At 49.7% G+C, this 57,671-nt stretch carries 49 protein-coding genes and 1 tRNA gene (1 of these 50 running past the window's edge); 19 read left to right on the forward strand and 31 right to left on the reverse strand.

Annotated features, from left to right (window positions below):
* Positions 1-109: 109 nt before the first annotated feature.
* The 4 genes from ACN0YR_RS21630 to ACN0YR_RS21645 all read right to left on the reverse strand — a co-directional run bounded on the left by ACN0YR_RS21630 (position 110) and on the right by ACN0YR_RS21645 (position 2,939).
* Positions 110-397: a DUF1580 domain-containing protein gene (locus tag ACN0YR_RS21630; RefSeq protein ID WP_417851295.1), complete on the reverse strand. Its 288-nt coding sequence runs from the start codon at positions 395-397 to the stop codon at positions 110-112.
* A gap of 95 nt (positions 398-492) precedes the next feature.
* Positions 493-1,500, reverse strand: coding sequence for a hypothetical protein (locus ACN0YR_RS21635; RefSeq protein ID WP_417851296.1), 1,008 nt, complete (start codon positions 1,498-1,500; stop codon positions 493-495).
* Entirely contained in the window at positions 1,497-2,750 is a 1,254-nt protein-coding gene (locus tag ACN0YR_RS21640) for a tyrosine-type recombinase/integrase (RefSeq protein ID WP_417851297.1), read from the reverse strand. Before ACN0YR_RS21640 ends, ACN0YR_RS21635 begins: the two co-directional genes overlap by 4 nt.
* Positions 2,751-2,865: 115 nt before the next feature.
* Positions 2,866-2,939, reverse strand: a tRNA-Arg gene (locus tag ACN0YR_RS21645).
* Between the two features lie 635 nt (positions 2,940-3,574).
* On the opposite strand from ACN0YR_RS21645, the gene ACN0YR_RS21650 reads away from it, so the two are divergent.
* On the forward strand, positions 3,575-4,270 hold the full coding sequence (locus ACN0YR_RS21650) for a YiiX/YebB-like N1pC/P60 family cysteine hydrolase (protein WP_417851298.1): 696 nt from the start codon (positions 3,575-3,577) through the stop codon (positions 4,268-4,270).
* A 269-nt stretch (positions 4,271-4,539) separates the two neighbouring features.
* Here ACN0YR_RS21650 and ACN0YR_RS21655 read toward each other — a convergent pair whose 3' ends face one another.
* Both ACN0YR_RS21655 and ACN0YR_RS21660 read right to left on the reverse strand, forming a co-directional pair.
* Positions 4,540-5,652 (reverse strand): efflux RND transporter periplasmic adaptor subunit, encoded by a 1,113-nt coding sequence (locus ACN0YR_RS21655; RefSeq protein WP_417851299.1) that lies wholly within the window; start codon positions 5,650-5,652, stop codon positions 4,540-4,542.
* Positions 5,653-6,171: 519 nt separating this feature from the next.
* Positions 6,172-6,618, reverse strand: coding sequence for a hypothetical protein (locus ACN0YR_RS21660; protein WP_417851300.1), 447 nt, complete (start codon positions 6,616-6,618; stop codon positions 6,172-6,174).
* A 285-nt stretch (positions 6,619-6,903) separates the two neighbouring features.
* Between ACN0YR_RS21660 and ACN0YR_RS21665 the strand changes: the two genes are divergently transcribed.
* Both ACN0YR_RS21665 and ACN0YR_RS21670 read left to right on the forward strand, forming a co-directional pair.
* On the forward strand, positions 6,904-7,353 hold the full coding sequence (locus ACN0YR_RS21665) for a hypothetical protein (RefSeq protein WP_417851301.1): 450 nt from the start codon (positions 6,904-6,906) through the stop codon (positions 7,351-7,353).
* Between the two features lie 1,127 nt (positions 7,354-8,480).
* Entirely contained in the window at positions 8,481-8,690 is a 210-nt protein-coding gene (locus tag ACN0YR_RS21670) for a hypothetical protein (protein WP_417851302.1), read from the forward strand.
* A 104-nt stretch (positions 8,691-8,794) separates the two neighbouring features.
* Here the strand turns inward: ACN0YR_RS21670 and nqrF are convergent, their stop codons facing one another.
* The 6 genes from nqrF to ACN0YR_RS21700 all read right to left on the reverse strand — a co-directional run bounded on the left by nqrF (position 8,795) and on the right by ACN0YR_RS21700 (position 15,065).
* Positions 8,795-10,012 (reverse strand): NADH:ubiquinone reductase (Na(+)-transporting) subunit F, encoded by a 1,218-nt coding sequence (gene nqrF / locus ACN0YR_RS21675; RefSeq protein WP_417851303.1) that lies wholly within the window; start codon positions 10,010-10,012, stop codon positions 8,795-8,797.
* A 68-nt stretch (positions 10,013-10,080) separates the two neighbouring features.
* Positions 10,081-10,704: an NADH:ubiquinone reductase (Na(+)-transporting) subunit E gene (gene nqrE, locus ACN0YR_RS21680; protein ID WP_145206059.1), complete on the reverse strand. Its 624-nt coding sequence runs from the start codon at positions 10,702-10,704 to the stop codon at positions 10,081-10,083.
* A 130-nt stretch (positions 10,705-10,834) separates the two neighbouring features.
* Entirely contained in the window at positions 10,835-11,473 is a 639-nt protein-coding gene (locus ACN0YR_RS21685; protein ID WP_417851304.1) for an NADH:ubiquinone reductase (Na(+)-transporting) subunit D, read from the reverse strand.
* A 74-nt stretch (positions 11,474-11,547) separates the two neighbouring features.
* The gene (locus tag ACN0YR_RS21690; protein ID WP_417851305.1) at positions 11,548-12,414 is read right to left on the reverse strand and encodes a Na(+)-translocating NADH-quinone reductase subunit C; all 867 of its coding nucleotides are present in this window, start codon (positions 12,412-12,414) and stop codon (positions 11,548-11,550) included.
* A complete protein-coding gene (locus tag ACN0YR_RS21695) occupies positions 12,404-13,654 on the reverse strand; it encodes an NADH:ubiquinone reductase (Na(+)-transporting) subunit B (RefSeq protein ID WP_417851306.1) in 1,251 nt (416 codons plus the stop codon). Before ACN0YR_RS21695 ends, ACN0YR_RS21690 begins: the two co-directional genes overlap by 11 nt.
* A 46-nt stretch (positions 13,655-13,700) precedes the next feature.
* Complete coding sequence (locus ACN0YR_RS21700; protein ID WP_417851307.1) at positions 13,701-15,065, reverse strand: Na(+)-translocating NADH-quinone reductase subunit A; 1,365 nt, start codon at positions 15,063-15,065, stop codon at positions 13,701-13,703.
* Between the two features lie 344 nt (positions 15,066-15,409).
* Between ACN0YR_RS21700 and ACN0YR_RS21705 the strand changes: the two genes are divergently transcribed.
* Positions 15,410-15,982: a DUF3592 domain-containing protein gene (locus tag ACN0YR_RS21705; protein WP_417851308.1), complete on the forward strand. Its 573-nt coding sequence runs from the start codon at positions 15,410-15,412 to the stop codon at positions 15,980-15,982.
* A 5-nt stretch (positions 15,983-15,987) separates the two neighbouring features.
* Here ACN0YR_RS21705 and ACN0YR_RS21710 read toward each other — a convergent pair whose 3' ends face one another.
* On the reverse strand, positions 15,988-16,188 hold the full coding sequence (locus ACN0YR_RS21710; RefSeq protein ID WP_417851309.1) for a hypothetical protein: 201 nt from the start codon (positions 16,186-16,188) through the stop codon (positions 15,988-15,990).
* Between the two features lie 52 nt (positions 16,189-16,240).
* Here ACN0YR_RS21710 and ACN0YR_RS21715 point away from each other — a divergent pair, with 52 nt between their 5' ends.
* The 3 genes from ACN0YR_RS21715 (at position 16,241) to ACN0YR_RS21725 (ending at position 20,356) form a co-directional block, all read left to right on the forward strand.
* The gene (locus ACN0YR_RS21715) at positions 16,241-18,178 is read left to right on the forward strand and encodes a TIM44-like domain-containing protein (protein WP_417851310.1); all 1,938 of its coding nucleotides are present in this window, start codon (positions 16,241-16,243) and stop codon (positions 18,176-18,178) included.
* Between the two features lie 357 nt (positions 18,179-18,535).
* Entirely contained in the window at positions 18,536-19,456 is a 921-nt protein-coding gene (locus tag ACN0YR_RS21720; protein ID WP_417851311.1) for a sensor histidine kinase, read from the forward strand.
* A 51-nt stretch (positions 19,457-19,507) separates the two neighbouring features.
* Positions 19,508-20,356, forward strand: a complete 849-nt coding sequence (locus ACN0YR_RS21725) for a hypothetical protein (protein WP_417851312.1) — start codon at positions 19,508-19,510, stop codon at positions 20,354-20,356.
* 150 nt (positions 20,357-20,506) lie between these two features.
* Here the strand turns inward: ACN0YR_RS21725 and mutY are convergent, their stop codons facing one another.
* From mutY to ACN0YR_RS21745, 4 genes are all read right to left on the reverse strand, one after another.
* Complete coding sequence (mutY, locus tag ACN0YR_RS21730) at positions 20,507-21,646, reverse strand: A/G-specific adenine glycosylase (protein WP_417851313.1); 1,140 nt, start codon at positions 21,644-21,646, stop codon at positions 20,507-20,509.
* 133 nt (positions 21,647-21,779) lie between these two features.
* Positions 21,780-22,748 (reverse strand): sugar phosphate isomerase/epimerase family protein, encoded by a 969-nt coding sequence (locus ACN0YR_RS21735; protein ID WP_417851314.1) that lies wholly within the window; start codon positions 22,746-22,748, stop codon positions 21,780-21,782.
* Between the two features lie 126 nt (positions 22,749-22,874).
* On the reverse strand, positions 22,875-23,483 hold the full coding sequence (gene rpsD / locus ACN0YR_RS21740; RefSeq protein WP_417851315.1) for a 30S ribosomal protein S4: 609 nt from the start codon (positions 23,481-23,483) through the stop codon (positions 22,875-22,877).
* 330 nt (positions 23,484-23,813) lie between these two features.
* Positions 23,814-24,806 (reverse strand): C-terminal binding protein, encoded by a 993-nt coding sequence (locus tag ACN0YR_RS21745; protein WP_417851316.1) that lies wholly within the window; start codon positions 24,804-24,806, stop codon positions 23,814-23,816.
* 310 nt (positions 24,807-25,116) lie between these two features.
* Between ACN0YR_RS21745 and dusB the strand changes: the two genes are divergently transcribed.
* The 4 genes from dusB (at position 25,117) to ACN0YR_RS21765 (ending at position 29,676) form a co-directional block, all read left to right on the forward strand.
* Positions 25,117-26,205: a tRNA dihydrouridine synthase DusB gene (gene dusB / locus ACN0YR_RS21750; RefSeq protein WP_417851317.1), complete on the forward strand. Its 1,089-nt coding sequence runs from the start codon at positions 25,117-25,119 to the stop codon at positions 26,203-26,205.
* A gap of 388 nt (positions 26,206-26,593) precedes the next feature.
* Complete coding sequence (locus tag ACN0YR_RS21755; protein WP_145199093.1) at positions 26,594-26,869, forward strand: hypothetical protein; 276 nt, start codon at positions 26,594-26,596, stop codon at positions 26,867-26,869.
* Positions 26,862-28,523: a fatty acid CoA ligase family protein gene (locus ACN0YR_RS21760; RefSeq protein ID WP_417851318.1), complete on the forward strand. Its 1,662-nt coding sequence runs from the start codon at positions 26,862-26,864 to the stop codon at positions 28,521-28,523. The genes ACN0YR_RS21755 and ACN0YR_RS21760 overlap by 8 nt, the downstream gene beginning before the upstream one ends.
* A gap of 13 nt (positions 28,524-28,536) precedes the next feature.
* Positions 28,537-29,676: a mandelate racemase/muconate lactonizing enzyme family protein gene (locus tag ACN0YR_RS21765; protein ID WP_417851319.1), complete on the forward strand. Its 1,140-nt coding sequence runs from the start codon at positions 28,537-28,539 to the stop codon at positions 29,674-29,676.
* A 22-nt stretch (positions 29,677-29,698) separates the two neighbouring features.
* On the opposite strand, the gene ACN0YR_RS21770 is transcribed toward ACN0YR_RS21765, so the two are convergent.
* Positions 29,699-32,002, reverse strand: a complete 2,304-nt coding sequence (locus tag ACN0YR_RS21770; RefSeq protein WP_417851320.1) for an efflux RND transporter permease subunit — start codon at positions 32,000-32,002, stop codon at positions 29,699-29,701.
* Between the two features lie 564 nt (positions 32,003-32,566).
* Here ACN0YR_RS21770 and ACN0YR_RS21775 point away from each other — a divergent pair.
* From ACN0YR_RS21775 to def, 4 genes are all read left to right on the forward strand, one after another.
* On the forward strand, positions 32,567-35,701 hold the full coding sequence (locus tag ACN0YR_RS21775) for a tetratricopeptide repeat protein (protein ID WP_417851321.1): 3,135 nt from the start codon (positions 32,567-32,569) through the stop codon (positions 35,699-35,701).
* A 237-nt stretch (positions 35,702-35,938) separates the two neighbouring features.
* Positions 35,939-36,856 carry a MotA/TolQ/ExbB proton channel family protein gene (locus ACN0YR_RS21780; RefSeq protein WP_417851322.1) on the forward strand — a complete coding sequence of 306 codons (918 nt, stop codon included), beginning with the start codon at positions 35,939-35,941 and terminating at the stop codon, positions 36,854-36,856.
* A 150-nt stretch (positions 36,857-37,006) separates the two neighbouring features.
* Entirely contained in the window at positions 37,007-37,378 is a 372-nt protein-coding gene (locus ACN0YR_RS21785; RefSeq protein WP_417851323.1) for a hypothetical protein, read from the forward strand.
* Between the two features lie 170 nt (positions 37,379-37,548).
* Entirely contained in the window at positions 37,549-38,196 is a 648-nt protein-coding gene (gene def / locus ACN0YR_RS21790; RefSeq protein ID WP_417851324.1) for a peptide deformylase, read from the forward strand.
* 170 nt (positions 38,197-38,366) lie between these two features.
* Here the strand turns inward: def and ACN0YR_RS21795 are convergent, their stop codons facing one another.
* The 3 genes from ACN0YR_RS21795 to ACN0YR_RS21805 form a co-directional block, all read right to left on the reverse strand.
* Entirely contained in the window at positions 38,367-39,590 is a 1,224-nt protein-coding gene (locus ACN0YR_RS21795; RefSeq protein ID WP_417851325.1) for an argininosuccinate synthase, read from the reverse strand.
* Between the two features lie 213 nt (positions 39,591-39,803).
* On the reverse strand, positions 39,804-40,562 hold the full coding sequence (locus tag ACN0YR_RS21800; RefSeq protein ID WP_417851326.1) for a HesA/MoeB/ThiF family protein: 759 nt from the start codon (positions 40,560-40,562) through the stop codon (positions 39,804-39,806).
* Between the two features lie 82 nt (positions 40,563-40,644).
* Positions 40,645-40,929: a MoaD/ThiS family protein gene (locus ACN0YR_RS21805; RefSeq protein WP_417851327.1), complete on the reverse strand. Its 285-nt coding sequence runs from the start codon at positions 40,927-40,929 to the stop codon at positions 40,645-40,647.
* Positions 40,930-41,790: 861 nt separating this feature from the next.
* Between ACN0YR_RS21805 and ACN0YR_RS21810 the strand changes: the two genes are divergently transcribed.
* Positions 41,791-42,021, forward strand: a complete 231-nt coding sequence (locus ACN0YR_RS21810) for a hypothetical protein (protein WP_417851328.1) — start codon at positions 41,791-41,793, stop codon at positions 42,019-42,021.
* Between the two features lie 327 nt (positions 42,022-42,348).
* Here the strand turns inward: ACN0YR_RS21810 and ACN0YR_RS21815 are convergent, their stop codons facing one another.
* The 4 genes from ACN0YR_RS21815 to ACN0YR_RS21830 form a co-directional block, all read right to left on the reverse strand.
* On the reverse strand, positions 42,349-45,402 hold the full coding sequence (locus ACN0YR_RS21815) for an efflux RND transporter permease subunit (RefSeq protein ID WP_417851348.1): 3,054 nt from the start codon (positions 45,400-45,402) through the stop codon (positions 42,349-42,351).
* Between the two features lie 47 nt (positions 45,403-45,449).
* The gene (locus ACN0YR_RS21820) at positions 45,450-46,679 is read right to left on the reverse strand and encodes an efflux RND transporter periplasmic adaptor subunit (protein ID WP_417851329.1); all 1,230 of its coding nucleotides are present in this window, start codon (positions 46,677-46,679) and stop codon (positions 45,450-45,452) included.
* Positions 46,672-48,168: an efflux transporter outer membrane subunit gene (locus ACN0YR_RS21825; RefSeq protein ID WP_417851330.1), complete on the reverse strand. Its 1,497-nt coding sequence runs from the start codon at positions 48,166-48,168 to the stop codon at positions 46,672-46,674. Before ACN0YR_RS21825 ends, ACN0YR_RS21820 begins: the two co-directional genes overlap by 8 nt.
* A 598-nt stretch (positions 48,169-48,766) precedes the next feature.
* The gene (locus ACN0YR_RS21830) at positions 48,767-49,333 is read right to left on the reverse strand and encodes a hypothetical protein (RefSeq protein WP_417851331.1); all 567 of its coding nucleotides are present in this window, start codon (positions 49,331-49,333) and stop codon (positions 48,767-48,769) included.
* 186 nt (positions 49,334-49,519) lie between these two features.
* Between ACN0YR_RS21830 and ACN0YR_RS21835 the strand changes: the two genes are divergently transcribed.
* Together ACN0YR_RS21835 and ACN0YR_RS21840 are read left to right on the forward strand one after the other, a co-directional pair.
* A complete protein-coding gene (locus ACN0YR_RS21835; protein ID WP_417851332.1) occupies positions 49,520-50,125 on the forward strand; it encodes a sulfatase-like hydrolase/transferase in 606 nt (201 codons plus the stop codon).
* Between the two features lie 310 nt (positions 50,126-50,435).
* On the forward strand, positions 50,436-51,230 hold the full coding sequence (locus ACN0YR_RS21840) for a sialate O-acetylesterase (RefSeq protein WP_417851333.1): 795 nt from the start codon (positions 50,436-50,438) through the stop codon (positions 51,228-51,230).
* A 296-nt stretch (positions 51,231-51,526) separates the two neighbouring features.
* On the opposite strand, the gene ACN0YR_RS21845 is transcribed toward ACN0YR_RS21840, so the two are convergent.
* The 5 genes from ACN0YR_RS21845 to ACN0YR_RS21865 all read right to left on the reverse strand — a co-directional run bounded on the left by ACN0YR_RS21845 (position 51,527) and on the right by ACN0YR_RS21865 (position 56,813).
* Entirely contained in the window at positions 51,527-52,957 is a 1,431-nt protein-coding gene (locus ACN0YR_RS21845; RefSeq protein WP_417851334.1) for a hypothetical protein, read from the reverse strand.
* A 51-nt stretch (positions 52,958-53,008) separates the two neighbouring features.
* Entirely contained in the window at positions 53,009-53,392 is a 384-nt protein-coding gene (locus ACN0YR_RS21850) for a hypothetical protein (RefSeq protein WP_417851335.1), read from the reverse strand.
* On the reverse strand, positions 53,389-54,918 hold the full coding sequence (locus tag ACN0YR_RS21855; RefSeq protein WP_417851336.1) for a PQQ-binding-like beta-propeller repeat protein: 1,530 nt from the start codon (positions 54,916-54,918) through the stop codon (positions 53,389-53,391). Before ACN0YR_RS21855 ends, ACN0YR_RS21850 begins: the two co-directional genes overlap by 4 nt.
* A gap of 65 nt (positions 54,919-54,983) precedes the next feature.
* A complete protein-coding gene (locus ACN0YR_RS21860) occupies positions 54,984-55,964 on the reverse strand; it encodes a DUF1559 domain-containing protein (protein ID WP_417851337.1) in 981 nt (326 codons plus the stop codon).
* A gap of 438 nt (positions 55,965-56,402) precedes the next feature.
* Positions 56,403-56,813 (reverse strand): hypothetical protein, encoded by a 411-nt coding sequence (locus tag ACN0YR_RS21865; RefSeq protein WP_417851338.1) that lies wholly within the window; start codon positions 56,811-56,813, stop codon positions 56,403-56,405.
* A gap of 255 nt (positions 56,814-57,068) precedes the next feature.
* Here ACN0YR_RS21865 and ACN0YR_RS21870 point away from each other — a divergent pair, with 255 nt between their 5' ends.
* On the forward strand, positions 57,069-57,500 hold the full coding sequence (locus tag ACN0YR_RS21870) for a Fur family transcriptional regulator (protein WP_417851339.1): 432 nt from the start codon (positions 57,069-57,071) through the stop codon (positions 57,498-57,500).
* 110 nt (positions 57,501-57,610) lie between these two features.
* Here the strand turns inward: ACN0YR_RS21870 and ACN0YR_RS21875 are convergent, their stop codons facing one another.
* Positions 57,611-57,671, reverse strand: the final stretch of a protein-coding gene (locus ACN0YR_RS21875; protein ID WP_417851340.1) for a sulfatase. 2,072 nt of this gene lie beyond the right edge of the window; the window shows 61 of its 2,133 coding nt (coding positions 2,073-2,133); its start codon lies beyond the right edge, outside the window — the gene reads right to left on this strand; its stop codon occupies positions 57,611-57,613.

Below are 57,671 nucleotides of genomic sequence, written 5' to 3' on the forward strand. Positions count from 1 at the left end.
AGCGAGCCCCACACAACCAATAGACTAAATCACCAATCACCTCAAATCTACTGAAAAACTAAAAGAAAGATGCTCTAAATCGACACTGAAGATCAATTCAAAAGATGCTCTAGAACCCCAAACGGTCCAGTTCAGCTCCAACTTCTTTGAGGGAAGCTGACGCATCGTCCATCGTTGTGGATGTACGATGATCGACCTTCTGCGTGATCGCCTCGGAGAAGCGACCAACCGCTTCCAGTGACGTAACGCGGCGACCGCCCACCAGACAGGATTCAAGCCGGATGCCTTTCAGCCCGTATTTGACCCAGCGATGAAGGGTCGAAAGATGAGGCGAGCCGGGGATGTGCTCGGCAGCTTCGCGAAAAGTGAGAATGGTTTCGGTCTTCAAGTTGATCATTGAGTCGCTCCGATTGGAATTGGTTGTCGTTGCGAGTCAATTATCCTGATGAACGTGGAATGCGACACCGGAGTTAGGGTAGAAAATGTCAGGAGTTAGCCGGAGTTAGCTGATTCTGTCTCCGCTAACGCCTCGGGACCAAGTTTCTGACAAAACATCGACGAGCCATACCCACTAAAACAGATCAAATTGGGATTCATTCTCTGATTGATCGCTCGGATCGTGTCATCATATTGTGAACTGTTTAGGGATGGGCAATAGATTTTCTGTGGCCACCCTAATCGTTCGAATTCCTCAAAGACTGCAAATTGATTCGAAGCAATTCGCTTGTAGCGCTTCGCAACACTGTTTCCGACCCAGAGCGTCTTCTGATCAGCATCCCAGTGCGGAAGCTGAGTGTCCGCAATGTGCACCGATTGGCGCATCGTGATGAGGCCAAGTTCGATCTGCTCCCACCCAACAGAATGCTGCAGGAAATCCCCTGTCGTGAATACTGAAACATCAGGATTACCATCCAAAGTAGGGAAAACAGCCTCCATATCGCGAGAAAGTGAAGTCAGCAATTCGTGATTGAGATTTTCCCTGGCCAAAACCCAGTTTGTTTTGGGGTTTAGGGGGAATTTGCTTTGAGGCCAGATGCTCCCCCCACGTTCTCGAGGACCGTCGTCCACTGGTTCGACAGCATCTCGCGTATCGTCTGCTTGGACTTCTTCGGATCCATCGGCTATTTCAATACCAAGCAGGAACCACTGCAAATGCAGAGCTTTAAGACGCCGCTTCCATAGCTCTACCCTGTCCATCAGACATTTCAAGAAAGATCGAACGCAATGCACTGTTTGCACTGTCGCCTCTTCGGTCGTGATTTCACGACAGCGTCTGCAGTTCTGACGAAGATCGGCCACTTCTTCCTCCCAGGGATTCTCATCACCTTCAATGTCCGGCAGTAGAAGAACAGCGGTGAGAAGGCGGTCGAGTGTGCTTGGATAAAAAGTGTTTGCGACCATGGTTTCGTCGGGATCATATGAAAAGACAATCCGAGCTTGCGTCAGCCGTAATCCCAGTTCATACCAAGCAAGTTCAGTCATTGTGGATTCAGTGCTCATCCTGCCTCCTTAGCGATTTCGATCGCCAGTTGAAGATTCTGTTCTGCATAAATTTCTGTGGCTTCTAGGCGGGCATGCCCCAGCGACACTCGGCTCGCTTCTATACCGTACTTCCGACGAAGGTCAGTTCCGCGCGAGTGACGCAACTGATGCGGATGCCATCGAACAAGTTCGACGCCCGCCTTCTCGGCTTTGACAAATCCGTACTGCAACGCTTTCCAGAAGGAGTGTGTTGTGTAATGCGCGCCCTTCGGGCGCTTCGGTTTCCGTTTTCTCCGTGCCTGTTTGGCTTTCTCTCTCGCCTTCAGCTCAGACGGATAGATCGGCGTCTGGCGTTCTTTCTTCTGGTGAGTCTGTCGATGCTCCATACGCCACTGTTGAGCCTCCTGCGGTGAGAAGCAGTAATCCTCATCTGCTCGTGCGAGGAATGGTGCAAGAATCTCCTGGCAGCGGGGACCGAGGGCGATGGCCCGAACATGATCCCGCCACATATTCTTATGTCGTTGCGGCCTGTAGATCCAAACTTCGCCAAGACTCTTGTCGAGATCACAGGGACGCAGAAGGACGACTTCACCTGGACGCATCCCGGTGAGTCGTTGCAGTTCGATCATCCCCACGATCTGTGGCGGCAAGTAAGGGAGGACAGCGTCGACATGGGCATCAGGCACAGGCTTGACCCGCTCAGATTCTCGGGCACGAGAGCGCCCCTTCATCAGACCTTTGACCGTCGAAAGTCCATGCGAAATTGACGGGGGAATCAATTCCTCCGACACTGCCCACTTGAAAGCTCGTTTGATCCGCCCGATGCGTTTATTAATCTCTGTGCGGCAGAGATCCTGCACATCGATCATGTGATCGCGAACGGCCTTGAGGGCTTTAGGGCCAAAATCAGCAGCAGGTGTATGACCGTAGAGCTTGCGGACCGGACGCAGAGCGTCCCGCATTCCTTCCAACTCTTTGGTTGTCTCGCCGTCACGCACATAATACGTCTCTGCATACTTCCAGTACGCGAGCAAAATGTGATTGACGGCGGCAGATGCTGAAGAATCACCAATCGGTTCGAGAGCAGGAGAGCTTAGAGAGCCTCCCCCCAGCCACTCGGCGATCAAGCGGTGATATTTTTCCCAGCTTTCTGGAGAATTATACTCGCCAAGATAATAATCACGTCCGTCGAGACGGACGACCCCGAGATTCTTCGGCTTGTAGTGGCGGTACTTGGGAATTCGCTTTTTTGGTAAAGATGAGGACATACAGACTCCATAACTACGAAAATAGTACTAGTACTACTTTCACAGGACTAAGGAGCCGCGTCGTCTTTTCGCAAGCGGCATTGTAAATTACTACTGCAAAACAGTTTACAGCAAGTACACCCGGAGGGATTCGAACCCCCAACCCCCGGTTCCGAAGACCGGTGCTCTATCCAATTGAGCTACGGATGCAAGTGTTTTGATACACCGAAATTGGGATGGTGTATTATTTGGGGCACTATTGCAGATCATTTCTGCTTTGGCAAGTGTGGCATCATAAGTGACACAAAAAATGGTTCGTTGGTTCGATAGTTCACTTTTCCTGCGAAGCCAATTGATTTCCACCACCGATTGATGAGGCAAAAAATCGCGAAAACGGAACGTAGCAAGTCGCTGACAAAAGCACAACAAAAAGCACCGCCCGAGAAGTGGAAGAATGAGCAACACCAAGCCCAAAAGGTGGTTTTGGATTGCTTGAATAGAATTTTGGGAATGTGCAGCGATTTTCGCTGTGATCCCATCTGAAGTTCCTCAAGGATCGTGGGTGCCTGATTGAGAGTGACCATCCAATGAGAGGCGAAGCTGGCAAAGTTGATAGCAATATCTCGCTCTGAAATTGCTTCTGTGACACAAGTTTGACATTTTCCTGTTTCATGAAATTTATCAGCTAAATTCATCGTTTTCTGGTAACATTTTTAACCGTTTCACGAAGTAACTTCTGGTAAAACTGTCCTGATGTTGGACAATATTTTCATCTGAAACATTGTTGTGTTCGTTCATCGAAGCAACAACTTGATCTCGATCAGCTTCAGAGTAGAAAGATGTTTATGAACTCCACACTGATTGCTCTCATCATTGCAACAGCACCTGCCGATTCGCCGACTGAGGTAATCGTCAGTTCTCCGGAAGCTGCTGTCTGCGAAATTTCAGCAGCGTCACAAACGGGGACGCTGCTTTTTAGTCAGGGAGACTGCTTGGCTGTTCGTGCCTATACCAATAGCCCGTACACACATGTCGCAACGATTGTCTATTCCAGTGATGGGACACCGGTGGTGTACGACAGTATGAACGGTTCTGGTGTCCGCAAGATGCCACTTTCCCAATACCTGACGGATCAGTCCCCGGATGAAGTTCAGCTTTTTCACCCCAACCGACCATTCAGTGAAAAAGAAATTCAGTGTTACCGCGATCACCTTGAATCACAGCTGGGGCGACCATACTCGGTGAAACATCACATCACAGGGCAGAGAGTCAGCGGGCTTCATTGTGCGGAATATGTCACGGATGCACTCGTCGAGATCGACTGGCTGAAGGTCAAGAATCCTCCCCGGGTTTCCCCAGCGAGCCTTGTCGAAGGAATTACAACTCATCAGGTTTACCGCACCGGTCCCGTTGTTGAAATTCCAGTCGTGCTCGAACCGGTTTCAGAACCGCAGGGCCGATGTGCCCGGATGTGGTACGACACCAAAGAATGCACCTCACGCTTTTGTCGGCAAATGTCCCGTTGGGTCCTTTGTCGTTAAAACAAATCCAAGATTAGACTTCGCGTTCTGCGTCGTGGCGAGCAGTCTATGAAGTCATGAAAGTGCGCAAGACCGGCACGGCAAACATCGGAAATATTCTGGTTCAGTTCAGCGAGGAGAGATGTTTCGATCCTTGAGAAGACTCCAATAATCTGTTGCAGCCACCATTGTTCGAAAAATTGACTTCTCCGCGAAGTGCAGATCCGAACGGCTGAGTTTGCCTGGATCGCCAAAAGGAATTCTTTGGGGACGAACGTTTCTGCGTTGGGTTAAAAACCTGTTCTTGGTGCCGGGGCTGGAGAAGGAGTTCGGCTTGGGGTCTTAGGAGCTTCCGTTTCGAGATGCATTGGGCGAACCCACGAACCATCTTCGAGAGTTTGGGATGATGAGACAATGAGTTCATCGTTGGGGCTGAATCGTCCGCTAACAAAAATATGAGTCTGCCCGACTTGTCCGAGGACCTGAACGGGAATAGTCCGTACAAAACCATCGCGAATGACCTGCACCATTCGTTCAGAATCTGGGGTCTCTGTGTCGGTTTTCAATGCCAGAATCTGAATTTCTGCGACAGGAAATTTTGGAACCATATTCGAAACAACTGCTTGTCCGGGAGTGAAACGTCCATCTTTTGAATCGATCACAAGTCGTGCTGTTGCCACAGAGATAAAGAGTTCTCGTAACGGATTGAATTCTGGCAGGGGAGGCAAGATCGCTTCAACAGTCGCTTCCGCGGTTTGATCTTCGATAGTGAGGGGGACCGTTTTTCCGACTTCAATGTTGCCCCTCTCGGCAGGGATTTGGACATACAGCTGAGTTGGGTCGACAACTCTTGCTAAGAGGTCACCTGCCCGAACAAACTGTCCGGGGGCGACGGACAATTCTGTGACGGTCCCTGTTAGATTGGTCCGTAAGATTGTTTGTTCAGAACGAAAGGCTGCGAGTTCAAGTTCTATCTTGGCGACATTGAGTTTGGCTTCAAGCAGCTGCTTTGCTTTCGGTTCAGTTGCCTGAGCGAGAGCAATTTTTGCCACCTCATGAACAGCTTGGGCTCGTTTCAATTCCATTGCAAACACTTGGGAGTCAAGACGAATGACTTCCATTTGCTCTTGAATTGAGTCTCCAACTTTGACGAACACATCTCGTACAACACCATCCATCGGAGTCACAATCGACAAAGTGCGAAGAGGTGAAACTTCCAACGGAACACGGAATCTGTCCGGAGCGATCAGCGTCAACGCGGCCCGCTCTATGGAAACTCCCTGAGGAGCATCATCTGTATTTTGACAGAAAGCTTCTTGGGGGAAACTTCCGAACATCCCCAGAAACAGCAAGCTGAGTATGGCGCAATGGAAGATTGGCTGAGGAGCGGAGAACTTGATCATTGGGACATTTACCTGACTGGAAGTCTGTTCGAAATCTTCTCCATGGATTATCGAGATGGAAGAGATGATGTCAACAAGCCAGTCATCAAAGGCAGGGTTTTAGCAACTCAGATGGGACTATCGATGCCACTTCAGCCCACGTGATCATAGCCTCTCAGGGACCGAGGAGATCGCCTCTTGCATTGTTGACGAGTGAGTACTTAACTCGACTATTGCCATTTGAGTGAGCTTGATTGGTATCCGATTTCTTGAGTTGAAGGGGCTCAAGTAGATGGCTTTGAGTTAGATCGTGAAAGAGGATAGGGAAACGACAATCTTGATATTCTTGTCGCGTCACACGGAAAGCGATTTATGAAATCGTGTATAGAGTTTTCACGATCAGGGTAAGCATTGAGAATGTACTAAGAGGATCTGTTAAATAAGACCTGTATGTCCATAAAACATGGAATGATTCATCTGGGTTGTCTTATGTGGACAGAAAGGTCTTATTTAAGAGAAGCGATCTATGAAGAACTTCAATTACCGATTCTTGAGATCATGCGATTTACCAAAATTCAGATAGACAATTCCGCAGGCACTCAGGATCGCAAAGATCATAAATACCGCGAAGAACTTACCGGATGCTTCAAACTTTCCATGAAGTGGGTAGAGGCTCGTCGCCCCGAAGGTTGCGAAAAAGAAGATGACTGCAAAGCAGCGAGTGACTCCGAAATTGGGGCCAGTGAAAGATGAAGTCACTCCAGCAATCCCACCCAGAATCGCTCCTGTTCCAGCTTGAAACAGTGCAAACAGTCCCAGTTGATGTAATGCAACCCTGATAGGTTGTTGTACTGATATCACATTCAGTGCCATAAGTAGCAAGACAATGATAAGAGTTCCGAATAGTAAAATCGCTGTGCCAATAATGCTGCCGCGAATGAAATGCCGGAAAATCTTGCGAATGCACAGATGAATGGAGGTTGACATTGTCAAAAGTCTTGCAGCGTTGTTTCGGAACAGTTTCTGTCCACTTGACGTTCAATATACTCATCGTCTAAATTCGATATTAACATTTTTCTATGTTTTTTTCATGTCATGTTCTTCTTAAGTTGACAGGCTACCTAATCGTTAACTATCACACCTCTGATATCCCAGCGAATGTTTTGGTTCACAGGGTGTCAGGATTTGGTATCAAGATCTTGTTCAGATTTTGTTAGAGCGAGTTAGCCTCGTTCTGTATCAGCTCACAATGGCTCTAAAAGAAGAAAGACTATGGCAACAAAAAAGTGGACTGAAAAAAGTTTGAAACAAGCAAGTGAAAAACCAACTTCAATTGCACCGCAAAACTACGCGAGCGACAAAATTCCTAGCGGATACAAGTTGTGTACACTCTGCGAGCACTATGTTCGAGGACCACAAACGAAAGTTTGTCCGAACTGTCAGGGAGACATTGCTCCGAAGTCGCGACAGCCTGGCGGGCGGAAACGCGCAAATGCCGCTACTGCGATTGGAAGTGCTGAATTTACAAAAGTGATGAACCTCATCGAGAATCTCGGTGGGCTCAAACCGACGCTGAGCACAATCGATCAGCTCGAAAAATTTGGCAGCATCGAAGAAGCACGCCGCTTGATTAAAGCTTGGTCCAGCCTGGTCGAAGCGACCGGAAGTGAAGCGAAAGCTTCCGCTGCAATTGAATCTTTGCAGAAATCTGGTGCGATCTAGAGCATCTTTCGAATTGGTTTGCAGGTTCTGCCTCGTGGCGAACAGTATTTTTTACGAGAGAAATGCGTCCTTCACGGGCACACGGTAGAGCAAACTGCTCTAGAGTGAGTTCAAAATCGGTCTTTGTGCACTGCCTCGTGGACAGGTGCTATTTTTGGCGCTATTTTACGGATCCCGATATATTGACGAATCCGCTGTCCACGGGCCCACGGTAGACCAACTTGCAACTACGGAACTCTGAATTCGAACTCAGTGACCTTGTCGTAAAAGTGAGTAATTCATTGCGAGAAGTCACCCGTCGCGAACACCAGAAGCACGGAGTGTTTTGAGAGTACGGTCACTGACGTGATTGCCTGGCTCGAAAACTAAAGGTCACTCTCAAGTGCTGAATTGTTCGGCCTGGCAGAATCTTTAGGATCGACGCAAATGAGCGCTTCCAAAATCTACTCCTCGTTCTTACTCGTGACACGTGTGCATCGGAGTGATTTTTGACCGAGCGTGGCACTCGGAATGCACTGAAACCACCAGAATATGTTCGCAAGTGAATATCTTGCGAACATATTTTTTTATTGATCGGTAAGAAGAGAACTCCATTTCGATCGGCTTTCAGGAGGGGGGAATCCTCTGGGTGAGAGTTCTATGCCTGCTCTGGTAGCACTACTTCTTCTCTGAGTCTCGATTGTGAAAGAGTAATTTCCGACGCGACAACTCTCCCCTCGAATTTGCTAAATCGCTTTCTTCAGGCACTGCTGGTGCCTCTATCGAATTGGTTTTCAGTGCCGGTTTTGGGCAAGTTTCATTCAGGGCTCCAGTAACTCATTTAGCCGCCGGTGAGTCACCAGCGGTGAATAGCTGCCAAAGAAGATGCAGAGATTTCACTGCGGCCAACTGTGAACATTCTCTGGCCCCAGTGAATCACCGTGGGATGTCAACGACCACCCAAGATGCAGCGATATTACTGCAGATTAATTGTGAATTTGTTCCAGAGCAAACTGCTCTATATGGGAGCATGATAGAGCGAGTTGCTCAAAATGAATCCCAAGTATGGACCTTTGCACTCCGTCCCGTGGCAAGAGCCTGTGAAGTCATAGAAGTGGCTTTCTGCACTGGCACGACAGGTGTTGTTGATGCTTATGGTCGTCAATGACTACTGGTCGATATCATTCGACCAGAATGACTCTTCTTTTGTCAGCGAAGCAGAGATTCCTGTTGCAGCGATGAGATATTATCACAGCAGTAAAAGAAAGGAGTCGCCACTCACGCATGGTAAGAGGCGACTCGGCTTTTTGAGCATTTTTCAAAATGGAGTGCAGGCTCTGTTTCGTGGCGAACAGTAATTTTGTTGACGAAACGCGTTCTTCATGGGCACACGATAGAACAAACTGCTCTATTCTCCGGAAACGAGCGTGTCAGGTGTGTAATCCCTGCACGTTATTGTTCGTTAGCCACCGAAGTCGTCGTAGGCGATGTTGTCAGCTTCGACGCCCAGGTTGTCGAGCATGTTTAAGACCGCTTGCAGCATCATTGGTGGGCCGCAGATGTAATATTCGATGTCTTCCGGTGCAGGATGATCTTTCAGGTACTCATCGTGCAATACTTGATGAATGAATCCTGTATAACCGGTCCAGTTGTCTTCCGGGAGTGGATCGGAAAGTGCGATTTTGAAGCTGAAGTTAGGAAACTTTTCTTCCAGTTCGCGGAATTCGTCGACGTAAAACAACTCGCGAGATGAACGCCCACCGTACCAGTATGAAATTTTTCGGTTACTGGCTCGTTCCTTGAGGAGTTCAAATGTGTGAGAACGCAACGGGGCCATTCCAGCACCACCGCCGATGTAAACCATCTCGTTATCGGTCTCTTTGATGAAGAATTCACCGTAGGGGCCGGAAATGGTGACTTTGTCACCCGGCTTAAGATTGAAAATGTAGCTGGATACCTTACCAGGGGGAACGTCAGGAAGTCGTGGTGGAGGGCTGGCGATACGGACGTTCAGCATAATGATGCCTTCTTCGCCCGGGTAGTTCGCCATTGAGTACGCCCGAATTGCTTCCTCTTTGACAGTCGACTTAAAGCGCCAGATGTCGAATTTATCCCAATCTTCGTGGTATTCTTCTTCGACGATGAAGTCTTTGTAATCGACATGGTGCGGTGGGACTTCAATCTGAATAAATCCACCCGGCTTGAAGTTCACGTCTTCCCCTTCAGGGAGTTCGAGAACCAGCTCTTTAATGAACGTGGCGACGTTGTGGTTGGATCGAACCGTGCACTCCCATTTCTTCGTTTCGAAGACTTCTTCTGGGACTTCAATCCGCATGTCTTGTTTGACTGCGACCTGGCAAGAGAGGCGTTCGCCAGCTTTCGCTTCTTTTTTATTGATATGGTTCTTTTCGGTTGGAAGGATATCTCCTCCCCCTTCGAGAATCTTCACTTTGCACTGTGCACAAGTTCCACCACCGCCACATGCTGAGGAGACGAAAATCTTGTTTTCTGCCAATGCCCCAAGCAATTTCCCCCCGGAGGGGACTTGGATGGTTTTCTGGTCATTGACGATGATTTTAACATCACCTGAGGGAACGAGAAGTTTTTTGGCACCTTGAATACAAAGTACCAGCAACACCACGATCCCGGTGAAGAAAAGAATTCCTAAGAAAATTTCCATAATGAACGCCGTTTGCCGTTCGAGTGATAAAATGGTGAACCGACTGGTCTCTTACCATCTCGTGCTGGTTAAATGTCGATTCCGCCGAAAGCCATAAAGGCCATCGCCATCAGTCCGACGGTAATGTATGTAATCCCGAGGCCTTTGAGTCCTTCGGGGATGTCGCTGTACCGGAGTTTTTCTCTGATCCCGGCTAAACAGGCAATTGCAAGTGCCCAACCAATCCCGCTTGAGATTCCATATGTGGCACTTTCAGCGAGTGTGTAATCTCGCTCGACCATGAAGAGTGAGCCACCCAAAATGGCACAGTTCACTGTAATCAGCGGGAGGAAAATTCCGAGTGTGTTGTAGAGTGCTGGAACGTATCGATCGAGAAACAGTTCCAGAATCTGAACCATGGCAGCGATAGTTCCAATGTAACTGATCAAGCCGAGAAAGCTCAGGTCAACATCCATCAACCAGGATTGTCCAGTCCACGCAAGTGCACCCTCTCGCAGGAATTTGCGATAGATGATGTTGTTCATTGGGATGGTGACCCCTTGAACGACGATCACAGCAGCTCCCAGCATGAGCGCGTTTTTGACAGATTTCGAGACCGCCAGAAACGTACACATTCCGAGGAAGAATGCGAGTGCCAGGTTCTCTGAGAACACTGACTTGAAAAACATGCTGCCGACTTCTTCGTAAGTCATCATGCGGCCTTTAATTCGCTCTGCCAAAATCTGAACAACTGGTTGCGACTTTGATGATCGGCAACGATTTCAGATGTATTATATGTGCTTCTAAAAATTCGATTTCTAAACAGAAGTGAATCAGTAATCGTTAATCTCGAGTCGGGTCATGGGCTGCTTGATCCGTACGGAAGGAGCGAAGCAACCAGATGAACAGACCAATCAGGAAAAATGCACTCGGAGGAGTCAGCATCAATCCATTTCGTACATAAAATCCGCCGTCTGCGTACAGAGGGAGAACCGTAATTCCGAACAAGGTTCCTGAACCAAGGAGTTCACGGAAGAAACCGACCACGACTAGAATGAGTGAGTATCCCAGGCCGTTTCCGAGACCATCAAGAAAACTGCGAAACGGACCGTTTTTAGATGCAAATGCTTCGGCACGACCCATGACGATACAGTTTGTGATGATCAGTCCAACGAACACCGAGAGTTGGTCAGCGACGTCAGGAACAAAGGCCTTCAAGACCTGGTCTACTAGAATTACTAGCGATGAGATCACTGTCATCATCACGATGATGCGAATGCTGGATGGGATGAAATGGCGGATAAGCGAGATCGCTGCATTCGAGCATGCAACGACGACAGTCACCGCGATCGCCATCACGACGGCCTTGTCCAGTTGTGTCGTAACCGCGAGAGCGGAGCAGATCCCAAGCACTTGAAGTGCGATTGGGTTCGACTTCAGCACTGGGTCAAACAGGACATCTGTATTTTTTTGGGCTGCCATATTTCTCAGTCCGGTTGAAGATTGACTTCAGCCTGTTTCAATTGCTCGGATTTGAGTCGTCTCGAAGGTAAATTCTATTCACTTGTGTTGATTTCGTCATTACGGATACGTTCGAGGAACGGGCCGAATGCGTCATCTCCCAGCCAATATTTTACAGTCTTTTCAACACCGACTGAAGTAATTGTTGCTCCCGAGAGCCCATCAACCTGGTTCTCGTCTGATGCAACTCCCGGCTTGGTTACCTCGATAATTGGCTCACCTGACTCATTAAGCACAGTTTTTTCTGGCCAGAGTGCTTTCCACTTCGGATTATCAACTTCACCGCCCAGTCCAGGTGTTTCACCATGCTGGTAGAACGTAATTCCTTTGACAGTCCGTGTATCGGCTTCGAGCGCTAAGTACCCATAGAGTGTTGACCACAGACCTTTACCGTAGATCGGAAGCACGATCGTTTGAAGCTTTCCGCCACTGTCATTGATCAGGTAGACCAGCGAGACTTTTTCACGACGCTTTATCCCAGCGATATCTTTGTCGCCGATGATAATGCTCTGCTTAGGGTCTTTGGAGGCCTTCAGTTGATTGTAAGTTTTGATATCAACTGATTTATTAATGGTTCCCGCAGCGGGATCGTCTTCATCACGTCCTGGAAGATTGACGGCGATGATTTTGACGTTTTCGAATTTCTCAGCCAAGTTACTGTTGGTGGATTTGTCGTCCCACAGTCCAGCGGCGCTAAGAACATTGCGTTGTTGTTTGATTTTCTTGTTCTGTTCTTGCAGTGGACGCAACGCGACCGCAGCTGTTGAGACAACAAACGAACAGACAAGGCATAGTACAACTGCCACGACCAGCGTTCCGAGAAAGCTGTTTGGTTCAAAGCTGCTTTCGGCTTCTTGGTTCGTCTCGGCAGCGTCCTGATTTTGGTCAGTTTCAGAGTCCACAGCGTTTGCGCCTTCGTCGAATGTTGAGTTGGATGACAGCCCAGTCGATCAACGGAGCGACAACGTTTCCGAAGAGAATCGCTAACATGATTCCCTCTGCGTATCCGGGGTTGATCACTCGTACCAGTGTGGTGGTCACACCAACGACCAGACCGTACGCCCATTTCCCTCCTTGTGTCATCGCCGCTGAGACAGGATCAGTTGCCATAAAGACAAGTCCAAATGCCAAGCCGCCGACAACCAGATGCCAATGGGCAGGCATCAAGAACATGTTTGGGGTTTCCGGACCAGATGCGTAGTTGAACAACCAGGCGGAACCGAGAGCACCAAGTAATGTGCTGAGCATGATTCGCCAGGATCCAATTCCCGTGGCTACGAGAATGACCGCCCCCAGAATACAGGCGAATGTTGATGTTTCACCCATTGAACCGGGGATGAATCCCCAAAATGCGTCCCACCATGAGATATCTAGTTTTTCGGTGATGACATCCAAGCCCATTGTGTTTTTGGCATCAGCCAGGGCTCCGAGAGATGTCGCTCCAGAGTAACCGTCAACTTTGGGAGCAGCGATCCAGATATCAGCTGTCATCTCACTGGAGTAGGCGAAGTACAAAAAGGCTCGCCCCGTGAGAGCTGGGTTCAGGAAGTTTTTCCCGGTTCCACCAAAGACTTCTTTTCCGATCACGACACCGAATGAGATCCCCAAGGCGACCTGCCATAAAGGGACGGTTGCCGGTAACGTTAGCGGAAAGAGCATTCCTGTAACGAGGAAACCTTCGTTGATTTCATGGCCTCGGACCGTTGCAAAGAGAACTTCCCAGAAGCCCCCCGCGATTTGTGTGACGATAAAGATCGGGAGAAAATAGAGCGCCCCGTGAATAAAACACGAGAGCAGATTGTTCGGGTTGTACCCCACGGAGTCCATGACCGTTGAACGCCAGTTCCCGGTCGTGGCTTCTGGGAGCGAACCAATGTCGACCAGTCGCTCAATTTCCAAGTTGGCCTGATAGCCTGTGTTATACATAGCCATCAGGATACAGGGGCCAAGGGCGACGACGACCATGATCATCATCCGCTTCATGTCGAGGCCATCTCGCACATGGGTCGGACCATCGGTCACGTCGTCAGGCGTGTACAGAAAAGTGTCGACCGCTTCATAAAGAGCGTAGAACTTTTCGTACTTGGCACCTGGTTTCACCTGCTCGTGCAGGTCGTCAAGTTTTTTCCTCAGGAACTTCATGGATCGCCATTCGGCTATTTACGGGGACTCAGGCACGTCTGGAGGGTTACCCTTCCCGTTCGATGCGCGTCAGGATGTCTCTTAATGCAGGGCCAAAGTTGTGTTTGCCGGGATCGACAAAGGTCAACAAGGCGACGTCTTCTTCGTCGAGTTCGGTGGCTCCAAGCAGCTGTGCTTGATCGGTGTCACCAGTAAGCAGGGCTTTCACCAATGCTGTAGGCTCAATGTCCAGCGGCATCACTTTTTCGTAGACACCAATCGGGACAATCGCTCGGAAGCTACCGTTTCGATTCGTTGTCATTTCAAAGGCACGTCCATCAACGGAGCTCGCTGAGGCGTAGACCGGCATGACTGAATATTTGTTGAAACCGGGCATTTGCCATCCGAGCAATTCACGATCACGGCCTTCTTTTAAGACGGAGACCTGTAAGTCGTATCGGCCCAGATAGGCGTACGGTCCTTCAGCAATGCTTCCGTTCAGGACCGATCCGGAAATGATTCTGTTTTCTCCATCTGCAAGCTCATTTGCAGTGAGATCTTCGATCGAGGCGCCAAGTCGTGTGCGAATCAGACGCGGTTTTTTGACTTGTGGGCCTGCCAGCGAGATGACTCGTTCAACAGAAAGCTCTCCGGTCACGAACAGCTTTCCGATGGCGATGGTGTCTTGATAGTTGATGTGCCAAACCGGGCGAGCTTCAGATGCAGCGGAAATTTTATGAATATGCGTCCCTGGCAATCCTGCAGGGTGCGGACCTTCGAATTGCTGCAGCTTCACGCGATCAGAGACAGCGTCTTCGGGGTCGGCTCCAGGAGTTTTAAAGCCGGGTGAAGCACAAACATGGACTTGTCCTTCGGTGAGCCGAGACAAGACCTGTAGACCGTAGCGGAAGAAATTGGGGTTCTCGTCGAGAATCAGTCCCGGGAAAGCCGCTAATGGGAGTGTGTCAATGGCCTGTACGAAAATCGCGTGCGGAATTTCATTGACTGGAGGAGTTTTACTGTATGGACGTCGTCTCAGACTGGGCCATAGTCCTGATTTCAAAAGATTCTCGACGACAGCGTCGCGATCCAGGCGAGTAAGATCACTGTTTTCGAACGACTGAAATTTTTCCTGACCTTCACCTTCGAGTTCAACAACCACAGATTGGAAAAGCCGCTTGTCTCCCCGGTTGATGGAGACAACTTTTCCTGCTCCGGGGGACGTAAAGAGCACACCCGGGTTCTTCTTGTCTTCGAACAGAGGTTGTCCGAGTTTCACGGAGTCCCCTTCATGGACAAGCATGGTCGGTTTCATTCCGACATAATCGCTTCCCCGGATGGCGACACTTTTCACCATTGCCCCAAGATCAATCACTTGATCGGGAACACCTGAGATGGGAAGGTCAAGACCTCGTCGAATCTTGATCGGCATTAGGGATACAAGAGCGAAGATTCGCTCCCCTTATTGAGTCAAACATCTTGTTTTCACTGAAGAAGGATGAAATGGGAGACTACCCATATTACTTCTCCGAGTACTTTTTCGGCTATTTTCGGCAACTCCTTGCCAAAGACTGACCGTCGCTGCGAATATTACAAAGCCATCGAAGAAATTGAAGCGATAGAGTGATCCTTCTGCTAGAGAACTTCGTATCCGACTCAGTAGAGAGAACTGTTCTCTCATCATCAAGAATTTTGAATCGGTCCTGCATCAGATATTGCATAGGGATCTTGCACGTCGAAGTGCCGCATGTTTCTCAAAACTTTAAGGATTCCAGAATGAAGCAGCACAGCAATTCATTATTCACAACCGGAAGCACGATCGTCTTAATTGTCGGATCGGTTTTTCTCATTGCAGGTTATTGTCTTTTAACTTTCTGGGGAAAGCCAACTCTCGACAACGCCAAGGCCAGCACTAACTGGCCGACCGTCCCTGGTGAGGTCACAGAATCACGCGTCGATTCTCACAGAGACAAAGACGGAACCACTTACTCTGCGGAGATCGTCTATCGATACACCGTCGATGAGGCTGAGGTTCATTCTGATAATGTTTGGTTCGGTGGGAATTATTCATCCTCGTCTCGCGGCCAGTTCGAGGAAATCGTCAGGCGTTATCCAGTCGGTAAGCAAGTCTTGGTCTACTACAAGCCAGATGACATCTTTATTGCCGTTCTTGAACCGGGGGCACACTTCACCAGTTATGTTGGGTTCGTCATGGGCTGGGGCTTTCTTCTAGTTGGGGCTTGCCTGCTGCTCGTCCCGATGGCAGGGTTGTTTCGAGGTCGCAAGAAAAAGGAGAAAGAAGAAATGATCTACTTTGATGATGCAACATACGATTCAGGTCACGAATAGTTCGTTCAATGTAGAACCAGTCCGAAAACCTCTGGAATCGTCGCTTTCTCAACGATTGAGAGAGCAATTTCAAGTTTCAGGGCCAGTTCTAATTTAAGTGCTTCAGCGGCGTTTGATGAACATGCTGTCGGGGCAGCAAGCTTTTGTGCCGACACGTTCGTCTGACTCTCTGGGCTTTCGCCTTTTCCGGCAGGCATTACTTTCATACAAGCGACCTCACATTCAATTTTCTTCGTATTCAAACTGACGCACATCCTCATGAACCGTATTCAACGTGCAACATTCTTGAATTTCCTGATCTTTGCCGCTGTCCTCGTCTCTGCATGTTTCGCGTTGCCTCACGATGTCTGGGCTCGGGCTGGAGGAGGAGGAAGTTACGGCGGTGGCGGAGGAGGAGGGGGATCTGGCGGAGGTGGTGGCTCTGGAGGCGGGGGAGGGGAGCTCATTTATTTTCTGTTCTGGTTGTGCTGGCATCACCCACTCATCGGGATTCCACTGGCAATAGCGATGGGTTTCCTGATGTATCATGGTGGAGATCGTGTAAAGCAAGGGCACATCACGCAGACAATTCGACGCGGAAAGCGGCATCAGAAGGACCGGCTGAGAGATCAAACGCTTAGTAGAATTCAGCAAACTGATCCTACTTTCGAATTGCCAGCGTTCCTGGGGCGAGTCAAAACCGCCTTCGAGAAAATTCAGCACGCATGGAGCGAACAAGATCTGCACGAAGTTCGCAGCTTCATCAGTGACGGCATTCACGAACGTTTCACTTTACAAATCGCGATGCAAAAATCTGAAGGCATCCGCAACGTTATGGAGAGAGTCGCCGTTCATAACCTTGAAGTCGTCGCTCTGTTTGCGAATGAAAACTTTGAAACAATCCACGTTCAAGTAGAAGCGTCAGCTGTTGATTACAACGCCAATTTGAAAACCGGAAAGCAGATTGGTGAAAAGTCAACGAGCACCTTCACTGAGTATTGGTCCTTCCATCGACGACCAGGAGCAAAATCAATTCAAGGAGATGGAGCGATTGAAGGCAATTGCCCACGTTGTGGAAGTTTGCTCGAAATTGTCGACAAAGCAGAATGCCAAAGCTGCGGAGCTCAGGTCAATTCAGGAGAATTCGATTGGGTTTTGGCAGAAATTACGCAAGAGCAAGAGTGGAACGTTCCCCAAAATGAATACCTCATCCCCGGAATCACCGAACTGAAAGAGAATGACCCCGGTTTGAGTATTCAACATTTGGAAGACCGTGTTTCCGTAATGTTCTGGCGATTAAAATCTGCGGAGTTCTACAACGACTTGAGCTACGCTGAGCCCATTGCCACGCCCGAATTCTGTGACTCATTCAAGAAAAAGTTAAGTCCAAGGGAGTTTTGGAAAGAGCCAGCTGTCGGAAAGGTGGAAATGATGGACGTGAAGTCCGGAGACAAAAACACCCCGGATCGAATCCGCGTCAAAGTCCGGTGGTCAGGCACGCTTCTTGAAAAAATCAATCGGAAACGAACACGCGTCTTACGTGGACAAGCGATTTTCACACACGTCTACACGCTCATCCGGGAGCACAATGTGAAGAGTATTGCAGATGCAACCTTCACCTCTGCGGGATGTTCAAACTGTGGGGCGCCCATCAACGTGAATAAAGCTGGCGAATGCGTTTATTGCGGAACCGTCCTGAATACCGGGAAACATGATTGGGTTCTTGATGACGTCAGCCCGTATTCGGCAGCACATGCATACCGACAAGGCCCGTCGATCCCAATGGCGGCAGGGAATTTGACCGGCAGTCAATTGGATGCCCATGCTGATTCCGGCCTGTCATTAGCTGTGCTGGCGAAGGTGATGTTGATTGATGGGGATTTCAACGAGAAGGAACGTGCAGCGATCTATCGACTCGGGGCTCGTCGCGGTCTCTCAACTGAGCGTGTCGACGAGTACATTCAGCATGCGTCCGCACGTTCCACAAACATTCCAACCCCAGAAGATCCCAGGCAAGCCTCTGCTTATTTGGAACAGTTAATTCATGTCGTCCTGGCTGATGGACAGATCACTCGTCAAGAAAAATCTCTCCTCAAGAAATTTGCAGACCATGTTGGCCTTGCCGATGCCGACGTCAAAATGGCGATCAACCGGGAACGCAAACGGTCTTATCAGGCAGCAAGGCAGGAGCTTCGCCACACTGGGCAGAGTAAGTGAATCTGGTCGGACGATAATGAAAGTTGTTCACGTGTGAGCATAGGCAACAAAGATTGAGGATGAGCGAGTCAATCTGGTTTTAGTCATTACGTTTCAACTTCATTACGTTTTAACTGGTGGTGGGCAGTCTCTGAAACCATGACTGTTGTCATGTCAGTGAAGTTCACGCGCTCGACCGCATTGAAAACGCATCGGATTCGACAAGGTTGGGGAAGTCTGTTCAAAGTCTTTCTTAACAAGAGAACCCTCTGTCTCGCAGTGCGGAGTTTCAAATGATCTTATTGATCAAGGCAAAAGCGATCAGCTGGGCCCCGTTTCAACTGGAACGCGGGATACGGAATTCATATCCTATCGGTTATGGCGACCTATTTTCGGCGGCGGAGTAAGATACATCTTCCGATTACATTGAGTGTCAGTTTGATGGTGCTCAATGTGACGTTGATGATCTGTTGGATTGTTGTTCTTTCCCAACGATCACTCTGGGGAGCACTCACAATTGGAGTGCTCGCGTTCACCCTGATTCTGGCGGGGCTCTCAGCGTGGCTCGTGTTGACGTTGAAGGAAATTGGCCTCAACAACCGGCAGGCAAATTTTGTGGATAGCGTTACCCATGAATTGAAGTCGCCGATTGCCGCTTTGCAACTTTATCTGGAAACGTTGCGAATGCGGCATCTTTCGGATGAGAAGCGAGAAGAATTTCATGGCATCATGGCGCATGAATTACATCGTCTCGACAATTTGATCAGTCAGCTACTGGAAGTGGGACGTCTTGACGCACTCGGAGACAATGAAGAGCCGGTGAACATTGAAGTCTCAGAGTTATTGAAGCAATACGCGGAGACAGCCTGTTTACATTGGAAAGTTGAGTTTGAGGATGTCTTCACATTTGAAACAGTCCCGGTGGTAATCCGGGCGAAGAAAATTGTTCTTGATCTTGTCTTCTCGAACTTGATTGATAACGCTGTCAAATACAGTGGAGTCCCGCCTCAGGTTCAGGTGAGTGTGAAACCGCACGGACGAAGTCGAGTGCAAATCCAAATCGCAAATAACGGAACTGGAATCTCTCCTGACGACCGTAAAAAAGTCTTTCAAATTTTCTATCGCGGAGGGAGCGAACTCGAACGTCGCCGCAAAGGGACCGGTCTCGGCCTCTACATTGTGAACACACTTGTCAAAAAGTCAAAAGGGCGAATTCAGATCAAGGATCGACAAGGCGGTGACGCAGGTTGTACCTTTGAAGTCGAATTTCCAGACCGAATTGACCCTCCTCCGGGGTAAGTTCATCACGAACGATTTGTCAATTTGCGCAACCAATGCAAGAATCTTCTGATGCCAAGTCTTCCCCGAATCTTAATCGCAGCGGTTTGTTTGATCGGCGTTCTATGTCGCCTTGCTCCTGCTGACGAGCCATTGGCCCTGCATTGGGCGAAAAACTATCTGACGATTTCCGGTGATCAAATCCCCGGAAAAGAGATCAAGATTCATTACCTCGAAGCGTACTGCCGGGCCGGTTCAACGGATGCTGACTGGGTCAAGCATACTCGTATGAATCATGAGACAAAATTGATCGAAGCCAATGACGAGGGGACGGAAATTCGCCTTCAGTGTCACGTTGAAGATGGGCTCGTCGTGGATCACACAATCACGACAACGGCGGATTCAGTCATTTTTCATATCACTGCAACCAACCCAACTGACAAACGTTCTGAGGCGCACTGGGCGCAACCATGCATCCGTTTGGCAGATTTCACCGGGGCGGACCAGAAAACGTATTTGCAGAAATCATTTGTCTTTCTGGACGGCAAACTGGAACGTTTGCCGACTCGGAGCTGGGCTACGAAAGCTCGCTATATTCCCGGGCAGGTCTGGGCTCCCAAAGGAGTGAATCGTAACGATGTCAATCCACGACCGCTGAGTGATTTCGTCCCCAGCAATGGCTTGATCGGCTGCTTCTCAGAAGACGAATCCAAGATCTTTGCGACAGCGTTCGAGCCGTATCAGGAACTGTTTCAAGGAGTGATTGTCTGCCTGCATTCCGATTTTCGTCTCGGTGGTCTGAAGCCGGGAGAGACGAAACATGTCAAAGGGAAAATTTACATCGTCCCGAACGATGTGCCTGCGTTATTAAAACGATACGAGAATGACTTTCCTGAACATGTTGTATCGCAACGAGAGTAACGGACGGCGTTCTTAATTCTCGCAAATCCAATGTTGTTCATCGCGTTCTGTCCCATGGCGAGTCATTCATGAACTCGTAAGGCTGAGTGTCACAAGGACGGGATTCATTGAATATGCTTGAGGTGATTCTTGCAATCGGGATGAATTCAGTCACTCTTCGTTTTTGAGTTCGTCTCTAAGCAAATTTGTGAATTCCCGGCCGGTCTTAGGCATCGGCAGTTCCGCGAGTTGCTCAAGAGTTGCCCATTGCGTGTTCTCTGGAAGCGATTTCGGAATTGAATCAATGGTCGCGTGTAAGCAGATCAGTCGAATCCGATAGCGGGTTACGCTGTGGCGAATTTCTGTTTTCAGTTCGAGGCGGTCATTGATGTTGACCGAGTCAGTCGAAAGCTTGTTCAACGCTTCGGCCGACAACGTTTGTATGGCAGGCTTCGTCAGCTTCTGTTTGTGCGAGATCGATTCCACCGGGAATCTGATGAAATCCCACATTCCCTCCCAGCGTTCTCCAGATTGTCGTTGTCGCACGAGATATTGGTCTTCACTGCGAATAGCAATGGTAGCTTCGACGGTTTGTGTGACCTTGGGGCGTCTTTTTTTTAGTGGCACACTCTCCTGATTCTGTGCGGCAAATGCCTGGCAATGAATCGTGAGCGGGCAACTTTCGCAGTCTGGCGATGCAGGCGTACAGATTTGTGATCCCAACTCCATGAGCGCTTGATTAAGTTTTCCGGCCTCACGTTTTGGTTGCAGTTCCTCAGCGAATGACCAAAGAGTTTTTTCGCCGTCGCGGCTGCGGGGATCACCAGAGTAATTCAGCAATCGACAATACAGTCGGAGTGTATTTGCTTCGACAATGGGGGCAGGGAGGTCGAATGCGAAGGAGCGAATCGCACCGGCAGTGTAGCGGCCAATCCCGGGTAAGGATTTCAGCTCGGAGAGTTTCTTTGGGAATTCGCTCGCGAATTCACTTTGAATCACAATGGCAGCTTTTCGAAGATTTCGTCCTCGACTGTAGTAGCCAAGTCCTTCCCAGTACTGAAGAACTTCTTCTTCTGTCGCTGCAGCGAGTTCTGCAACTGTCGGAAATCGCCCAATGAACCGTTCGTAATACGGCACGACAGCCTTGACTGTCGTTTGCTGCAGCATGATTTCGCTGATCCAGATTTTGTAGGGATCGCGTGTCATACGCCAGGGGAGCGGGCGTCCCTGACTTTTGAACCAGTGATTGAGACGCCTCCGCAAACTGGCCAACTCTTGTGCATCCAGCGAGTGGATGAGTGATTCTTCCATTGCGTTGATAGCATTTTTCGAATTGATATTTGCGTCCTGCCTTGTGGTGAACAGCCATTTTGCTGGTGAAACACGTTCTTCACGGGCACAGGGTAGAACAAAATGTTCCAAAGAGCTTGATTTCTGAATCGGGTCACTCGCCAAACGCTTTGCGAAGCATTTGGAGGCTTCTAGGAATAGCGGTTTCGTGAGCCTCTTTGCCTTCGAATTCGAGCGAAACGTATCCGGTGTAGTTCACATCAGAAAGAATTTTGGCGACGCGCTCATAATCGATTTCGAGGGTGTACCACGTCCCTCCGCCGAAATATGTTTTGGCTTGAACGAAGGCTGCGTACGGAGCGAGTAGTTCGTATTGCTCATACTGCCGCTCCAGGAAATTTCCGGTGTCGAGTGTTGCTTGCAGCCAAGGGGAGTCGATGGCATCAATCACTCGGATGACGCCTTCAGCTGTCCTTCCCAGGCCCCAGTGGTTTTCAAGTCCCAGCACGACGCCACATTCTTCCGCTTTGGGAAGGCACTTTTCCAGCGAATCGATGACCCATTTGAATCCTTCGTCTTCGGTGTGTCCCGGAAGGATTGGCTCGATTCCCTTTTTCGCCATGAGTTCGTCGAAGCTCTTGATTGTGCCCCATCGCCCGGTGTTGACGCGGATCGTAGGGATGCCGAGAGCGTAAGCAAGTTCGATGCAGTGGATAGTATGGTCGATATTTCTCTGTCGCTTGTCGGGATCGGGAGAAACGAAAGATTGATGTGTTGAGCACCCACAGAGGTCAATTCCGTTGCGGAAAGCACGCTGTTTAATTCGTTGCAATGCGGCGTTTGATTCATCCTGCATTTGAATATGCAGGACTTCAACACCGTCGAATCCGGCATTGGCAGCGAGGTCAATGCACTCTTCAATGCTCAATTTCGTGTCAGGGCGAAATCTCCAGTACGAGTAAGTCGACGTTGCGATTCGAGGAGCTCGCTTCACTGAGGGAAGCGGCTGTTCCTGAGACGCTTTCCGCTTCGGGTCTTGTGCGAAACTGTTGAGTCCAATTACTCCAGCCAGGGCGGCCCCAGCGAGCAGTTGGCGTCGATTCACATTCTTTTCACCTGACATACTGTACCTCGTTGAGTTTTAATGAAGCCTCGTTATAACAATTTGGTTCAGGTGGGAGATCGGTTCAGCGCAAAAAAAAACGGCAATCGGGAGAGACTCCAGATCGCCGTTTTGATTCTGTTTTGACTATCGCGACAGGAACGCGACAACTTGTCCGACGTCAACCGGAAGGCTGACATCGTCAAATGTTGGCAGTGAGGTGACGATGGCGGTGAGTTCGTCACCATCAAAGTTGACCCAGCTGCAACCTGTGTCACCGGAATCATCGCTGAGCTCTTTGTAGAGCTGCTTGAGATTCGGGCGGTTCTTAACTGTGATTTTGTCGCCAGCTTTCACCATGAATGATGGACGGTCTACACGGCGACCGTTGATGAGGAAGTGCCCATGGACAATTCCCTGGCGTGCTTGCGGACGTGATTTGGTGAACCCGGCTCGACGGACAACATTGTCCATTCGTCGCTCGCAAAGAATCATCAGATTCTCTCCGGTGTTCCCTTTAATACGTCGGGCTTTGTCGAAGTATCGACGGAGATGTTTTTCGCGAAGACCGTAATAGAATTTGATCTTCTGCTTTTCAACGAGAGCCAAACCATAGTTGCTGGTTTTGCGTCGACGTTGAGCCATCCCTGGTGGATATTCTTTGCGTTCAAATGCTCGAACAGCGCCCGCGTTTTCAAAAACTTGAAAACCGAGACGGCGATTGATTCTCGCTTTGGGTCCGGTGTAACGTCCCATTAAATCTAATTCCCGATATAGCTTGGACTTACGATACTAATTAGCTCTAACAAAACCTGAGCAAGTGATTGAAATCGACTGTTTGGCAATGGTTCCAAATGTACGGTTTCAACAGGATTTCAGGGCGTCTAACAAGAGTGTTGCCAGGGCATCTAAATTGTTAGAGCATCTAACCACGCAATCATCCCCCCTCATCCTTTTCAGGGGAAAAGCGAATCATGTCGTTTGGAACTCACCTCGTCAAGTGTCCCTCGCTGCTTCCGTGAAGGAATTTTGTTGAAACTTTGATGAGAACCGGAATTTTGTCACAAAAACTTGACCTGAAGAGGGTCAGTTCACCACATTTCGTGGTTTTTGACCGCTGAGGACCCGCAGACAGTTCTGGCTCCCTTTGATTCTCATGTCATCCAACCCTTCCTCGGAATAGAAAGCTGCGTGTGGATTGAGGATGAGTCGATCATACGCCGGGTGAGAGGGATCTCTCCAGGCGACCATGAGCGGATCATCATCTTGAGGAGGCTCGGTTTCGAGAACATCGAGTGCCGCTCCTCGCAAATGATCTCCTTCGATTGCTCTCAGGACTGCATGGGCATCGACGACCCCGCCTCGTGCAGTATTGACCAGAAACGCCCCCGGTTTCATCTTGGCGATGGTTTCGTCGTTGAGCAGATGTTGAGTTTCGTCAGTACGAGGACAGTGTGCGCTGACAACATCCGACTGAGAAAGAAGGTCGTCCAGTTCTTCGATTCGCTCAATCCCCAGCGATTTATCGCGTCCATCAGGAACGTGTGGATCGTAATAAATCACCCGCATCCCCAAGGCCTTTGCCCTCAGCGCTGTCGCTGTCCCGATCCGACCAACACCAATGATGCCGAAGGTTCTGCCGCGAAGACGGTGAGTCGGCTTCACTTGTTCATAGATCCACGGGCCTGCACCACGCTGTAAGCGGTTGTTCATATAATGAACTCCCCGCGTCAGTGTGAGCATCATTCCGATAGCAGAGTCTGCGACCTCTTCGGTTCCGTAATCAGGGACATTAGCGACGTTGATCCCCTTTTCCCTAGCCAGCGCTCTGTCCACATTGTCGAAGCCGACGCCGCATCGGACAATCAGCTTGCAGTTTTCCAGGCGATTGATCGTCTTTTCTGTGAGGGAGATGAAATGGTACAGCATGATCGCGTCAGCGTTTTCGATCTTCCCGATAAGATCATCCTCAGAGTAAGCGTTCAGAGCTTGTACATCTGCAATGTCACCCAAAATCTTCTCTTCATGATGGAGAGGTGGGTTGATGAAATCGGTAATGACAACTTTCGATTTGGGCATTTGATTCCGTCTTCTGGTTTGTCGTCGTGTCTGAATCTTTCTTGAACAGGTAATTTAGGTTCCAGCACCTTGCAGTGCTATTCCTGAGTTCATTTTCTCTTGAAGAGGCGTTTCAAAAGTCTTCAGGAGATGGCGTTTTTTTACACCGGGAAGATATCATTTATGCTACTCTCAGATCAAAGTGATGGACTGTTCTCCGCGAATTTCCAGTCGCAGCTTTACTATTCATCACCCACTTGAGTTGCGGGCTTCATCGGCCGCGCTATGATGTGCCGCAGACCAACTCATTTTTCGCACTCAATCTACTTCCATGACTTCGTCGAATCATCAAGAACGATCTCTCGCCCCACAAACGCTGCAGTTTGGTTCGCTCACGCTGCCATCGAGGTATTTGCTTTCACCATTGGCAGGGTTTACCAACTTGCCGTTTCGTCGAGTTTGTCGAGAAATCGGAGGTGTGGGCCTCTGCACGACTGATCTTGTAAGCGCTCGGGGATTGTTAGAGAAGAATGAAAAATCGATCCAGCTGATCAAAACTCACGAGGTCGATACTCCGTACTCCGTCCAGATCTTTGGTCCAGATCCCATCGAAATGCGTGATGCGGCTCAGTTTCTTGTCGAATATGGTGTCGACTCGATTGATATCAATATGGGATGCCCGGTCGACCGGATTACCAGTGGAGGGGCCGGGTCCGCGATGATGTGTTCGGTCAATAAAACGATCGAACTTGTCCAAACTGTGGTCGATGCTGTCTCGATTCCGGTAACCGTTAAAATGCGTCTTGGCTGGGACGACACACAACTGACCGCTCCCAAGTTTGCCAGAGAGTTTGAACAGGTCGGCGTTGTGGCGGTGGCAATACATGGGCGGACTCGAGAGCAAGGCTTTCGAGGATCAGTCAATCGAGAAGGAATTCGCAAGGTTGTCGAGGCGGTCGAGGTGATCCCGGTAATCGGAAACGGGGATATCCTTAATGTCGAAGATGCACAGCGGATGTTCCAGGAGACTGGCTGTCAGGGGATTTCGATAGGACGTGGTGCCTTGGCAAATCCTTGGATCTTCCGTCAACTAGTTGAATGGGAAACGACTGGAGCAGTTCAGCCCCCGGGGAATTTCGACGAGCGTCTTAACCTGATGATGCGTCAATTCGGGTATCTGGAAGAGTTGGTCGGTCCGCGCCGAGCGGTTGTGATGTTCCGAAAGATGGGGCACTGGTATCTCAAAGGAATGCGTGTGCGGAAAGCACTTCGCCACCAATTTCAAACCGCACGAGATCGGGATGAATTACAAATCGCGCTCGACGCAATCAGCGAGGCTGGTCCGGTGGGTGGTTCGAGAACGGGGCTGTTGCCGGAGATGCACGTGCCAGTTCCCTCGGGGCCAGTGGAAAAATGGTAATTATTTTGAGAGCAGCTTTCGAACTCTGAAGCCATGAAAACGCCCATTAGGGCTCGAAATCATTGAAAATGCTCTAGAGCATCTTTCGAATTGGTTTGCAGGTTCTGCCTCGTGGCGAACAGTATTTTTACTAGAGAAATGCGTCCTTCACGGGCACACGGTAGAGCAAACTGCTCTAGAAAATAAACAACACATCGAGAGTTTCCCCGAAGTCGGTTTGACGATATTCCCTCGGACTGACTACTCTGCACACAGACTGGTTCTTTCATGAAGAAAGAGTCGTAGATCGTTTTATTGAATTGGCATTCAACGACGTTTGATGCGTACGCCAACGGGCGTGCGGGACATCCCGAGAGAGATGCCAATTCAGGTCCACAGGATAGTAGTAATGGCAAAACGGAAGTCTTCAAAGCCGAGCGCGGGACAACGTGTTCGGGTCAATGAAGGTGTTTGCATGCCGGAGTATCCGGACGTGATCATTGAGTCGTGGACTGGGATGGTTCTCGAAACACAAGGCCGGGGTGCGACATCTAAAGTCATCCTGGAATGGGACGATGCTGCACTGGAAGCGATGCCTGCCTCTTATCGAGAGCAATGTGAAAGCCAGAACATGCTTTACACCATGGCGTGCTTGCCGATGAGTGATGTCTCAATCGATGACTGAATCTGTCAATATTGCCCTTCGCTTCAGCAACTTCGCCAAGCTCAATCCGAATCAAACAGCGGTCGTCGAAACAATCAAGACCAGGCGTGACGGTCAGGTTGTCTACCGACAGTTGAGTTTTCAGGAACTCGACGAAGAGTCAGACCGAATCGCTGCCGGACTGCGAGAACGAGGCTGCGGGCCGGGCATGAAGCTCGTACTGTTTATCCCATTCAGTATCGACTTTATCTCGCTGACATTTGCTCTCTTCAAAACCGGAGCAACGATAGTTTTGATCGACCCGGGAATGGGCCGCACGAACATCTTCCGTTGCCTTGAAGAGGTCAACCCGGATGGATTTGTAGCGATTCCGCTGGTTCATTTTGTTCGTCTATTGAATCGTCGTAAGTTTCCGAATGCGAAATTCAATATCTCATCCAGCCGCTGGATGCCGGGAGTCATTGGCAAGCTGAGTGAACTGAAGAAGTCCAACATCGATTCGTTCAAGATCGCAAAGACGAAACGGGAAGACCTTGCGGCCATCATCTTCACTTCCGGAAGCACTGGTCCCCCCAAAGGCGTTGCCTATGAACATGGGATGTTCGATGCTCAGGTCGAGATGATTCAGGCCTATTACGGGATTGAGCCGGGCGAGGTGGACTTGCCGGGGTTTCCCCTGTTTGGACTGTTCAACGCTGCGATGGGTGTGACGACAGTCATTCCTGAGATGGACCCGACAAAGCCTGCTCAGGTCGATCCAGAAAAAATGATTCGGGACATCGAAAAATTTAAAGTCACACAGGCGTTCGGGTCTCCGGCGTTCTGGAATCGTGTCGGCAGATATTGCGTTGAGAATGGCGTAACGTTTCCGACCATCAACCGTGCTCTGTCTGCTGGCGGACCGGTTCCAGTCCACGTTTTGAAACGGATGCAAAAAGTGATTACCAAGCCGGGAGCGGACCTCTTCACTCCCTACGGAGCAACTGAAAGTTTGCCGGTCGCTTCGATTGGTGGTTCGCAGGTTCTCAATGAAACCGCGAACAGAACCGGTCGAGGTGAAGGGACATGTGTCGGAAAGACGTTTCCCGGAGTGGATGTTAAAATCATTGAAATCACCGAGGGACCAATTTCATCCATTGCCGACGCACAAGAGCTGCCACATGGCGAAATCGGTGAGATCATCGTTCAGAGTCCTTCCGTCACTCGAGAGTATTTTCAACGTGCAGAAGCGACTGCGCTTGCAAAGATCGCAGATGGGGATCGTTTCTGGCATCGAATTGGTGATGTCGGATACTTCGACAACGAACAGCAACTTTGGTTTTGCGGGCGAAAAGCTCACATCGTTGAAGTGAAAGGCACACGACATTTTTCGGTGAAGTGTGAAGCGATTTTCAATGAACACCCAAAAGTCTACCGTTCAGCACTTGTCGGAATTGGAGAAAAACCGAATCAATGCCCAGTCATTGTTGTTGAGCCAGAGGCGGGAGAGTTTCCAGAAAATTCAGTAGCGCTTCAAAAGTTTCACGACGAATTGCTGGCTCTCGGGAAAGCCTCTGAACTGACACAATCAATTGAGACCATTCTCTTTCATCGCAGCTTGCCGGTTGACACTCGCCACAACGTGAAGATCAATCGTGAGCAACTTGCGAAGTGGGCACAAGAACAGTTGTCGTAAGGTTGGAAAGCAAATGAAGATCACAGAAATTCGCTGCGCTGGGCTACACGGTGCGACTCCTGAAGGGGGCTGGAGCACCGAAATTCAACCTGATGATTGTGTCCACACGCTGATCGTTGTTCTCACAGATGCTGATATTATCGGGCTTGGCAGTGTCTTCACGAATAGTGATCTCGTGCAGGCATCGCTTGATGTGCTGAAGCCAATTTACGAGGGCGAAAACGCTCTTGAGCCAGAGCGTGTGAGCGAGAAACTGCATCAGAATACTTTCTGGTTAGGACGCGGAGGTGCTATCACCCACACTATCAGCGGGATCGACATTGCACTTTGGGACATCTTGGGAAAAGCGACAGGGCAACCGGTGGGGCGATTGCTCGGCGGCAGATACCGTGAGCGGGTCCAACCCTACGCCTCATTGTTGATGGACGAACCTGAGAAAATGAAAGACCGGCTCGAGCCGGTGATGAGCGAAGGTTTTCGGGCATTCAAAATCGGTTGGGGACCGTTTGGTCGCAGAGAATCGTTTAAGCATGATGAAGAAATTGTCAAAGCGGCCCGAAACGCGATTGGTGATGATGCGAAGTTAATGGTCGATGCCGGAGGAAGTGACGCTTTCTGGCCGAATGGTTACAAGTGGGCACTGCGCACTTCCAGCATGCTTGCAGATTACGACGTCACGTGGTTTGAGGAACCGCTCACTCCTGATTCGCTGGACGATTTCAAACGGCTTCGTGAACATTCTCCCGTTCCTGTTTCTGGTGGCGAGGTGTTAACGCGGCGTCAGGAATTTGTGCCTTGGCTGCAGGGGCAGGCATTCGACATTGTGCAGCCCGACGTCACGAAAGTGGGTGGGATCAGCGAGGAACGCCGCATCGCCTGGATGGCGCAAGACAATGGGATTCAATTCATTCCACATGGCTGGAATACTGCGGTCGGATTGGCTGCGGATTTGCATTTGGCATCGGCGTTCCCCAGAACCAATTTCGTCGAATACCTTACCGGTTCCCCTTTCATCGACGAGATTGTCTTGAACGCTTGGAGCCTCGACGAAGAGGGAACTCTCGAAATTCCGACGTCCCCCGGCCTCGGTTTGGAACTCAATCCCGATGCGGTTGAGAAGTACACGGGGCGAAAAGACCTGCTGTCGCCTTGAATTCCGTTGCTTAACGGTTCGATCAAGCCGGGATCTGGGCAGGTTCCATCGAAATCGGTTCAGACGAAGTCGGCTCGATCCGAACCCATTGAAGCAGAACCGGCATCAGGAAGATGTTGCTGACCAATCCACCCAGCATGGCGATGCTGACCAGAATGCCAAAATCCGCAAGCGGGACAAAATTAGACATCGTCAACACGCTGAAGCCTGCGACCAGAGCCAGGTTGGCAAGTACGAGTGCGAGGCCGACTTGTCCATGAGCACTTTCCGTCGCAGCGAGATGGTCGACACCGCTTTTACGAAGTCGCAGGTAAGTGCTCAGGTAGTGGATTGTTGAGTCGACAGTGAGCCCCATTGAGACGCTGGCAATCATCGCGGTTCCGATGTTGACTGGGACTCCGAGCAATCCCATGGTGCCGATCAAGACGAGGATAGGAAGCAGATTCGGAATCAGCGAGAGAAGTCCAATCGTAAGATTTCGGAACGCAATTCCCATCGTCAAGGCAACGCCTGCCGAAGCAATCAGGAAGCTGAATAATTGGTCGTTGAGCAGGCTGGAAATCATGTTGGCCAACAAAACATATAATCCAGTCGCAGTGGAATCCGGGAAAATTTCTCTGCTGACTTTTTCAACTTCAGCGATCAATTTTAATTTCACCTCTGCCGGTTGTTGTTCAAGGGCTCTCAGCATGATTCTCATGCGTTGCTGCGAAGAGTTGTAGAGCGAGCTCTCCATTTCAGGTTGCAGCGTCGTGAGAAATTCACGCTTTTCTTCGAGTGTCGACTTGCGAAGTCGCATGATCGGTAAGAGACGACTTCGCTTCGAGGAATCAATCGGGACACGTGGGACAAGGTCCAGACCATCTGTCAGCGAGACGACCTTTGTCAGCTTCGTGCCATCTTCTAATTCGATCTCTCTTAATCTCGTCGACAGTTCCCGAACCTGATCCAGAGTTTCTTCTGTCAACGTTTCAGGTGCAGAAAACCCGATCTCCCAACTCCCGACTCCTCCCATGCGGTTTTCAAAATACTGGATGGCTTGAGCAATGGGGCTTTGCTCTCGGAAGTTTTTACTGAAGTCGGTTTCGACTGTCAGTCGGAGCAGCCCAAGAAACGTGAGGCCAAACAGGGAGACAGTCAACAAGCACAATCCGAGGGCGTGGCGGTTCGCCCAGCGACTGAGAGATTTTAATATGGCCACAAGTCGATCTTCTCCGATAGGAGGGTTCGGGTCGGCTTGAGCCTGACCGACAAGGATGCCAAAAGGAAACAGCAGACAACATAGAACTGGGATGAGAAGAGTCGCCAGTGTCATCATGATGGCAAAGCTTTGGACAGGCACAATCCGGCTGATGAGCAACGCCGCAAAGCCGACTGCGGTTGTAATGCAGGTCCAGCTAATCGGCCCAGCGAGCCGTTTGAATGTTAAACGATAGGAATCTTTCCGAGAGTGAGTGAGCCGTAGCTCTCGATAGGTGACCGTGATATGCATCGTCGTGGCAACACCGATGATTGTCACCAACGAATTCAACATGGAACTGACCATACTCAGCTTCATGCCGGTGAATGCAAGGAGACCTTGTGTCCAGATCAAGGTGCATTGAATCAGCACAATCGGAAGGACGACCCACCGAATGTTTCGAAACAGAATCAGAATCACCACCATGAGCAATAGAGAAGAGGCAATCCCTAATGTTCGAGAGTCCGTTTCCACGTATTGAAACATGTCGTGGACCTGAAGCGGTTCACCTGCGACAACAGCTTCGGGGTTGTGTTGATGGACAGCTTCTCGAACGAGGCGAAAAGTTTCCGCTCTGGAAACGGTTGACTTGTTTTCGTCTTCAAGCCGCATCGCAATTGCGACGGTACGATCATCGTCGCTGATAAGCATTCTTCGCGATTCTCGCAGTATCGACCTTTCGAAAGCGGGCAATCGCATCGCCAGTCTCATCCAACGTGGAGCGCGATCGTTTCGCATGATGGAGGCCAGATCCTGCATGCTTTCTGGGAGAATCCCCGGGATCTGCGAAAGTGTTGCGGAAAAAGACTCCATGTCATCCAAAGTCTCCGAACTGGTTGGATCATCAACCGCATAGCCGACGATGAGAAATTCATCTCCACCGAAAGCTTGTTTACTGATGAGGTACTCCTGAAGAAGTGGGGACTCACTGGAGAAGAAGGACTCAACCGCCTCGTCAAATCGGAGTTGTGACGCGGGAATCGCGAGTATCAAGGTCATTGCAGTCAGAAACGCCACCGCCGGATACTTCAAGCGGGCGAGTTGATTGGCGAATTGCTCTGAATGACTCGGGGCGTTTGGGGACATGGAGGGTGTGTTGAGGTCGTCGAAGATCACAGGTTTCAGGTTGGAGTGATCTCCGGGGAATAGTCAGTGGCCGAGGCCGAATAAGGTCGAAGATGATGATTGCTTGAACTTACTGTGTTCGCTGAGAATAGTCTCGGTCATACTAAACAACTACTGAGTCGGAAGAGAAAACTGAGATGCCAGCAGATTCTCGCATTTCGAAGTGATCCTGAATTGCCCGTCACCTTGGGTAATCCAGGTGACTCTTGCAGATTCCTCCTCGGAGCACAGTTCATGATTTTCACGGGAGTTGAGGCCAGCCACTTGTCGGGTTGTGACTGTCGCCTGTAGGATAGAAGGTGTCTAAACGGGAGTATTCTACAAGAAATACTTGCTGATTTGATCTCTCCTTCGCTGAATAGAAGTCTCACCCACCTGCCGAACTTTCACATGAACGTTTTGAAGAGTGACCCTTGCGTGACAGGCTTGCCTCAAGTTTCGGCGAGTCGATCGATATTTGCAACATGGTTCAAGTTTGCAAGACGGTTCAAGTTTGCATCGCTGCCCAGACTTGCAAGGTGGCAAATGGTGGACCTGCGATTATTGGGGCTGCGACGATCAGGCTTGTCAGTTGGACTGGCAGCGGTCATGTTTTTTCTATTCCCCACAATTGCTGCAGCGGATGCAGTTGGCGACTACAACCTGGCTGTTCAATTCTATAAACAGCAACGCTGGAAAATGGCTGGCGAAGCTTGTGAAGAATTTATCAACAAATACCCGGAACACGTTCAGGTTCCGATGGCTCATTTGTACTGGGGGCAGTCTCTGGTTCATCTGTCTGATTTCGACGCCGCCAGAACACAGTTCCGAGCGTATCTCAGTAATCCCAAAGCGGTCTCAGATCGTCCGTTGGCCATGTACCGTCTTGGCGAGTGCAGCTACTTTTTAAATGATGCCAAAGCCGCTGAGCAGGAATTGACACGATTCCTCAATGAGTATGGAGACCACGAGTTGGCTGAATGGGCAATTGTCTATCTTGCGCATTCGCAGTTTCAACTCAACAAAAATAAAGAAGCGATTCGCTCCTTCGAAAAATCATTGAATGACTACAAAGATGGTCATCTGAAGAGTGAAGCGGAGTACGGGTTGGCACGTGCACTAGAAGTCGACCGGCAATCGGAGAGGGCAGAAGCTCTCTATCGCAAAATCGCTGCCGAGTCCACGAACCCCCACGCCGGAGATGCTCAATTCCATTTCGCAGCATCGTTGTTCAGTCAGGGAAAGTACAAGGAAGCAGATCAGGCGTTTCTCGCCCTCACAACCGCACAGCCGAAACATCGACTGGTCCCTTTAGCATTTCTGAATGCTGGATACGCAGAATATCAGTCTAGAGAGTTTAGAAATGCTATCCAGCGATTTGAAAAAGCGGCTGAGTCAGAAGACCAGGCGCTGACGGCACAGTACTGGGCCGCCCTGAGTTACAAGTCGCTTGGTGAATATGCGCAGGCTTCAAAGATTTTCCAGGAGTCATTGTTAGCCGAGCCGGATCAGCCGTTGGCAGAAAATATTTACTTCCAGCGAGGAGATGCCGAACTCCGTTTAGGAAATTACGAACTAGCCCTGCAACTTTTCGAATCGGTATACACTCAATGGCCAGAAGGGAAGTACTCCGATGATTCAGTTCATTCCGCTTGCGAAGCGGCTTTTCAAATGGGCGATTTCAAGAAGGCAGAAGCCCTCAATGAACTCTTTCAATCTCGCTATGCCGATGGAGGCTTAAAACAGGTTCAAGACTTGTTGTTCGGGCGAATTTTAATGGCTCGCGGAGATCAACTTGAGGTCGCATCTCCTGAGAGGGAGGCAGTCTACCAGCAAGCTGCGGAGTTACTAAAAAATGTCGTGGAGACAACAAAAGTCGATGAGACAAAAAAACTGGCACAGTTTCAATTGGCTCGGGCTTACGAACGATTAGGTGATGACGACACACTCATTGCCGTACTCTCTTCGGTCGTCGAAAATGCGCCCATGTCTCAACTGGATTATGATGCTCTACTTCTGAGAGCAAACGCGCATCTGCGAAAGAAAGATTACGACAACGCCATTCTCGACTACGAAGCTTTCTTGAAGGACGCGACGTCTAGCAAACTTCTTCAGGATGGGTATACCGGACTTGTTGCAGCCCAGATTGCGAAGCAAGACTGGGAGAATGTCACCACTAATCTTGATCGTCTTAAAGAACACGATCCGGAATCGGCCGAGCGACATCGGTTAAGCCTGGCAGCTGGCGATGCTGCGTACGACGCAAAATTGTGGCCGCAAGCAGAATCCTTCTTCCAGATCGCCACGGCAGAGAAGTCAGGCAACGAATATTATCTCGCAGGTCTCTCTGGGCTCGGACATGCACTCTATCAGCAAGAAAAATTTGCGGAATCTGCCAAAGCCTTCGAGAAGCTAACTGAAGCTCAAAGCGATGACCTCAAGCTGGGGACGCATGCCTGGTACATGCTGGGAATGGCGCATCGTCAAGCCGGAGAAACCGAAGCTGCACTGTCCGTGTACGAACACGCACTGGAAAAGTATCAAGCAAACACACAAGGTGCGGACCCCGAAGCGCTGCAAACAATCTACAGCTTAGCCAAGGGAGCTGCTCGCGTTTCTCGTGATCTGATGAAGAATGCGATCGCAGAAAACTACTACAAAGCAGCCTTCGAACGGATTCAAGCACTTCCGGAAATTAAGAATGCTGAGCTGGATAAGCTGATCTACGAATGGGCGGACATGCACTACAACGACCAGGATTACACCCGGGCGGACGAACTTTTCAATTTGCTGATCGAAGAAACCCCCACGAGTGATTTAGTCGATGACGCCTCGCTGATTCTGGCAGAGAGCCTGAGATTTTCTGGTAAACAAGCTGAGGCAGAAACCGCTTTCCGAAAACTCGCGACAAACAAAACCGTTGACGACTTCGTCCGCCAGCGATCGCTTGTCCACCTCGTCGACCTCGACGCTGAAGCGGGAGAATGGGAGCAGGTTCTGGCAGACTGCAACACATTGGAAACGGAATTTCCAGAGAATACACATCGACTCTATGTTCGCTATCGAACTGCCGAGTCCCTGTTACACCTGTCGCGAGCCTCTGATGCTTCTGCGATTCTTTCTGAATTGATGACTCAACTTTCGGGGCAATCGAAAGAAGAGAAGCCGACCTGGTGGGAAGATGTCTGGCTGTTGAAAGCAGAGAGTTTGCTGGAAGCCAAAGATTATCAAAATCTCACGAAGACCGTTGAAGAGCTGAACACGCTTTCGCCTGATTCAAAACTGGTCCATCGGGCTGAACTTCTCGTCGGGAGGGCTCTAGAACAACAGGCGAAGTTTGTCGAAGCACGTGCCGCCTATACTCGGGCAATTCAGTCGAAATCAGGAAAAGGGACCGAATCAGCTGCGGAAGCTCAGTTTCGTATTGCCGAATCCTTACTAAAAGAGAAGAATTACAAAGCTGCGCTGAAGGAGTTTTATCGAGTTTACGCAGCATACGACTCTCCTGAATACGAAGCAGCCGCCCTCTATCAAGCAGCACGATGCGATGTTTCGCTAAAAAACTGGAAAGGCGCCGTGCAGTCGTACAGGACTTTGATTAAAGAATTCCCTGAAAGTCAGCACCTCGAAGAAGCGAAAAAACAGCTGGTGGAGATCGAACAAGTATTTCCAGATTTATAACACAGGCCGTGATGTGGACTCGACGCAAGTGACTGTCCTGTCATGACTTGTTCGTTTCAGTGGGCCAGAGAAGAGGGCGTCATGCCTGTCAATCAAAGCAATTTCAGGTAGCTTGTGAAGGTTTTTGAAAACGAAGTCCTTCGCAAGTTCATGTGTTACTGAGCCATTGCGTTTCCATACTCGGCAACTGGTTATTTCACCTGGCCGAAATGTACTCAGAATTAAAAGAGCCTCTCCATGATGGAGCCAATTCAAACGACTCTTCACCAAAGACTGCGCGCAGCAATGCCCGGAGCTTTACTGCTGTTTTGCTTTATGATTCCCGTCGCGGCTCAGGATGTGAATCTTTCAGAGCAAAATATTCCTCTTGTCGGAGAAACTGCTGAATTCCCGGAATTCGACCCAAGTGCAGAGATTCTCGCCGCTGAGGGCGAAGCTGGGCCGGCCGAAAAGGTCGGTTTGCCGACCAATGTCATTGAAATCTTTCTGTCACTCGGTTACTGGATTCTGCCATTCGGACTGGCCACTTTAATTGCGATCTGGTTTACGACTGAACGCGTGGTGGTGTTGCGCCGTGGGAGAGTCATTCCAAAACCGTTTGTGCAACGATTCCTCAAGTTGCTTGAAGAGGGGGAATTGGAAAAAGACGAGGCCCTGCAAATTTGCGAAGACAATGGTTCTCCCGTCGCTCATGTTTTTGCTCATGGTGTGCGAAAATGGGGCAAACCAAGTGTCGAGGTCGAACAAGCGATCATCGACGGCGGGGAACGTCAGGTCAGTTCGCTGCGCCGACATCTTCAGGTGATCAACGGCGTTGCGACAGTGACTCCGCTAATTGGATTGCTGGGAACCGTTTGGGGGATGCTCAAATCGTTCAATCAAATCGCTCTCGCAGGTGCAATGGGGAAAACAGAGCAGCTGGCATCAGGTATCGCGCTCGCTTTGGTGACCACTGCAGCTGGTTTAATCGTCGCGATTCCATCGTTGATTGCGTATATGTATCTCTCCGGCCGAGTCGACGCACTGGTCATGAAAATGGACGAACTCGCTCAAAAAGTCGTTCACAACATCTCAATTGAAGCTCTGTCAGATCGACAGCAGCGTCCTCGAACGATTTCATCAGCTTCGAAAGGGACTCAAAAATCAGCCGGGTAATTCATTTGCGTTTCTCAATCTTCAAAGAGTCACGCTCAAACGATTGACCATCGAGCTCAACTCGACTCCAATGTCTTAAAACGTCGGAGTGTCTCATCATGAAATCGCGACCGACTACGGCTCATAGACCGGAATTCCTTGGGGAACACAATGTTTGGACTGTTTGGCGGAAAAGACTGGAACGTGATCGCGGTCATTTTTGAACGTCGTGATCTGTATCAGGTAAGTGGCCAGCGCAGCAAAGGTGGCGGAGCAGAAAAAACCCGAGACGGTGCGAAACGGCATCCGCGAACGGTATACTGGGCTGTTTTCGATCAAAAAGGGAGCTACCTTGAAGGTGGCGTCGGGGCAGGTGGGAATACCGTTCCGGGCGATGTCCTGAAGAAGCTTGGAAAAGAACTCGCAAAAAACCGAACGGTCCTGGAAGTTCTGAGATCGCTGGAAACTAAAGAAACTGACAAACTTGCCAAACCACTTGTCTGGACAGGATATCCGCCACGTCAAATGCATGGGCAAGATTGAACCTGGTTACGTACCACTTTTCAAATGGTGCTCGGGTTCAGACTCGTGGCGATGTGTGATTTTCCTCACGAGAAGCACTCTCCACGGGCACAAGAAACACGTAAGTGTTCTAAATCTGTTTATTCGCCTCTCCTCTAATACAGCCTTGCTTCCGGGGCTGATTTCTCAAAATGCAAATTGTTCACTACCCACATCCTGTACTCTCTTTCAAATCGGTCGAAGTTCAACAAATCGACGGGACTTTACGAAAAGTCGTTCGTCGAATGTTTGACCTGATGTACGAAGCCAACGGAATCGGCTTGGCTGCCAATCAGGTTGGCTTGCCATTCCGATTCTTCCTGGTGAATCTCGCTGCCCGCCCGGACAGCCCCGATGAAGAGTTAGTTTTCATTAACCCCATCATCAAAAAGAAAAAAGGGAGTGAACTCGGCGAAGAAGGCTGCTTAAGCCTTCCGGGACTTTATGGTGATGTCGACCGATCCGAGGAAGTCACCATTGAAGCTTTCGATCTCTCAGGGCAGGGGTTTGCCATGGAACTTTCCGAGCTTCCGGCGCGCGTCGTTCAACATGAAACCGACCATCTCGATGGAATCATGTTTACAGATCGGATGCGGGAACAAGGTGAAAGTGAGGATGTGGACATCGAGTTACTGAAATTCAAAATGAATTTTAAGAACGCTCAAAATGAAAACCTCTTTGCTAACGATGATGAACTTCTGAAGAACGTTCAGGACATGGCAAAATCCGGGAAAATCCCTGCCGATTTTCTGGAAATTCCAGTCCATAAACTGACTCCACCTCAACTCAATGACGAGTAAGAAGTCGGAAAAAAAAGAAGACCAGCTGCACCGGACGTTTGGTGCAGCTGGTCTTTTTATATGAACTGAGAACCTTGCCTGCGAATTGGCTTGGAAACCTGACTCACGTTCATGACTTCATAGATTGTTCGTCGCGTGGCCAGAACCTGTACACCAATTCGCAAGATACTCTAGTAGTTTCTGGGGCGGGCTTTGCCTTGGACGCGGAGTGGAACTCCCAAAATTCGCAGGAAGCCTTCTGCGTCGTTTTGGCTATAATCTGCTTCGTCAGCTGCTTCCATGGATGCGATCGCTTCGTCATAAAGGGAATTAGGTGAAGTCCGACCGACAATGCGGACGTTTCCTTTATAGAGCCCTAACGTCACTTCACCTGTGACCGGCTGTTGAAGCTGACTGATGAAGGCCATGAGAGCATCCATTTTCGCACAGTACCAGAAGCCATTGTAAACCATCTCGGCAACTTCCGGGCTGAGGCGGTCTCGCAAGTGGGCGGCGTCACGGTCTACGGTGAGTTGCTCGAGGGCCTGATGAGCGGCGTACAGGCAGGTCATCCCCGGAGCCTCATAAACTCCTCGGCTTTTCATTCCGACGAATCGATTCTCGACAATGTCGATGCGTCCGACACCATTTTCACCACCCAGCTGGTTGAGAGCCTTAACGATTTCGGCCGCTCCCATTGCTGTCCCATTGACGCTTGTTGGAACTCCTGATTCGAAGCCAATTTTCACAAGAGCTTCCTGATCGGGGGCCTCCTGCGGAGAGACAGTCATCCCAAAATCGATGATGGGGATTCCATCAACGTTCGGGTCTTCAAGGTCACCCGCTTCGTAGCTGATGTGTAAGCAGTTTTCATCAGATGAGTAAGGCTTTGAAGCAGTCGCCTTGACGGGGATGTTTTTTTCTTCGCAGTAGTTCAGCATCTCTGTGCGGCCTGGGAAGAGCTTACGAAACTCATCCAGTCGCCAGGGAGCAATCACTTTCACTTTCGGGTCGAGTGCCTCGGCGGCCAGTTGGAATCGACATTGATCGTTTCCTTTACCGGTTGCTCCGTGAACATAAGCAACGGCGCCGACTTCGCGTGCTCTCTGTAAAACGATTTTTGAAATCAATGGACGGGCAATTGATGTCCCAAGGAGGTAGATGTTTTCGTACTTTGCTTGCCACTGAAGAACAGGAAACGCGAAGTCGCGGCACAATTCTTCTTGAACATCGACAGCGATCGAGGTTTTGGCACCAATGTCGAGGGCCTTCTGCAAGATCGATTCGATGTCCTCACACGGTTGTCCAAGGTCGACGTATAAGCAGTGGACGTCGTATCCCTTGTCCATGAGCCAACCGACCAGGACCGAAGTGTCTAAGCCACCGCTATATGCCAAAACAACTGAATCTGCCATCGTTTTTTACACTTTCTGAGTCAGGGACTCGCTCGCACTGACGAATGTTTCTGTCGCATTTCGTTTTATTTCAGACAAATTCCTCATTAAAGAGGTTCATTGACTGAACTGATCAAGCTGAGCATCGTCTCATTCCCGGCATGGAACATCAATACTCGGCCAGGTTTGGGGTTCATTTTTTCTCTGCTGGGAATGTCAGTCTGTTTCGAGACATTACGTCAGACCGCTGCAAACAGGACAATCGGTCCGCTTTTGAATCGGAAGTTTTTTGAATTCCATACGACGCAGGTTGGCCCACAGCATTTCTCCTTGAAGCGTTTCCCCGATGCCGGTGAAATATTTAATCACCTCCACCGCTGCCATCGCAGCGATTGTCCCGGAAACTGCCCCAAAGACAGGGAATTCTCGTTTCCAGTGTGGAGGATCTTCTGGATAAATGCAGGCCAGGCAGGGTGTTTTTCCCGGTACGATCGTTGTTAATTGGGCGTCGAAATCGAACATGGCACTTTCAACGAGCGGCTTCTGCTGCTCGACACAGGCCCGATTCATGGCAAACCGTTCCGAAAACAAAGGAGCCGCATCGACGACCAGATCGACCTGCTCCACAAGAGCGTCGACATTCTCTTCGTTGATGTTTTCGCTCACCGTGATAATTTCGACATTCGGGTTTAACTCTCGAAGACGTCTTGGAGCCGATTCGCTTCGCGGTTGTCCGAGCCAGTCTGTCGTCATGAGGAGTTGCCGATTCAAGTCGCTCGGCTTCACGTTCCCACCATGTGCCAGAACCAGTTTCCCGATTCCGGCCGCAGCCAAATAATATGCAACCGTTCCGCCGACACCTCCCAATCGAGATACGAGAACACTTGCGGACTTCAGCTTCTCTTGCCCGGCTTCACCAATGTCTGGTGTCCAGATTTGCCATTCGTATCGAGCTTTTTCTTCTTCTGTAAGGTGCTGCTGAGTTGCTGACATATTCTTGATTTCACGTGTTCGTGTTTGCGAGGCCTTGTTGGTTTGCCCCATCCATCGTCAATTGAAGTACCTTGAAACTGTCTCAACCTCCGGCGATGGGAGGCAAAATCGAGAGTGTGTCAGTTTCTTTCAAAATCGGATCACTGAAACGATCTGCTGAGACCGGTTGATCGTTGATGAAAACCAATAGACTGCGTTGCGGAAGTCCTGCGGCATCGACCAGTCGATTGGCGAGATCATCAGACGCCGACGCGGCCAATGCGGAAAAGGCATGTTGAATTGATCCCGCATCATCGAGTTCGACAACAGTCGAATCGGTGCCTGCTGCCTGACGGAGCTGAGCTTCAAAAAAAACTTTAATTTTCATTCGGACAGTACCTTGATCTTCGCGAATCGGTCGACGTTCCGCGAATGCCTACTCTTCGCTGTGAGTGAGAGACCGAGTCTTCATGAAGAATTCGATCCTGATCAGCTTGAAAAGTGACACCATTTTCTGACGTATTCTGAAATCCAATGTGATGTAGTGATTGATTGAAAGAACATTCGCTCAAAACTTCAACCGTTGCTGTATTAATGTCGAGGATTGTTTGCGAAGTTTCAGTGCAACCTTCAAATCTTCACTCACATTCATCTTATGAAAAGAAGTTTTTGGGATGATGTAACTGCTTGTTCACATTCGGGTTACGGGTTTGTCGCGTGCTGTGCGTGTGTCGTTGGCAACGTCTGCTTTGGTGCGATGAGCGCTTGTTTGCGTGTGAGGAATGGTTTGATTTTTTGCTGTTTTTAATGAAAGACGGTTTTTTCTGAGAAAACGTGTCACATGCTTTTTGTTTCTCCGCTGAGAGTTTTACCGGCCAGCAAGGCCAACAACAAAAACTCAAAACAACACACCGGAGAATGAAGATGTTTCGCTCAACCCTCAACTGCCTGTTCGCTGTCACTGTTATCGCTGGCTGCTTCGCTGAAACATCTTTGGCTGACTCACGATCCAACTCGGGCCGTAGCAACTCATCATTCAACAGATCATCATCGTCTTCTTCCCGCAGCAATTTCAGTCAACGCAACTCAGGCGGTTCGTCGTCATCACGATCAAGCGGCAACTCTTCATCCCGTTACGGAAATTTCTCCGGGAACCGATCAAGCTCATCGAATCGGAGCTTCCACGGCAATCATCACGGAAGCAACCACGGCGGGCATTTCAACTCTCATCATAATTCCCATCACCACCATGGCGGACACTTTAATTCACACCACAACAACCATCATTCTGGTGGGCATCACTTCGGCGGTCATTACAAGAACCATCACAACTCGCACCACAATTCACACGGCCATTACAACAGCCACAACAATCACCACGGTGGGCATCATGGCGGTCACCACGGCGGTCACCACGGGAGTCACCACGGGAGTCATCACAACAGCGGACACAGCAATCGTTACTAAGCCGAACAAGTAAAGCATGAACAGATGAAGAAAGTGCCGAATAATATTCCGAAACGAATAGCCAGACACCTCAGGTGTCTGGCTATTCGCATTGATGCTCAGCACAGAAAGCATTTTGAGAAAAAATCCCCGTGACAAGTTTCGTAGAATTGAGTGTTTCATCAGATGAGAAACATTCTTCACAAGTGAAATGCCCCCAAAAATTGAACCCGCCTGATGTGTTGGGGGCATACCAGAAGGTCCTGCTCTACTCCCAAGTCATCATTCCAACACCCAGAGAATTGACCTCCAAAACCACCCAGAATGTTATACGAGTTAGACGCTGATAGGTCGCGAATGATTAGGGTCTGACTGTATAAAATTGATAAATATCTTCGAGGATTAAGTACAGACAAGGGACCAGTACGAGGATAATGGTTGTGGAAAAGAGAATGCCGAAGCCGAGTGAGATCGCCATGGGAATGATATATTGGGCTTGGAGAGAGGTCTCGAAGATGAGTGGGATGAGCCCGCCAAATGTTGTCAGCGTTGTGAGCAGGATTGGTCGGAACCTACGGAGACCAGCTTGGGTAATTGCTTCGAACGCAGAGTTCTCGCCGCGATTACGGTTTGCGTAGTCGATCATGATCAGTGAATCATTGATGACAACTCCTGAGAGTGCGATGACTCCCATGAGACTGACGAGCGAGAGGTCGTAACCTAACCACATATGACCCAACACCGCACCGACGATTCCGAAAGGGATCGCAACCAGTACGATGAATGGCTGAACATAGTTTCGGAAAGCGACTGCCAGGAGTGAGTAGATTATCGCCAATGCGAGTCCAAAATATCCCCAAAGTGCCGAAGTCGCCTGCCGCATCTCGGCATCGCTGCCTTCGAAGGTCCAGGTGATTCCGGGGTAATCATCGCGAAGTTGCGGAAGCGTTTCTTCTCGTAGAGCGCTAATCACCTGGGTGACAGCACGCTTGGGATCGACATCCATTGAAACGTTGACAACCCGCCGACCATTGCGGCGGTTGATGCTTGTGAATGCTTCACTTTTTTCTACATCAGCGACATCGAGTAATGGAACTTCCACTCCATCGGGAGTTCGGATGATCAAATCTTCGAGGTGATGAATGTCTTTTCGTTGCTCTTCAGGCAGCTTCACCCGGACTTCGATTTCGTTTGTTCCTCGAAGGAGTCGAAGTGCCAGCGAACCGAAAAATGCGGATCGTAACTGGTCACCAACCTCTTCGTCAGTCAACCCAAGGGCTCGGCCTTCGGGACGAAGTTTGAAGTCATACTGAGATTTCCCTTTGTTGAAGCTATCACTTACGTCACGAGTATTTGAAAAACTTTCGAGACGTTCTACAAATGCTTGCGAAGCTTTGCCAAGCACATCGACGTCGCTATGGCTGAGATCGATACTGATGTCCTGTCGAAAACCACCTGGACCACTCTCGGCTTCAAATGTAATTTGATCGACTCCGGGGAGATCTCCAATGGAATCTCTCCAGAGTTCAATGACTTCGTTTGCAGTCATGTCTCGCTGATCGGGCGGCTTGAGAACAATTTCGACGTCAATAAAGTTTTGCCTCCGGACATTCGTTTTAATCCCTTCTGCCACTTCATGAAGATTGTGTTCGTCAAACATACGTTGGCTTGCCTGGGTCACAATCGCAGCGAGTTCTGCAGACTGCTCGCGAGTCGTTCCAACGGGTAGACGCACACCACATTCAATCTCATCGGCTGAGACCTCTGGCATCAGAACCATGCCCATGTGGGCGCTCAAGGCGTACCCACCGATAATAAGAAATATTCCGAGTGCCAGGGATGTCGTCACGTAGCGGATTTTCAAGCATAGTTTCAAGATTGGGCCGTAAATGATTTCCACGAGACGAGTGAAGCCTCGGCTGAAACTTTGCTGTCCGTGATGCAAAAATCCTCGCAATCCACGAGACCGTGATGCCGAACCGGCATGCGTCAAGTGGGCAGGGAGTATGAAAAGGGATTCAATCAGCGAAAGTGCCAGCACTACAATGACGACAGCTGGCAATGGTCGCCAAAATTTTCCTGTTTCGCCTGGAATAAAGAGCAGGGGAATAAACGCAACAATATTCGTCAGAATACTAAAGAGCACCGGGCCGGCAACATCTTTGGTCCCATCGATCGCAGCTGAGAGATCGCTTTTTTGTTTTAGCCGCTCTTCGTAAACGTTTTCGCCCACAACTACAGCGTCATCAACGACAATTCCCAGTACTACTAGAAATCCGAATAGTGAGATCATGTTGATGCTCAGACCGACGAGAGGCAGAAGCAAGACACCGCCTATAAACGAGACGGCCATGCCCATCATCACCCAAAACGCCAAACGGAATTCTAAAAAGAGGGACAAGATGACCAACACGATGACGACCGCCAGAACAGCGTTTTCGATGACCAGACTCAATCTGCGGCGAAACTCTTCTGCGTTATTATTGTCGATGCGCCACTTCACTCCCGGTGGCAATGAGCTTTCGAAGTCCGCCATCGTCTCTTCGACCGCCTTGGCGATATCGATTGGTGATTGCGAGCCGACACGGAAGATATTCAGCTCGACCGAAGGGGTCTCATTGAACTGAGAATGGAATCCAATTTCTTCAAATCCATCTCGGATTGTCGCGATATCGCCTAAGGTAACGACCTGTCCTTCGGCCCCACTGACAATCTCAACTTGTGCGAACTCGTCGGCTTGTTGTTTACGGGCTTTGAGGCGGAGCAAAATTTGGCCGGAGCTTGTTTCCACAGCACCCGCAGCCACATCCTGGCTGGACGTTCGTATGATGCGAGCAACATCCGAAAGAGTTAAGCCGTATTCTCGTAGTCGCTGCCGGGGAATCTCAACATGTGTGACATACCCCGGAACTCTTCCCAATTCGACCTGCGTGATTTGCTCGTGTGATTGCAGTTGGTCGCGGAGTTGTTCCGCCAGTTTTCGAAGCGTCCAGACATCGACTGGACCAAACAATCCGACTTCCATGACTTCTTGTTGTTCGGATTGCAGACTGACTTCGGGCTGTTCGATGTCGTCAGGAAACGTTCGAATTCGATTGACTGCCTGATCGATGTCCTGGAACGCTTTCATCCGGTCCTGTCCAGCGACGAGCTCAATCAGCACATCTCCCTGACCTTCGCGGGCTTCGCTGGTTATTTCTCGAATCCCATCAACGCCGCGAACTGCTTCTTCAATTGGGCGTAAAATTCCCTGTTCTACTTCGGACGGAGCAGCTCCCGGATAACCGACGCTGACTTCCACAACATCTAGCTGAAACTGAGGAAAGACTTCCTTCTGAATCGTAAATGCTGACCAGACTCCCCCACCTAGCAGAATCACCATCAGGAGATTGGCTGCGATGGAATTTTGAGCCATCCAGGCAATTGGTCCTGGAGAAGGCTTCGGTTGATCGATTTCGGCACTCAATCCAATACCTCGCCTGAATTTTCGGTTTGAATCGGTGTCGTAGCGGCCTTTCGCAGTCCAATCCCTTCTGCAACTGTTGCGAGATTCGTGATTACAACTTCGTCTCCCGAACTTAATCCACTTTGGATGTAGGCATCTTCACCATCTCGAAAAACGATCTCTACGCGGCGAATTTCCAGCTTGCCATCTTTCATGACCCAGACAGTATCCCCTTCATGAATGTGTTCACGGTTTAACTGAATCACATCTTCGATGGTTCGACCAGTGATATGAGTTTCCATCAACGTTTCGAGAATCAGTGGAGGAGCATCTGATTCCAGTGAGAGAGGATCTTGCACTGTGATTAACACACTCGCAAGTCGTGTCTGCGGATCCAGAGTTCCGATCATGCGAGCGACCGTCCCGGTCCGTGTGACTCCAGCGGGCCAACTATCGGAATTTCGAAGTATGACTTCTGAACCACGCTGGTCTTTGTCTTGAAACTGAATCCATTTCAAGTGACGGATGGGAACAGATGCCATAATCCAATATTCTTCGACACCAACGAGCCGGGCAAGCTCATCACCTGGTCGAACTTGCGATCCGACATTGACCGAACGGCTCATAACATGCGCGTCGAATGGGGCGAAGATTTCGGTCCGTTCCAAGTCCAGTTTTGCACGTTGAACGGCTGCTTCAGCGGCACTCACTTCAGCACGAATCGATGCAATTTGTGGTTCTCGCAGGACCAGTTCGCGATCGGCACCCTGGATTGTACCTTCGAGCAAAGCGAGTTCCTGTTTGGCGACTGATTGACGTCCTTCTTCGATTTTCAACGATGCTTGGGTCTGCTGCAGTTCGCTTTCTTTGATCGAGACAGCATTCTCAAAATCCGCAGGGTCGATCTTTAAGAGAAGGTCGCCTTTCTTGATCATCCCTCCCGGAACAAGCTTCGGCCCCATGAGAAGAACTTGTCCGCTAACACGAGGACTGAGAATAACATCGCTGGCTGGTTCGACCGATCCCAGCACAACAATCTGTGGTGAAAATGCCCCACGTTGGACTGTCATCGTCTCAACCAGCGCTGCCGATTTCCGTGTCGATTCAATCTTTTGAGCTGTCGGCTCGGTTTGATTGATCACCACAACCGCCGCAACCGAGGCGCTGATAATTCCGAGGCAGATAATGATCGTAAGAATGATGCGAACCCAACGCCACTTCGGTTTTGATTTCGGCGAATCACTCATCGACAATGATCTCAGGAGGAGAAATTTCTTCGTCTAACTCTAATAAATCAACAACTTCAGTTGGTTCGTTCGAGTCAACTTCTACAGTGGAGGGAACATCAAAGGTTGCGGGAGCAGTCGGCTCAAAGCTTCCTGCCAGGGCGAGGTAGAGTTCTACACGATTTTGTATCAGGTCTAGTCTGGCGGACAAGACTTCACGCTGCAAGCTCTGCTCAGACATAATTGAACTAAGCACGTTCAGGTAGTCAACCTCCTGAATAAAATAATACCTGCGGAGAATGGGCGTGGACTTCTCTGCCTCTTCCAATTGGGCCTTGAGGCGATCAATTCGTTCGAGGATATAACGTTCACGTGCGAGTGCGTCTTCGACTTGTCTAAACGCAAGCAGCGTTGTTTGGTTATACTCGGCGAACCGCTCTTGCACGATCGCATAACGTCGATCAACTTCGGCGCGACGCTGACCGCCATCCAGCAGCGGACCAATCAATTGACCACCGAGACCAACAGCCCATTCCTGGAAGAGCTTTTCAGGACTTTTTGCCAAAGACGTGAGGGACGCAGTAAGATTCAATCGTGGATATTGGGCGCTCACAGCCGCTGCGAAGTCATAGTCGGCTGCCGACAATTCCAGAAAAGCACGACGAACGTCTGGGCGACGTTGAACCAGTTCCGCAGGAAGTCCGGTGGCTGGCGCAGCTGGCAGTTCAGGTAAATTTTCCTGAGTCTCATATGTCGCTTCCTGAGGTGGATGCCCCAAGAGAACTGCGAGAACATGTTCAAGCAGTTCGATTTGGAGCTGAACGACGACCGCCTGTTCACGTGTCGATTCGACAAGTTGTCTTTGACGAAACACATCGGGGCCGCGTCGAATTCCTCCACCGAATGCAGCTTCCAGAAGATCAACCCCGGTCTGGTTCGTCCTGATTTGCTCATTGAGCAAAGCCAGCTGAGCATGAGCTTCGATCAACGCAAACCATGTTCGTGCAATTTGACCGGAAAGATTTAAGGCAACGGCGTGATAGTCAGCACCTGTCGCAGCAGCTCTTAAGTTTTCTCCTTCGACTCGATATTCGATTTCTCCCCAAAGGTCCACTGGATAGTTGAGGTCGACACCAAGTGCATAGTCCGCCCGATCGGGACCGTTCGTGAAAAAAGTGCTTTCTGTTTCAAGAAACCCGTTCACATCAGGGAAAAAATCGGAAGCTTCACGACGGGCAAGTGCGTTTGCCGCATTTATTCTTTCTACGGCAGCTACTAAATCAAAATTACCCTGGAAGGATAATTCAATCAATGAGTTCAGTCGAGAATCTCCAAACGTGAGCCACCAGTGATCTGGAGGAATCATTTCACCGCTCGATGAAAAAGGCGGCTCTGAATTCGTTTCCCAAAAAATAGCCGACTCACGAGAGGCGCACCCCATCCACAAAAGGTGTACGAAGAAAACGATCCACCTGTGTCGACGAGCCTGGAATTGTTCGGAAATGGACATGCGAGGCGATACTAGCCCGATGCCGAATTTCCCCTCAATATAAGAACCCGGTATCATCCTCTTGATGCAAAATATTCAGCGTTGGATGGCACAAACTGCCGGAATGACATGAGTCGGAACTGTACAGATCGCCTCCGAACATTTCGTTTGAACTTACTCACTTCGACCTCAACGCAACCGATTTGCATCGGCAAACAGCCTTGAGTTATTTTGAAATTTGACTTGAATCATTATCTAATCACAGAGACTCCCCAGAAGAAACTGCCCCCAAATATGAAGAAGATTTGTCGAGCAGAAACGCTGCAATTTACGTTCAGATTTGACCGAAGTCGTTGACATCACCCACCTTCGGTGAGTTGTCGCTGTAAGAGGAATGGTGAACTCTACAGAGGGACATCGGTGAGGAGCGAATCGTCGTCAAATCGATGCCTTCCACAGCCTGCGAAGCGTTCACTTCGTGGCAAATTTCCATACTCAATTTTTGATTCAGTGCGATGTGAAACTCAGGTCGGTCGCATCATTCAGAACGAGATTGGCGGAGGTCGTCTTAGAATTGAGCATGTTGAATCTGGTAGAACTGAAAGCTTCTTAGCTGCTTCTACTCGCCCAGATTCTCATCAACGATTCTGGCCAGCATCTTCTTTGTGTAATGCATTGGCTCATCTGCCATCTCATGATTGATGTTCCACTGTCGTGGGAACAGAATCGCGTCCCCACCATTCATTTCAAACTCTTCACAATGTCGCTCGTAATCATCAATCAGAATCCGGTTTCGGCCAGCAAGCAATCGCTTATTTGGTGTAAGGATATACCGACGGAATCTCTCTCCGAACATCAGCTTCAGAGACTCTAGCTTACCCTTTAATGAATCGGAATTGCGGGCTGGAGAGGACAAGATGTACCACTCGCTGGAGTTTTCCTCTACGAGATCCACGAGCTCGTGAAACCACGGGTACACTGGCATCTTCCCCCAGAAGTGGTGTCCGTGATGACTGACCTTTTCCCACATTTCATCCTCTGTCATGCCGATTTGTGCAGCAATGTTGCGAACGGCTGGTGCCAGTCGTTCGTCGATGTTGGGGATGTTCAAAACTTTGCCAAATGCAGACACAAAGTCAAACAAGACCCCGTCCATGTCGAGGTAGATGATTGGTTTTTGTTTCATGGTGATATTGTTTCTAAGTCCTCTCCGCAGAGGACCGCTGTACGAAAATGCTCTCAGTTTTCTAAGTTAGTTGGAGTGAGTCGCTCCCAACATTGGTGATGTTAGTCGATTCTTGTCAGCTGTGGGTAAGCTTTGTATTCGATGCGGCTGTGTGTGGTGACCCATCCCCTTGTGCGAGGAACAGCCATGGATCAACAGATCGGTCGCCTGAGAACGAAATTACGCGAACTCGGAATCGAGAAGAACACTGCGGTTTTCTTTTGCAGCGATAACGGTCCCTCCGATGGTTTAGCGAAAAAAGGTGTCGCCTCCGCCGGGCCTTTCAAAGGTCACAAGCACATGATGTATGAAGGAGGCGTACTGGTTCCTGCCTGTGCTGAGTGGCCTGGCGTCATTCCTTCTGGAAGCTCAACAGACGTGCGATGCAGCACGGTTGACTACCTTCCGACGATTGCTTCAATTGTGGGCGACTCAATGGTAACGAAGGGTTCTCGACCTATCGATGGAATTGACCTGATGTCAGTGATTCGTGGTGAAGTCACGAAACGAGAGCGAAGTTTATTCTTCGGCTATCGCAGGTTGCACCAGGGTATCGACGGTCAGGCGATTATTTCCGGCGACTGGAAACTGCTCCGAGAAGCCAAAAAGAATGGTAAAATGAAACTGTTTAGAGCATCTTTCGAATTGGTTTGCAGGTTCTGCCTCGTGGCGAACAGCATTATTACTAGAGAAACGCGTTCTTCACGGGCACACGGTAGAGCAAACTGCTCTAGAACTGGTCCTGAAACCTGATATTGCTCACTCAAACGTTGAGACAAGCGGCTATTCCAGAGGTTTTCGGACTGGTTCTAATATCGCAAAAGACCCGTTTGAGGAACATGACCTGTCCAGTGAATTTCCAGATCAGATGGAACAGCTTCATAAAGAACTAAAGGAGCTTGATGCAAGTTGCCAGCGGAGTCGAGACGGAGCAGACTACCGCTATTGATCTGCATCCTTGCCGCTTGTTCTCGGCTTTTAAAGTGTTAACAAATCAAAGGCATACGAGACGATAACAACTCTTCCTGAATTGAAATGCATCGTGCCTTTGGTCTTCTTTTGCATGGCTTTCCAAACAGTCTCCGTGGCAGATGATTACGACGTCTATCTACTTGCAGGGCAGTCCAACATGGACGGTCGAGGACTTGTGAGTGAGTTGCCTGAAAAGCAAAAGCAACCGATAGACGACGTCATTATATTCTACCGGAACGTCTTCAGTTCGAGCGATGGCTGGCAGACCCTCGCCCCTGGATTCAGCGTCCCTCCGAAATACCGAGGCAAACTTCCTTCGCCAACATTTGAACCCGAAATTGGTTTTGCTCGTTCGATGTTGCAGAACAAACCTGAACGCAAGCTGGCACTCATCAATGGCTCAAAGGGAGGCACCAGTCTGCGAGCTGACTGGAAGCCGGGAATTGCTGGAGACGAAGAGACTCAGGGCCCTTGTTACCGCAACTTCATCAAATCGATCCAGATAGCAACAGAGCAGTTGCAGCAACGTGGAGATCGTTACACGATTCGCGGATTGCTTTGGCACCAAGAAAAATCGGATTCGAAGTTGAGAACCGACGTTTATCGCCGCCGACTGAATGAACTCATCGTCCGCATCCGTGAGGAGCTTCGAATTACCTTTTGCGTGAGACGACAAAAAAACTCGTCGGCAGGTAGGACAAGACCTGACGACGAGTTAGATAACTACAGCCCGCGTGAAGATGTTGCTCTCCACATCGACGTCAATGTGAAGCTCAACGACAAAATTATGGACGAGAATTTGACAATCGTAAACAAGGACACGCCCCATTTCGTTGAATCTGAGAAATTCCCCGCCGCTGAATTCGGTCTGCGTCAGCATGTTTAGTTTTTGCAACAAGATTTCTGGGAAATCGCTTCGAAAGATTCAGTCGTTAGGGATTAAAATGATCTGAACAAATGTAATGATTGATCCGGCAGATTTCAGACGTGGCGCCCTCAATAGCGTGTAAATCAACTACTCATTTTTAAAGTGTCAGCTGTGGGAATGCTGGCTGGAAAGTCATTCACTCGAATTTCCCGGTAGAGTAGCGTGCTCTACCGAGTACCTGAGAAGGTCGCGTTTCATCAATAAAATTGTTTTTCGCCACGAGGCAGGTCCTGCAAAACAATTCGAAGGATGCTCTAGTGGAAATCCATCCCGCCGATGTTTGTAATTGCAGAAGGAGTTCCGCCAGCCTGAAGTTTTGCGAGGATTTCCAGGTTGTAGAGTGAGAGCACCCAGATGGAACCGTCACCCGGGTTCGTCAGGCAAGCGTATTTGCCATCGGGAGTGAAGCAGATCGAATGGTGTCCGTGGTGACCTTCAATCTTGCTCGGTCCAACTTCTATCGTTTTCGAAACTATGGCATCTGAGAAGTTACGGTCTCCGTCCGGATCGATATCAATGATCGTCAGCTTCTCAATTCCTTCGCCCTCCTTTCGATCCTGAAAGACGAATGCGTACCGTTTACCGGTGCTGGATTGAATGACTTTCGGCGTCACAAGTGATAGACCGTCAGCAACTTCGATTGGAACTTTAATTACTGCAGGCTCGGAAGACTCCGCATTCAACAGGCATAAGGCGGACGAGTCCGTAGTTCCGGTCGTAAAAATGATCCAGTTGCGGTGATTGACAAATGAACCTGTGCGTAGTGGCTTGTCCGTCTCCTTGTCTTTCCCGAGTGAAATGTGGTGAACCTTCATCGAGTCGGGAGTCTTCGTGAGATCAGTGTCTGCCTCTGTCCAGCAGATTCCATCAGCGGGGGCAAAGAAAACACGACCGGAATTGACTGTTGCTCCATGAATGACTCCGGTAGGGAGATGGAATGTGTACGCGAGACTCGTGTCATTGGGTTTACTGAGGTCGACGACATCGACGCGTCCCTTGTTGGGACCGCCACCATCGATCCAGGTCGAGTAGCAGACCTTATTGTCTGCTGCCGCCATCGTAATGTGGTTTCCTCCTCCAGAATGAAATGTTCCCGGATCTTGGGTTTTAAATTCATTTGGCAAAAGGCGAGTAAATCCATTCTTCGAGTCATTTGCCAAGTAGTAGTTTCCATCGTAGGAATAGAGATGGGCTGGATTTCCTTGATCTTTGTTGAGGCGACTCACCTGAATTTTGGGATCAAATTCATAAGTCCAGTCTGAGTGGTCACCGTGTGGCTCTTCGATCACACCGGTATCGATGGCGACCCAACCACTTTGAAACTTTCCGTCATCATTATCCCGAACGCCTACCAGCAATTTCCCGTCAAGAATTTGCATTTGCACGAGATCTTGTTTCTCGCCATCGAGCTTTGGAAAATCGGGGATCTTTTGCGCATCCAGATACCACTCTTCTTCTCCCTTTGCCAAGTCAGCCCACTTCAACGAATCCTCTTCTCGATCCTGCCAGAAAAGCCTGGTCACGCGATCTCGCTTCAATGGAATGTCGGCTTCTGTTAATTCGCGAGATTCACCTTCCGTTCCAGTATTGCCACACCCTGAAAGTGCCAGCGATTGAGATGCAATTACGAGTAAGACTGACAGCTTTGTCAGATAGGAAAAGAAATTTTTATATGCAGTTTTCATAGTTCTTGTTCAACAGATTTTTGGAATGAAATGTGTAAGATGGTTTCGAATTCAATTTGAAAGTGGTGAACCGTGACCTTCCCTCAGCGAGGCTTTTCTGCCATGGAATTGAATGTACAGCCACTCCAGTTGCTCAGTTCCGTGTCGAACCCAGTAGAAGCGTTTGACTTTTTTGGTGTTCGTGTACAACGTCGGTTCACCTCGAACGACAGAACCTTCTGCGAGTGAGGGATGTTTCTTGAAGTACGCTGACAGATGGAGGAGTTCTGCGTCCGAAAGCTCTTTAGACTTTGTCCATTTGACACCGGCCTCTTCGAACTCTTGAGGAAGTGTGAAAGATTCCTCATCTAAAATGGTTGTTGTGTTCCCTGGCGAACAACCATAAAGCCCATAGCACAGAAGCAAACACGAAATGAATCTTCCGATCAGATTCATGGCTTCACCTCTTCTGTTTCACGGATTGCGTAAACCCGAGTCCCAGTTCTAACGACAATGGTTCCGTCTGCGGCTGCGATGCCATAGACGATCGGGTCTCGTGCTCCTTCTTGTGAACCTTCACGTCGTTTACGAAAGCTTTCTTCCATCAATTTCAGTTCTTCGGCATCGAGTGTGCCGTCAGCGTTTAAGTCCACACGCGGGAACATCGCCTTGAACTGATCTGGGACTTCTTCCTGGGCGAGAATTCCGTCATTGTTTGCATCACCCTTGAGAAGAGTGGCAACCATTCCGCTTCGGCGGCCCCCACCAGAAGAGTCATGCTCGTCGGTTTTTTGATGTTCAAGGTATGTCTCTGGCTTGGGGGGATTCGTCACGTCCCAAAGTTGATTGGTAGCCACTCTCTCAAAACTCCAGCCAGCTTTGATGACGACAGTTTCACCACTTTTCCCAAAGAAATAGAGATGCCCCTCAGCGACCAAAGGTGTCGCCCAGCATTCGACACCAAGACGTTTGGTGTAGTGTGACCGACCAGTTGCCAAGTCAAGGCAGGAGAGTACCCCCACCTTGTTGAGGTAGTACACACAGTTCGCAGCGATGACAGGGCTGGCATAATCGCTGACAACTTTGTCCGCTCTCCAGCGGACGTCAAATCGGTCATCCTGTAATTGCAGGCAGAAGTTCGATCTCGCTGCCTCGGCTGTCGAGCCAAACTCGGGAAGTCGCGAACCGATGAGTAAATGAGCCCCGTCGAATGTTGGCGACGGCACCGAATTCCCTTCGACACCGTCGATCTCCCACAGTTTGGTTCCTGATTCGGTGTTGTAGCTCGTTATCGATCCAGAGGAACTGATGACCACACTTGATTCGTTGGTTCCATGGACGATGATTGGAGAGGTCCAGGAGTTGCCGGAAGGTCGTTCGACCTGCCAGCGTAACAAGCCTGTTGGCTTTTCAATTGCAATAAGAGAGGACGGGCCGCGATGTTCGAGGTTTAGAAAAATCAGGTCAGATGTCTGAGCGGGGGAGCTTCCGAGCCCATGATTATTCTGGAAGGGACCATACTTTTCGGAAAGGTTTTGTTGCCAAAGCATTTCTCCTGAATGTGAGTAAGCAACAAAGTCTCCTCCTTCAAAAAATGCATAGACCCCATCCGCGTCGACTACCGGTGTCGGAGCCGCTCGCGAATGCATGTAATTCGATTCCGTCTGTGTCGAGGAGTCAAATTGTCCGCTCCAGATTTCTTTACCGCTGTGCAGATTCAGGCAGGTGATCCGACAGACTTCTTTCATTGGTCCGACGACTGAAGTCAGATAGATCTTGTCCTCGAATATGACTGGTGTCGACTGACCGTAGCCAACCAGTTCCCGTTGCCAGGCAATTCCTTCGGACTCCGTCCACTCAGTCAGAAATGAACCTGACGCTGTCGAGAGTCCGCCGTTTCGGAACGACGTCCAGTTCTGCTGCTCAGGCAAGTCTGTTGCGAATCCTGTTGATTGACTCAACAAACAGGATGGAAAAAACATAATCTTTAGTGCGTGACTATTCATAGATCGCTATTCCGATAGAAATGAATCGTGGAAGAAAAATGTCAGAACTCGCCGAGTACTTCGCCATCGTTGCGAGAGAAAAGGTTGCGAAGCGTTTCCAGGTCAATGCTCTCACTGACGAACCGCACACTTCCGTCACACAGAGACAATTGCGCGCCTCCAACGTGAGTACTGCGAATTCCTGACAAGATTTCTCCGTGATGAGAGTGGTCTGGAGTTTCGGAATTGGGAGCGAGGTATCCTTGCACAAGACTGTGGTATCCCGTTGAGAGGCTCCAGGCACCAGCCCGGCGTCCTTCGTAGTTACTGGCGGGCATGCCTAAGATTGCAACTGCGGTTGGACTACAAGGAGCACCGCCACTAACACGCTCAAGCTGACGTTGCGGATCTTCCAGAGTTGAAGTGTCCGGTCGACGGTTTCCGAAAAGAGTTTCTCCCATAAATACTGTGTTGCTGACACCGTCGGTCAGGTCGCGAAATTTCGTTTTCGATCCTCGCCAGAAGAGTCCGTCATTAAGACTTGAGCAATAATCGACACCGCGTCCCGAGCCACCATTCACGAGATAGTTACTCCCGGCCCATTCATTTCCGGTGTCGTCAACATAAATTGGCTCCCCGGCATCACTTGGGCAAAGTAATACTGAAAGCGGCTTCTTGACCACGTTAGAAGCGACGGGATTCACCATTGGTTGCCATGGTAATCCGACCTGCAGCGGCTCAGTGAAGTCAAATTGGTTGTACAGGTTTCCTTGATCAATGTACGGCAAAATTTGAGATAAAGCGGAGTACCCGTATAACGAATCGCTCGCCTGATTTGGGAATACACTATGAGTATCGTGATAGTTATGTAGTGCAATTCCGAGTTGCTTCAGGTTGTTCTTGCACTGAGTTCTTCGTGCCGCCTCGCGTGCCTGTTGCACTGCGGGCAACAAGAGAGCAATTAAAATCGCAATGATCGCGATAACAACCAAAAGCTCGATGAGCGTAAATGCTCGTCTCGCTTTCCAGGAATAAAAAGTCATGGTGATTTCCCTGTGTGGAGATAAGATCGTTGAATAAATCTGAATGAGAAATTGACTCTGCCCGGCGCATACCGCGATCGCACTGAATCAAGATGTTTCAAAGGAACTCCGCTACGGAGGCGCGGAACGAAGGACTGGTCGGACCTTGTTAGTGCCGATCACCAACCGCAACGGAGATTCCCAGGAAGACACAGTGACAGAACAAACGGAGACGGATTACAGGCAGTTACTACAGCGTTCAGCTGTTCGAACCTGTCCCGGCAGAACCGTGAATGATGAGGTGGCAAAAGTGGAGCGGAGAAAGCTTTAATCGCTCCATTTGACGAGAACACTAACGTTCACAAGGCAGTCTTCACTCATCGCGCAGCCACACCGCAAGGGCGTGCGATGCTGACGAATTGCTCGGAAATGTAATGCTTGAAAGCGTACTCGTCTCCGCTAAGCTGGCGGAGCTCGAGATTGGTAGAAGCCGACGATGATCGTACAAGGGGACTCAGCAGAGAATGGAGTTGCGAATCCAATAAGTTGCTCGTCGGATTTCGACATCGCCATTTCTGGCGTTGATTGAGCCTGGCTGAACCACTGACAAATCGGGCAGTTCTCCTCATCATGAGGTGGAGCCGCAGGGGTATCAGACGATTGAGAGTCAGCATGGTGATCATGGCAACAATGATCACTTGGCGTAGCGTTGAGTTCAGTAACTTCACAACTGATAGCAAGAGAATGGTGATGATGGCCGCAAGTTAAACCATGCCAAACCGTTCCACCGGTCCAAAGAATTGCATAGAACCCGATCAGCGACGCGAAGCCGTAGCGATAAGCAGAATATGATCGGGCGCAATGACGCATTGTTATTGACAAGTTCTTATTTTGCGGCCGACCAGTCGCGTGCGGTGATTATCGATAATCACCGGGAGAAGTCAACTGCACTAGCAGTAGTTTTTGCAATTAGTTTGCATCTGGCTTTGAAGAGAATTCAGCATGAATTAAGATCAAACTTCCTGTTGAGAACTCAAGAAGATTGTGTTCATTGCTACAACATCTGATCTGATTGATCGACGGGATGTCTTTGGAAGTCAGCAAAAATTTGCTAGAGAAGTGTCCATGAGGAAAACAGAAGGGATCGCCGAAAAACAGATTCGCGAAGTCGGTCTCCGCCACACCGCTGCACGTGCTGCCGTCTTGCAGGAACTCATCTCAGCTGACGCCCCGCTGAGCCACGCGGAACTGACAGGTCGCCTCAAATCATCGGGGATAGATCAAGCGACCATTTTTCGCAATTTGAACGATCTGGCAGACGCGGGGCTGCTCTTCAAAATTGCTCTGGGTGACCAGGTCTGGAGATTTGAATACAGTGATCCTGCGAACCCCAAACGGAAAGCCCACTCTCACTTCTTATGCACACAATGCGGAACGGTAGCGTGCCTCGAAGAGGTCAATCTCACCTCCGCGACCATGCAGCGGACTAAGAAGCTCGGTCACATCGATGAAATTTTCCTGAAAGGGAAATGCGTCACATGCCATATTCAGGATTAACAGCCGAACTTCCTCACAGAGAGTGACTTCTTTCCTGGGAATCGAAACTCTCAGTCAGTCGGCCACTATCGATGGGGGACTTCAATGCCAAGCAGGCAAAGTGATGAACGTTATTGGTCGATCTCTGAGAGACCTTCCTTCCACATCGGTCTGTGTGGTGGATAGTATTTG

The sequence above is a fragment of the Thalassoglobus sp. genome (genome assembly GCF_048270125.1).
Classification (GTDB): domain Bacteria; phylum Planctomycetota; class Planctomycetia; order Planctomycetales; family Planctomycetaceae; genus Thalassoglobus.

Coding starts and splice junctions, on each gene's coding strand:
- ACN0YR_RS21630 (WP_417851295.1), bottom strand. CDS start 397: ATGATCAACTTGAAGACCGAAACCATTCTCACTTTTCGCGAAGCTGCC.
- ACN0YR_RS21635 (WP_417851296.1), bottom strand. CDS start 1,500: ATGAGCACTGAATCCACAATGACTGAACTTGCTTGGTATGAACTGGGA.
- ACN0YR_RS21640 (WP_417851297.1), bottom strand. CDS start 2,750: ATGTCCTCATCTTTACCAAAAAAGCGAATTCCCAAGTACCGCCACTAC.
- ACN0YR_RS21650 (WP_417851298.1), top strand. CDS start 3,575: ATGAACTCCACACTGATTGCTCTCATCATTGCAACAGCACCTGCCGAT.
- ACN0YR_RS21655 (WP_417851299.1), bottom strand. CDS start 5,652: ATGATCAAGTTCTCCGCTCCTCAGCCAATCTTCCATTGCGCCATACTC.
- ACN0YR_RS21660 (WP_417851300.1), bottom strand. CDS start 6,618: ATGTCAACCTCCATTCATCTGTGCATTCGCAAGATTTTCCGGCATTTC.
- ACN0YR_RS21665 (WP_417851301.1), top strand. CDS start 6,904: ATGGCAACAAAAAAGTGGACTGAAAAAAGTTTGAAACAAGCAAGTGAA.
- ACN0YR_RS21670 (WP_417851302.1), top strand. CDS start 8,481: ATGCTTATGGTCGTCAATGACTACTGGTCGATATCATTCGACCAGAAT.
- nqrF (WP_417851303.1), bottom strand. CDS start 10,012: ATGGAAATTTTCTTAGGAATTCTTTTCTTCACCGGGATCGTGGTGTTG.
- nqrE (WP_145206059.1), bottom strand. CDS start 10,704: ATGACTTACGAAGAAGTCGGCAGCATGTTTTTCAAGTCAGTGTTCTCA.
- ACN0YR_RS21685 (WP_417851304.1), bottom strand. CDS start 11,473: ATGGCAGCCCAAAAAAATACAGATGTCCTGTTTGACCCAGTGCTGAAG.
- ACN0YR_RS21695 (WP_417851306.1), bottom strand. CDS start 13,654: ATGAAGTTCCTGAGGAAAAAACTTGACGACCTGCACGAGCAGGTGAAA.
- ACN0YR_RS21700 (WP_417851307.1), bottom strand. CDS start 15,065: ATGCCGATCAAGATTCGACGAGGTCTTGACCTTCCCATCTCAGGTGTT.
- ACN0YR_RS21705 (WP_417851308.1), top strand. CDS start 15,410: ATGAAGCAGCACAGCAATTCATTATTCACAACCGGAAGCACGATCGTC.
- ACN0YR_RS21710 (WP_417851309.1), bottom strand. CDS start 16,188: ATGAAAGTAATGCCTGCCGGAAAAGGCGAAAGCCCAGAGAGTCAGACG.
- ACN0YR_RS21715 (WP_417851310.1), top strand. CDS start 16,241: ATGAACCGTATTCAACGTGCAACATTCTTGAATTTCCTGATCTTTGCC.
- ACN0YR_RS21720 (WP_417851311.1), top strand. CDS start 18,536: ATGGCGACCTATTTTCGGCGGCGGAGTAAGATACATCTTCCGATTACA.
- ACN0YR_RS21725 (WP_417851312.1), top strand. CDS start 19,508: ATGCCAAGTCTTCCCCGAATCTTAATCGCAGCGGTTTGTTTGATCGGC.
- mutY (WP_417851313.1), bottom strand. CDS start 21,646: ATGGAAGAATCACTCATCCACTCGCTGGATGCACAAGAGTTGGCCAGT.
- ACN0YR_RS21735 (WP_417851314.1), bottom strand. CDS start 22,748: ATGTCAGGTGAAAAGAATGTGAATCGACGCCAACTGCTCGCTGGGGCC.
- rpsD (WP_417851315.1), bottom strand. CDS start 23,483: ATGGGACGTTACACCGGACCCAAAGCGAGAATCAATCGCCGTCTCGGT.
- ACN0YR_RS21745 (WP_417851316.1), bottom strand. CDS start 24,806: ATGCCCAAATCGAAAGTTGTCATTACCGATTTCATCAACCCACCTCTC.
- dusB (WP_417851317.1), top strand. CDS start 25,117: ATGACTTCGTCGAATCATCAAGAACGATCTCTCGCCCCACAAACGCTG.
- ACN0YR_RS21755 (WP_145199093.1), top strand. CDS start 26,594: ATGGCAAAACGGAAGTCTTCAAAGCCGAGCGCGGGACAACGTGTTCGG.
- ACN0YR_RS21760 (WP_417851318.1), top strand. CDS start 26,862: ATGACTGAATCTGTCAATATTGCCCTTCGCTTCAGCAACTTCGCCAAG.
- ACN0YR_RS21765 (WP_417851319.1), top strand. CDS start 28,537: ATGAAGATCACAGAAATTCGCTGCGCTGGGCTACACGGTGCGACTCCT.
- ACN0YR_RS21770 (WP_417851320.1), bottom strand. CDS start 32,002: ATGTCCCCAAACGCCCCGAGTCATTCAGAGCAATTCGCCAATCAACTC.
- ACN0YR_RS21775 (WP_417851321.1), top strand. CDS start 32,567: ATGGTGGACCTGCGATTATTGGGGCTGCGACGATCAGGCTTGTCAGTT.
- ACN0YR_RS21780 (WP_417851322.1), top strand. CDS start 35,939: ATGATGGAGCCAATTCAAACGACTCTTCACCAAAGACTGCGCGCAGCA.
- ACN0YR_RS21785 (WP_417851323.1), top strand. CDS start 37,007: ATGTTTGGACTGTTTGGCGGAAAAGACTGGAACGTGATCGCGGTCATT.
- def (WP_417851324.1), top strand. CDS start 37,549: ATGCAAATTGTTCACTACCCACATCCTGTACTCTCTTTCAAATCGGTC.
- ACN0YR_RS21795 (WP_417851325.1), bottom strand. CDS start 39,590: ATGGCAGATTCAGTTGTTTTGGCATATAGCGGTGGCTTAGACACTTCG.
- ACN0YR_RS21800 (WP_417851326.1), bottom strand. CDS start 40,562: ATGTCAGCAACTCAGCAGCACCTTACAGAAGAAGAAAAAGCTCGATAC.
- ACN0YR_RS21805 (WP_417851327.1), bottom strand. CDS start 40,929: ATGAAAATTAAAGTTTTTTTTGAAGCTCAGCTCCGTCAGGCAGCAGGC.
- ACN0YR_RS21810 (WP_417851328.1), top strand. CDS start 41,791: ATGGCGGACACTTTAATTCACACCACAACAACCATCATTCTGGTGGGC.
- ACN0YR_RS21815 (WP_417851348.1), bottom strand. CDS start 45,402: ATGGCTCAAAATTCCATCGCAGCCAATCTCCTGATGGTGATTCTGCTA.
- ACN0YR_RS21820 (WP_417851329.1), bottom strand. CDS start 46,679: ATGAGTGATTCGCCGAAATCAAAACCGAAGTGGCGTTGGGTTCGCATC.
- ACN0YR_RS21825 (WP_417851330.1), bottom strand. CDS start 48,168: ATGTCCATTTCCGAACAATTCCAGGCTCGTCGACACAGGTGGATCGTT.
- ACN0YR_RS21830 (WP_417851331.1), bottom strand. CDS start 49,333: ATGAAACAAAAACCAATCATCTACCTCGACATGGACGGGGTCTTGTTT.
- ACN0YR_RS21835 (WP_417851332.1), top strand. CDS start 49,520: ATGGATCAACAGATCGGTCGCCTGAGAACGAAATTACGCGAACTCGGA.
- ACN0YR_RS21840 (WP_417851333.1), top strand. CDS start 50,436: ATGGCTTTCCAAACAGTCTCCGTGGCAGATGATTACGACGTCTATCTA.
- ACN0YR_RS21845 (WP_417851334.1), bottom strand. CDS start 52,957: ATGAAAACTGCATATAAAAATTTCTTTTCCTATCTGACAAAGCTGTCA.
- ACN0YR_RS21850 (WP_417851335.1), bottom strand. CDS start 53,392: ATGAATCTGATCGGAAGATTCATTTCGTGTTTGCTTCTGTGCTATGGG.
- ACN0YR_RS21855 (WP_417851336.1), bottom strand. CDS start 54,918: ATGTTTTTTCCATCCTGTTTGTTGAGTCAATCAACAGGATTCGCAACA.
- ACN0YR_RS21860 (WP_417851337.1), bottom strand. CDS start 55,964: ATGACTTTTTATTCCTGGAAAGCGAGACGAGCATTTACGCTCATCGAG.
- ACN0YR_RS21865 (WP_417851338.1), bottom strand. CDS start 56,813: ATGCGTCATTGCGCCCGATCATATTCTGCTTATCGCTACGGCTTCGCG.
- ACN0YR_RS21870 (WP_417851339.1), top strand. CDS start 57,069: ATGAGGAAAACAGAAGGGATCGCCGAAAAACAGATTCGCGAAGTCGGT.